Consider the following 57,671-nt stretch of genomic DNA (forward strand, 5'->3'; position numbering starts at 1 on the left):
ACTTGGTCCAGTTGCCCTTCCTCGTGGCTTCGAGAAATCATCATGCGAATTTCTTCTTCTGAGTACACAAGATCAAGCTCTGTTAAATATTTTGTTTTGTAAAAGCCTAAAATAACATTGGAGATTTTACTAGCAATCCAAATAAATGGATACACCAATTTACCTGCAGCCACGACGATACGGCTATAGGTATTTACGTATTTTGTAGGGAAGGATAAGCCCAATGCTTTAGGTACAATTTCACCGAAAATTAGGACGATTAAACTAATTAATAGTAATAGAATAATATCTAGTACCAAATGCATCCAAGTACTATGAATATTAAGAACCGCCACTATACGATCAACAATATTATCAAATACAAAAGTACCTGTGCCTGCAAGGGCCAAAATAAAGAATAGAATCAAAAACTGTGTAGTATTTAAAAAATACTCAGGATTTTGATAAAGCTTTAATAAAAATTCTCTATCCTTCTCCAAGAGGATGTCCATATCCTCTACATGTTCTTTACGAAGGCGTGCAAAGGAGAACTTTGCAACCACAAAAAAGTTAATTAAAAAAATACATAACAGACCAAACCCTATGGGTAACAGGCCATCTACACTATCCATCTTTATTCCTTTCATATGAATATGGAAACACTTATTTCTTTTTATTATATCAAATTATTTTCTATAACCAAGTTCAGATAACATACCAGATTTATTTCTCCAATCTTTTTTTACTTTAACCCAAAGGTCCAAGTACACCTTTGTAGCTAATAGCTTTTGAATATCTGCGCGCGCTTCAGCGCCAAGTTGTTTTAACAAAGCACCTTTTTTACCGATGATAATTCCCTTTTGAGAGTCTCTTTCACAGTAGATTGTAGCGCGGATATAGGTAGTACCATCATCACGTGTTTTCATTTCATCTACGTCTACAGCGATAGCATGAGGAATCTCATCTCGTGTAGCTAACAAGATTTTTTCACGAATGATATCGGAAATAATAAGGCGTTCCGGTTGATCCGTAATCATATCCTCCGGAAAATATTGTGGACCTTCCGGCAAGGTTTCCTCTAGAACCTTAAGAATTTCAGATAAGTTCTCTTTATCTTTTGCAGAAATAGGAATGACACCTGCAAAAGGATATGCATCTTGATAAGAAACGATTGCTTCTAAAAGCTCTTCTTTTTTGAGTGTATCAATTTTGTTGACTACCAAAAATACAGGAACCTTTACACGTTTCAATTGTTCAATAATAAAATTATCCCCAGGACCACGTTTTTCATTGCCTGCTACGACAAATAAAACGGCTTCCGTTTCTTTTAAGGACTCAATAGCAGCATCTACCATGAATTCGCCTAACTTGTGCTTAGGTTTATGCACACCAGGTGTATCCATAAATACGATTTGTTTGGATTCATCCGTATATACGCAGATGATACGGTTACGCGTTGTTTGAGCCTTATCGGATACGATAGCAATCTTATCGCCAATAAGAGCGTTGATTAAGGTAGATTTACCTACATTAGGGCGTCCTACAACGGCAACAAAGCCTGATTTAAAATGTTCGTTCTTATTCATTATATGGTGCATCCTCCCGCACATAACCCAAGTTACCTAGGATAAATTCTTCCTCTGTGCGCATCTCTTTTTTATCTTCGTCGTTCATATGGTCATAGCCTAAAATATGTAAGCAACTGTGAGTCGTTAAATATGCTAATTCCCGTTCAAAACTATGTCCATATTCAATAGCTTGTTCACGAGTACGCTCTAAGGAAATAATCATATCACCAAGTAAGTGATGTTCCTCTTTACTACCTTCGTAATCATCCCCTTCATTGAGGGCAAAGGACAATACATCCGTTGGTCTATCGATGCCTCGATATTCCTTATTAAGCTCGTGAATTTTAGCATTATTGCAGAGTAAAATACTCATTTCATCTTCTTCGAGGCCATATACGCGACTCACTTCATCGCAGACCTTGCGTATAACAGCCTCAATATTGGAATCCTCTTGAATTCCTTCATCATAGCTAATGTGTATATACATACTTATCCTTTCGCTACATTCTCTTTGGATACTGCGTTAGATTCTGTAGTCTCACCAGCTAACTTACGTTCGTGATATGCATCGTAAGCTTTTACAATGCGACCTACTAAATCGTGACGAACAACGTCTTGATCGCTAAAGTAAACCATATTAATACCAGGTACATGACGCAATACCTTTTCAGCCTCGCCGAGGCCAGACACAACACGTGGAGGTAAGTCAATTTGTGTCTTATCACCGTTGACTACCATTTTAGAGTTGTTGCCTAGACGAGTTAGGAACATTTTCATCTGTTCTGCCGTCGTATTTTGAGCCTCATCGAGAATGACGAAGGCATTTTCCAATGTACGGCCACGCATATACGCTAGTGGTGCTACCTCGATAGTACCACGTTCCATAAAACGTTGTACTTGCTCGATACCAAACATTTCATGTAATGCATCATAAAGAGGTCTTAAATAAGGATCAACCTTGTCTTGTAATTCACCAGGTAGGAAGCCTAACCGTTCACCTGCCTCTACAGCAGGGCGTGTCAAAATAATTTTATCTACATTGCGGTTTTTTAAATAGAATGCAGCTAAAGCTACTGCTAGGAATGTTTTACCTGTACCAGCAGGACCAATACCAAAAGTAATAGTATTTTTTCGGATACTATCTACATAGTATTTTTGACCTTCCGTTTTAGGCGTAATATTTTTACCACGCATATTAACGGATAAAGTATCCTCAAACATAGTATGTACGGCATCAGCTTTACCATTAGCCACAAGTTTAGCCGCAATACGCACTTGAGACTCAGTTATGGTACTACCTTCACGGTAAAGGAATACTAATTCTTCAAGGGTACGATAGAGAGCTTCTACTTGTTTTTCATCGCCCTTTATAACTACCGTATCACCTCGTGCCACTACATCTGCAGAGATGACTTCAAGCATCATATGCAGATATCGATTATGTTGACCTAGTATGGATTGTGCTAGGTCATATGTAGGAAATGTAAATACTTGTTCGCTCATACAACCTCCTAATCTATAAATTTACGAACTGCTTTACCATTTAGGTAATCACAGAGATCACCTTGATGAGCATCTAGTTCGTCTAGTTTATCATCAATTAAATCTTGTACGCGCCACCAACCCATAGACCAGTTTGTAAAAAGCGTATTATCTTCAGGTGCTCTCCCTACAAGACGCTGTAAAACAATGTCAGGATGTAAATGACGTACAAAATTAACAACCCGATCAGCATATTCTTCCGCACTAATTAGGGTAAACTGACCCTCTTGATACCACTTGGCCATCAATGTATTTTTTACAATATACAAAGCATGTAGTTTCACTTGATCAACACCGAGTGCAGATAAAATACGAGCCCCTTCGATTGTATCCTTCATTGTATCCCATGGTAAATTAACTATCATATGAGTAGTTATGTTAAATCCATATCGCTTAATCCGTAATACGGCATCAATAAACTGGGCTAAATCATGACCGCGATTAATTTTCTCTAATGTATCATAGTTAACCGTTTGAAGACCTAGCTCAATATAGATATCCTTATGAAAGCGATCCCTAATATCAGCTAATATCTCAAGATATTCATCGGCAATACAATCGGGTCTTGTTGCAATAGCAATGCCCACGGCTTTATCAATACAACCTTGTTCAATATAGCTTTTAAAATCATCAAGATTCAAGTAGGTATTACTAAAGTTTTGGTAATAAGGGATGAACTTCTTTGCTTTATATTTAGGGCCTATGTGAGCAATATTTTCCTCTAATTGCATGCGCACCGTCATCCAGGCAGGACGATTTTCGTATCCCGCGCCAATTTCACCACAAAAGGTACAGCCTCCAACACCAGCCGAACCATCTCTGTTAGGACAGGTCAAGGGTAGTGCTACAGGTAATTTATAAACCTTTTCCCCATATGTTTCTTTATAATATTTAGATACCATGCGGTATCGTTTTGATCTCGTTGTATCGGTCATAATACTCCTATTAAACTAACCAATCATCGCTTATTATGTAATATTTCAACTATCATAAATTCTCTAATCTTTTGATTATAAAAAATTAGATAAACTATTTTTATATTACTAACAAGCCTCTATTTCAGGACGTATAAAAGGTTTTACCTCTTTATTTACGTCGATTACAACTGTAAAAGGTACATTTGGTACATTCTTTATACCTAACACTTTAGCCGTATCTTCAGACATAGGCATTTCTACATATTGTTGACGAATTTTGCGCCACTCTTTAAATGTATAGTTAGGGATATACTGAGATGCAATTTCTTCATTGCGCCAAAATGCTTCCCCTTCTTGTAAAAGTTCTTTTGTCTGTTTTGGTAAACCTACGGCTTCACTGCGGACCTTACCACGATAGCTAACGAGTGTATCATATTGTAATAATTCGGCAGCTACTGTATCACCTTTAGACAAGAAAAAATTGTACAAGAACTCTATTTGATCTATATCTTTCAAATTAATCTTATGATTACCTGCATCGAGCCAAGCCTGTGTCATGTCACAAAAATAGGAAAAAGCATCTTTTTTTGTCTCCACTTTAGAAGGATCATACTTTTTCATAGGTGGTACATGATTAGTTTCTGTATCTTCCCCAGTTATAGATGTATCAGTATGTTCTTTTATAAGCTTACTACCAATATAGCCAAACACAGTTCTAAATCGTTCACTATTATAAAAGCGTTCAAAGACATCTTCAAAGTGTTTTAAGAAACGTATATCTCTATAAGGGAGCACGTGAGTACTTAATACCTCATATGGCGCTAAGGGATCACTAATATATTGATACTCCTCCATACGGCGTACACCAGAACCTTTTAACAGTTTTAAAAATCCAATTTGTAACGCATGTGGCTGTAAACTAAAAAGATCATTAAAGGATAATCCAAACCGCTGTTTATTCTCGTAAGGCAGGCCTACAATTAAATCCATGTGCACATGAGTTCGGCCTGCTTCAATAATAGGGCGAATAGCCTTTTGAATATACGGCCAATCATTATATCGATTAATAGCATCTAAGGTTTTCTTATGTGTACTTTGAACCCCTACCTCAATTTGAATACGGCCTGGTGGTGTTTCACAAAGAATATTTGTTTCCCATTCCGTCATTAGCTCTGGTTCCATTTCTAGATGGAAATTCGTCTCCGTATCGGCATCACGCATGAATTCCATCATAGGTCGATGATGATGTGGCGCACAGTTAAAAGTTCTATCAACAAATTTAACTTGTTTTACCTTATGATCGATAAACCACTGTAGTTCTTTAAAAGTTCTTTCCTGCGGAAAAAAGCGAACTGTATTTTTATTGCCAGATAAACAGTACTGACAAGAGAATGGGCACCCTCGAGAGGATTCATAGTAGATGATTTTATGTTCTAAATCTATCATATCCTCTTCTACATATGGGAATGGTATAGTACTCAGATCTTTTACCTCCACCGTATCAGTAGAGCCCAGGAGTCGGCCAGAAATGTGTCGACCACGTACGCCAGGAATCTGCTCTTCTAAGCCATCATTGCCAGCGATTAGTGCACTAATAAGTTGATAAAAAGCTTCTTCCCCCTCACCTTGTACGACATAGTCCACAGCAGCACAACGATTTAAGATTTCATCGGCTGTGAAAGACACCTCCGGCCCACCTAAAATAATTTTAATATCTGGTCGCACAGCTTTCACCATGTCTACTACATGTAAAGTCATCTCAATATTCCAGATATAGCAAGCAAAGCCCAATATATCTATATTGCGCTCTGTAATATCGCTAAGAATATGTAAAACAGGCATATTAATAGTATATTCTACTATATCGTATGCCTGTCCGTGAGCCTGCCCATACGCTTTGAGATAACGCAAAGCCAGAGAAGAATGTATAAATTTTGAGTTTAATGTGGATAAAACTACGTTCATAGGTCCCCTTTAAATCATCGAATGGCTCAGCCACCGTCTAGTCATAATATATGTATTATACCATTAAAAGAGACTAAATATAATAGAAATAATAGCACCCACTAAAATAACAACAGATGCGACAGTGAGAATGATACTGCCAAAGAATACAACAGCAGCCAAAATAATCCCTAAAACAATGAACAATATAATTCGACTAAGCCAGCTTGTACTATTAAAGCTATACACCTTAACTTTCGGTTCATATTGATTGTTTTCATCGTAATATTGTTGCTCGTCATTGATATTAGTTGGCGTTGAATCTACATGGACGGAATCGCCTACCTCTTCAATAGTTACACCATCAAATTCTCGTCTCTCATCGTCGGATAATACGCGTGTATTAGGTTCACCAGAATAAGTACTGCGACTATAAGTATCATCTGATTTACCATTTCTATATGTATTTTGATTATTGTTTATATTGTGTTGATCATTCATATGTATTTCCTTTATATGAACAAATACTAATTGATTTTATACAATTTATTATACCATATTTTACCATCATAATGGCAAATAGAAATCCCTTCAGATATAAAGCCATATATCTGAAGGGATTGTATTTTTATATATTGATTAATGTTAATATATGCTTACACGTAGATTAGTCATTTAAGAATTTTTTAAGTAATTCATTTACCATTCCCGGATTAGCTCGGCCTTTAGATTCCTTCATAACTTGACCAACTAAGAAGCCTATAGCCTTACCATTACCACTCTTGAAGTCTGCTACTGGTTGTGGATTATTAGCAATAACTTGCTTAACAATTTCTTCAATAGCACCAGTATCTGTGATTTGAACTAGACCTTCCTCTTTTACAATAGTATCAGCATCCTTGCCGGATTCCCACATGGATACGATAACTTTTTTCGCAATTTTGCCGGAAATTGTACCTTTATCGATAAGAGCAATCATACCAGCCAAGTTTTCAGGACTTACCTTGGATTCAGCAAATGTTAAACCACTTTCATTAATCATCTTGGACAAGTCACCAAGCATCCAGTTGGCCACAGTTTTAGGATCTGCACCTGCTTTAACAGTATCATCTAAGAAGTCTGCAGTCTTACGAGATACTGTGAGAATTGTAGCATCCTCACGAGACAAACCATATTCAGATACAAAGCGTGCAATTTTAGCATCTTGTAATTCTGGCAATGCACGGCGCACTTCTTCGATTTTTTCGTCTGTAATTACGATTGGTACCAAATCTGGTTCTGGGAAGTAACGGTAGTCGTTTTCTTCGTCTTTCTTACGCATACCAATAGTAATGCCTTGAGCATCATCCCAAGTACGTGTTTCTTGATCTACTTTGCCGCCAGCTTCGATTAACTTAGCTTGACGCAATGCTTCATATTCAACAACTTTTTGAATTGCAGTTAAAGAGTTAACATTTTTAGTTTCTGTACGTGTACCAAATTCTGTAGTGCCACGTAAACGTACGGATACGTTGCAGTCACCACGCAAAGAACCTTCTTCCATACGACCGTCAGATACTTCTAAATATTGTAAAATAGAACGTAATTTTTCAACGTATGCTCGCGCTTCTGCACCGGAACGAATATCTGGTTCAGATACGATTTCAAGAAGAGGTACACCCGTACGGTTGTAGTCAACATTAGAAGATTTAGAGTCGGAAATAGTATTACCACTATGAACGAGTTTACCTGCATCTTCTTCCATATGAATACGGGTAATACCAATGCGTTTAGTTTCACCATTAACCTCAATATCTAAATGACCATTTAGGCAAATTGGCAAATCATATTGAGATGTTTGATAGTTTTTAGGCAAATCAGGATAATAGTAGTTTTTACGGTCAAATTTGTTAAAGTTAAGGATTTCACAATTCAATGCTAAACCTACTTTGATAGCAAATTCTACTACTTGTTTATTTAACACAGGCATAGCACCAGGTAAACCTAGGCATACTGGGCATACATGTGTATTTTGATCGCCGCCGAATTCAGTGGTACAACCACAGAAGATTTTAGACTTAGTCTTAAGCTCTGTATGAACCTCTAAACCAACGACTGTTTCGTATTTACTACTCATAGAGAAACCTCCCCAGTTGGTGCTACTAATTGACAGTCTGGACGTGCTTGTTCAAATGTGAAAGCGGCACGTAACAATGTTTCTTCACCCATAGCAGGGCCGAGCAATTGCAAGCCAATTGGCAAATTGCTGCTGCTCATACCTGCTGGAATGCTAATACCTGGAATACCTGCAAGGTTTGCTGGTACTGTACAGATATCTTCTAAGTACATTGCCAATGGATCATTTGCTTTTTCACCAAATTTATAAGACGTATTAGGTGCAGTTGGTGTTAAGATCAAATCCACTTTGGAGAATGCTTCATCAAATTCATTTTTAATGAGGCGGCGAACTTTTAATGCTTTCAAATAGTAAGCATCATAGTAACCAGCACTCAATACATATGTACCTAACAAGATACGACGTTGTACTTCTGGACCAAAGCCTTCTGTACGAGTTTTAGTAGACATTTCTACTAAATTATCCGCCGGTACGCGCATACCATAGCTTACACCGTCATAACGAGCCAAGTTAGAGCTTGCCTCTGCTAATGCGATGATATAATACGCAGATAATGCATATTTAGAGTTAGGCAAGGAAACCTCAACGATTTCAGCACCTAATTTTTTATACGTTTCGATGGCCTCTTCCATAGCTTTGCGAACTTCGCTATTAAGACCTTCGCCAAAGAATTCTTTTGGCACACCGATTTTAAGATTTTGTACATCATTTACAAGAGCTGTAGTGTAATCTACACGAGCACCTGGAATGGATGTGGAGTCTTTCGCATCATGACCAGAGATGGCATTTAATACTAAAGCAGCATCTGTTACATCACGAGTAATAGGTCCAATTTGGTCCAAAGAGGATGCGAAGGCGATTAAACCATAACGAGATACATTACCGTATGTTGGTTTTAAGCCTACAACGCCACAGAAGGACGCTGGTTGACGAATAGACCCACCAGTATCGGAGCCAAGAGCCCAAATAGCAGACCCGCTGGATACAGCTGCTGCACTACCGCCAGAAGAACCACCTGGTACGCAATCAGCATTCCAAGGATTAGATGTTTTAGCTAATGCAGAGTTCTCTGTAGAGCCACCCATAGCAAATTCATCCATATTAAGTTTACCAAGGCTAATATAATGATTGTTTTGTAAACGTTCAATAACTGACGCATTGTATGGAGGCACAAAGTTTTCCAACATTTTAGATGCACATGTTGCAGGTTCATCTTTAATACAAATATTATCTTTAATTGCACCAGGAATACCTGCCAATGGGGAAATAGCATCACCTTTAGCAATTGCTTCATCTACAAGCTTAGCTGTAGCCAAAGCACGATCATGAGAATCGGATAAGTACGCATGTACAGTCGGTTCCACTTTCGCTTTATGTGCAATAACAGCATTCGTCAATTCAACAGCGCTGATTTCTTTATTCACTAGTTTCTTGTGTAATTCATGAATTGTCGGCACAGCGAAACCTCCTATTCTTGTACAACGCGAGGTACTTTAAAGTACCCATCCTCTGCTTCTGGAGCATTGGATAAAGCTAAATCATGATCAAGGGATGGTTTTGTTTCATCCTCTCTAAATACATTGTGCAATGGTACTGCATGAGCCATAGGCTCCACACCATCAAGTTCTAATGCATCTAGTTCAGCAACATAAGTCAAGATGTCGGACAACTCTTTTTCTACATGTGCCATATGTTCTTCCTTAACTTCCAAGCGTGAAAGTAAGGCGATTTTTTTAATTTCCTCTTGGCTGATTTTCATCGAGACACATCCTTTCATAATTATTTATTATAAAGCAAATAATATATATTTTCAAAATATTGTAGAATGTATGATTATTGGATTTCTCCCAGTTCGCGTAGGAGTTCTACAAACTCTTCTTCATTCATAACACGAATACCCAATTCATTTGCTTTAGTAAGTTTACTACCACTGTCTTCGCCAGCAATAACAAGGGTTGTTTTCTTAGAAACAGAACCTGTAACCTTAGCCCCATGAGCTTCAAGAATCTTACCAGCTTCACTGCGACCCATAATTTCAAGTTTACCTGTGAGAACGACGATTTCGCCTTCCATTTGGTTGCCTGCTGCTTCAACAACATCTACAGTCATCTTAAGTCCAGCTTCTGTTAAGCCTTCAATGATTTCTACATGAGCAGGATCTTGACGGTATTCAACAATACTATCTGCCATTGTAGGACCAATCTCTTCTACTGCAACGAGTTCTTCCTTAGTAATAGTCATGAATCGTTCCATAGATTTTACAACACTTGCAATTGTTCCGGCTGCCTTAGATCCAATTAGTCGAATACCAAGACCATATAGTACACGATCTAATCCGCGAGATTTAGAATCTGCGATAGCTTTTACCAAATTCTCAGCAGACTTCTTACCCATTCGGTCCATGGTAACTAGTTGTTCGACCGTTAAATGATATAAATCAACAACATTGGTGATTAATTTGTTATTGATTAGGTTTTCTACAATACTAGGCCCGAGACCATCAATATTCATAGCATCGCGAGATGCAAAATGGATAATTTGTTCCTTTTCAATGGCAGGACAATGTTTATTGGTACAACGAACAGCGGCTTCACCTTCACGTCGGACTGCAGGAAATTCGCATACAGGACATGTATTAGGAATTGTAAAAGGCACTTCAGAACCAGTTCGTTTTTCAGGAACTACGCGAATAACCTCTGGAATGATCTCGGCTGCCTTGTGAATGATGACATGGTCACCAATGCGAATATCTTTTTCATTGATGAAGTCTTGATTATGTAATGTAACACGACTTACATTTGTACCGGATACGAATACAGATTCCAATTCACCAGTTGGAGTAAGAACACCTGTACGTCCTACATTGATAGTAATATCCTTAAGAACGGTTTCTACCTCTTCTGGTGGATATTTGTAAGCTGTAGCCCACTTAGGATCCTTCGCAGTACTGCCAAGTACCTCTTGGTCATCGAAACTATTAACCTTAATTACCATACCGTCTGTATCGTATGGCAACTCATGGCGCTTTTCACCCCAATAATTAATAGCCTCTATGACTTCGTCAATTGTTTTGCATACGCGGTAATGAGGATTTACAGAAAACTTGAACGTTTCTAGACTTTGGAGCAATTCCTCTTGGCTATGAATATTAGCTCCCACTTCAGAACCGATTGCATAGGCAAAGAATGCTAAATTACGACTAGCCGTAATGGCAGGATCTTGTTGACGCAAAGAACCAGCTGCTGCATTACGAGGATTTACGAAGGTAGGTAAGCCCTCTTCATCACGTTCTTCATTTATACGTTTAAATTCACTATGAGGCATATATGCTTCACCGCGAACCTCGATAAATTCTGGCGCATCCTCTAGATATAAAGGAATGGATTTAATAGTACGCACATTAGCAGTTACGTCTTCACCAACGCGACCATCACCACGTGTTACGGCACGTACAAACATGCCGTTCTCATAGTGCAAATTAACAGCTAAACCATCGATTTTAAGTTCTACCACATAAGCAGAAGGCTTATGACCTAATTCCTTCTCTACACGACTAGCAAATGCACGTACTTCATCAGCACTAAATACATTAGATAAGCTCAACATAGGGCGGCCATGGACGACCTTTTCAAAGGAACCTTCTACCTTCATGCCTACCCGTTGTGTTGGCGATGATGGCACAATATATTCAGGATGAGCTGTTTCCAAATCAACAAGCTCACGATATTTTTTATCATATTCAAAGTCACTCATTGTAGGAGCATCTTTTACGTAGTATAAATACTGCGCATGAGTTAGCTCTTGTTGTAACTCTTTAATTCTATCTTTCGGATTCATATTACATCCCTTTTATAGTGCAGTAACACTCTATACGTTCCTTACAAGTAAGGTAGAGAGGTTAACTGCCATACACAAATTTTATCCCTTCTTAACAGGTGCAAATTTTGCCATTACTACACGTACACCTTGTGTGGGGAATTCAATTGTCAGCTTCATACCAGCCCCTTCGCCGGCAACATTGATGACTTTACCATTGCCCCACTTGCTATGAATAGCCGTATCGCCAATATTCCAATCAGCAATCACTTCATTGCGAACGATTGGCTTTGTAACTGGTCGGCTTGTAACACTCATATGTTGCGGTACATGACGCTTAATATCATCAGGTACTTTACGCTTAGCACGCAAACCATCTACTAACTCTTCTGGAATTTCATCGATAAAACGAGATGGTAAATAGCTGCTAGTGCGTCCAAATACGGTACGCGTAGTGGCATTAGAAATATATAATTCCTTTTCAGCACGAGTAATACCTACATAAGCAAGGCGGCGTTCCTCTTCAATTTCCTCAGGGTTCATCAAGGTGCGACTATGAGGGAATAAACCTTCCTCCAAGCCACCTAAGAATACAATAGGGAATTCCAAACCTTTCGCAGCATGTAATGTCATCAATGTAACTTTAGACTCTTCTTGCTCGAAAGAATCAACATCATTTACAAGTGCTACTTGTTCCAAGAAGTCTTCCACTGTACCAGTTGGATTTGTATCTTGGAAGTCTTTAGCTACAGATAAAAGTTCACCGATATTCTCAGCGCGAGCCTGATCTTGTGGATCTGTACTCTCTTCTAATTGTGCCAAGTAACCGGTTCTATCGAGAATAGATTCTAAGATATCAAGTACCGTTTTATCTTCCATTTCAGCTACGAGAGTAAAGATAAGGATACCAAATTCCTCTAACTTTTCCTTTGTCTTACCTTTAATCGTATCTACTAGATGCAACTGTGTTAATGTCATAAACAAGGACGTGCCATTTGCGCGAGCATAATCTTGTAGTTTTGCCACTGTAGTAGCACCAATACTACGCTTAGGTACATTGATGATGCGCAATAAACTCAAATCATCGAATGGATTATATAACACGCGTAAGTAAGCTAAAACGTCCTTAATTTCTTTACGATCATAGAACTTCGTGCCCCCTACCATCGTATATGGCAGAGCCCGTTTAATCAGCGCTTCTTCAAGTACACGAGATTGAGCATTTGTACGGTACAAAATAGCCATATCACCATAAGGCACACCATGAATATCGTGCTTTTTAGCGATAGTATCGCCGATGAAAGCAGCTTCTTCATGTTCAGACTGAGCCGTAAAATGCTGAATTTTAGCCCCTTCTGTCTTATCTGTCCATAAATTTTTCTTAGGACGGCCTTCATTATTTTCAATTACCGCATTGGCTGCATCAAGAATAATCTTTGTAGAACGATAGTTTTGTTCCAACTTGATGGATGTACAGTTCGGATAATCCTTTTCAAAGTCCAAGATATTTTGAATATCTGCGCCACGCCATGCGTAAATACTTTGATCAGCATCACCTACAACGGCAATATTTTTCCAATGAGAGGCTAATAATTTAGCCAATAAATATTGAGCATGGTTCGTATCTTGATATTCGTCGATCATAACATAACGAAAACGTTTGCTATATTTATCTAACACAGCCTCATTGGACTGTAATAATTTAACAGCTACCAATAAAAGATCATCAAAATCTAGAGCATTATTCTTACGCAATTCCCGTTCATAATACTCATATACATCAGCAACCTTTTCTTGGTAAAAGTCTCTTGCTTGCTTTCTAAAATCTGAGGCAAATAACAATTTATTTTTTGCATCAGATATGGCACCAATCATAGCACCTACAGGATAGTATTTATCGTCGAGGTTTAATGCTTTTAAAGCAGCCTTAATAACAGCTTGAGAGTCAGATGTATCGTAGATTGTAAAGTTACTGTTATAACCTAAGAAGTTATCTAATTCAAAACGCAAGAATTTCGCACAGAAGCTATGAAATGTGCTGAGCCAAATGCGATTGGCTACATCACCAACAAGACCTTCTACACGGCTTTTCATCTCCTTAGCCGCTTTGTTGGTAAATGTAATCGCCAAGATTTCATATGGATTAACACCTTGAGCTAATAAATGTGCAATGCGAACGGTTAACACCTTTGTTTTACCAGATCCAGCACCAGCTAAAATCAATAAAGGGCCTTCCGTATGTTGAACGGCTTGTTGCTGCTCTTTATTTAAACCTGTTAGTAATGAATTCATCGGAACACCCCTATCGCCCTTACAAATACTATAGTTTGATAATCATATAAATAGAGAAGAAGAACGTTGCAAGCAACGTTCTTTATCTTTGTATACTACTATACTATTTCATAGCACCAAGAATTGGTGGTACGATTTGTTTTTTACGAGACATAGTATTTGGCAAGAATACACCATTGTCTTTAACTTCTTTTTCGAATGCTTTTGTTACTACAGCCTCAACATCACCACTGAATAGCAATGTAGTGCTTTCATCAAGAATATTTGTAACCATAATGTAAGATGCATCGTAGTTGTTAGCACTGCGAAGAGCTTCTAAAGCCGCTACAAGTTCCCCTTGTTTAGCCAATACATCTGTTGTATCCATAACAGAAATTTGGCCGATAGAAATTGTTTTACCTGCTTCAGAAAATTCTTTCATATCAGTACGAACAATATCATCATTAGTCAAATCAGAAATGTCTGCACCAGCTTTTAACATATCAAGGCCATAAGATTCGATGTCAACACCAGCGATTTCAGCTAATTTATGAGCCATTTCTTTATCTGTTTCTGTGCATGTTGGAGAACGGAATAATACAGTATCAGAAATGATAGCAGATAACATCAAACCAGCAATACCTTTAGGAATTTCTTGATTGTTTTCTATGTATAATTTAGTAATGATTGTATTAGAGCAACCTACTGGTTCTAAACGCATGAATACAGGACCATCAGTTTCGAAATCACCAATGCGGTGATGATCCACAACACCGCACATATTCATAGACTTGTAACCGTCAATGATTTGTTTAGATTCATTGTGGTCTGTTAGGTATAAGTTGCCACCTTCTGGAGCAAATTCTTCCCAGTTCTTAACGATTTGTGGATGTTCAAAACCAAAATGGTTCAAAATGTATGTTGTTTCTTTGTTCGCTTCACCTGCACATACTGGAGTTGCTGGTGTACCCATTTGAGTTAACAAATTAGCAAAAGAAATAGCAGAACAAATGGAATCTGTATCAGGGCTTTTATGACCTGCTACATATGTTTTTACTTCACTCATAATATACCTCTTTTATATTAATTTCACACTTAATATCGACTTACGTCAATCCGATTTTTAACTCTATTATTATATCATAAATTATATAAAAAAACACGCCACTACTAAGTAGTGGCGTGTTTTTATCATTCTACAAAATTATCTAATGTAGATGATTAGTCGTGATTTTTTTTGCGGTTTGTCAATAAACCAGGCCCAAGTGTTTCAATGATGATAAACAACATTGGAATGATAAAGATACCAAACAATGTTGCTGTTGTCATCCCTGCTACTACTGTAATACCCATAGTTGTTCTAGCACCAGAACCAGCACCAGAAGACAATGCCAATGGCAATACACCAAGGATAAACGCAAAGGATGTCATCAAGATTGGACGTAAACGAATTTTTGCAGCTTCGATAGCGGCATCAACAACGTTCATACCACGTTCGTCTACACGAATCTTAGCGTACTCGATGATTAAGATCGCATTTTTTGCGGCCAAACCAACAAGGGTCAAAAGACCGATTTGCATATAAATATCGTTAGCTAAGGAATATCTACCTGTAAAATTCAACAAGAATGGAACTAAAGAAGCTCCAATCATACCAGATGGTACAGAGAACAATACGGCAAATGGAACCTTCCAAGATTCATACAAAGCAGCCAAGATTAAGAATACAAATACTAGACCTAAACCAAGAATCATGATGGTTTGAGAACCAGCTTTCAATTCTTCACGAGATTGACCTGCCCAGTCATATGTATAACCAGCTGGTAACGTTTTAGCTGCCGCCTCTTTCAATGCATTAATAGCATCACCAGAGGAGTAACCACGTGCTTGAGAACCGCCGATTTGTACAGCCATAGCATTATCAAAACGTGTAATACTAGATGGCATACCAGTTTGTTCCTTCGTAATATAGTTAGAAACTGGAACCATAAGGCCCTTACTATTACGAACAGCTAACATATTAAGCTGATCTGCATTTTGACGATAAGCGTCTTCAGCTTGAACTACTACTTTGTAGTTTTTACCATATGTAGTAAAGTCATTGACTTGAATACTACCATAGAAACCTTGTAATGTAGTAAAAATATCTGCTAATGCCACACCATCTTGGGCCGCTTTTTCGCGGTTTACATCAAATTGTAAGGATGGTGTAGATGTATCGAAGGTAGTGTAAACAGATTGAATGGCAGGGCTCTTACGAGCTTCTGCTAAGAATTCATTAGCACGTTCCGCCATAACTTGTGGGCTATCACCAGCTTTGTTGATGATGTACATGCTAAAACCACCAGTAGTACCAAGACCAGGAATAGATGGTGGATTCAATGCAATAACTGTAGCTTCAGGAACACCTTGTGCAGCAAAGCCAAATGTTTGACCAATCATAGCATTAATGGATGTAGCTTGTGTTGTACGATACTTCCAGTCAGACATGGTTGCAAAAATTACACCAGCACTAGATTTTTGACCGCCACCTAAAAGGTCAAAGCCTGCTACAGTAAATACTTCTTGGAATAATTGTTCATCCTTAGGCTTTTCAGGATCATTTTTACCTTCCAAGAAAGATGCGATTTTTTCAAGTGTAGCCATAGTACGTTCTGATGTAGCACCAGGTGGCTCATTAACAGCAATCATGTAGTAACCACTATCCTCTGCAGGTACAAAGGATGTTGGTAAGAAGTGGAATACTAAACCTGTACCACCAGCAAAGATTAATAATGCAATAACAGTTAAGCTCAAACGATGGCTTAAACGAGCCAATTGGATACCATACCAATTGCTAAAACGCTCTAAAGCTGCATTAAATTTGTTTAACTGACGATGTACCCAGTCTTCACGTTCTTTTGGTGTGTGAGGTTTTAACATCGTAGCACATAGGGCTGGTGTCAAAACAAGAGCGACAATCGCAGAAATAACAACAGATACAGCGATTGTTAAAGCAAACTGTTTGTAAAGGATACCTGTCATACCACCCATGAAGGCAACCGGTACGAATACCGCTACCAATACAAAGGCGATACCAATTACAGGGCCTTGTACATTTTCCATCGCTTTAATAGCCGCCTCTTTAGGAGACAAACCATTATATTGTAATTCGTACTCTACCGCTTCTACTACTACGATAGCATCGTCAACTACGAGGCCGATAGCCAATACCATGGCAAATAGAGTTAATGTATTGATGGAGAAATCTAATAATACGAATGCCCCAAATGTACCAAGCAAAGATACTGGCACAGCAATCATCGGGATAATTGTAGAGCGCCAAGATTGTAAGAATACATATACTACAAAAAGAACGAGTAGCAATGCTTCTACAAAGGTATGCTCTACCTCATTAATTGAAGCACTTACGAATTTTGTATTATCTACAACTACGTTATATTGCATATCTGGTGGGAAGGATTTAGATTGTTCATCCAACACCTTCTTAACATTAGCAATTGTTTCTAATGCATTCGCATCATTTTGAAGAGAAATAGCAAAACCTGCTACCTCTTTATGAGCGGACTTAGCAATAAAGTCATAGCCTTTAGCTCCAATTTGAATGCGTGCAACATCCTTTAAATGTAACACCTTACCATTGGAACTTTTAATAGCAATGTTACCAAATTGTTCAGGTGTCACAAGACGACCTTCAATTTTGATAGGATATTGGAATGCTTGTTCCCCATTAGTAGGATTTTGACCTACTGTACCTGCTGCAGCCTGTAAGTTTTGACCCTTAATAGCTGCCGTTACTTCAGAAATAGTAACACCAAGGTTTTGCATTTTGGCAGGATCTAACCAAATGCGCATAGCATAGTCAGAACCGAACTCTTGTACAGAACCTACACCCTTAATGGCTTTAATAGCATCCATCATATAGTTGGTACTATAGTTCTTTAAGAATGTAGAATCATAAGTACCATCAGGTGAGTTCAAGGAAAATACCATAGCCATATCACCAGAAGATTTAGTAGTTGTAACACCAACTGCTTGTACCTCTGCAGGTAATTGAGCAAGTGCTGCTTGTACACGGTTTTGTGTATTAACCGTATCCATATCGGCATCTGTGCCTTGATTGAACTGAACAGTCAAAGAGTAACTACCATTACTAGAGCTACTAGATGTCATATAGTCCATATCTTGTACGCCTACGATTTGTGTTTCAATAACACTGGCTACCGTATCATTAACAACTTGAGCCGTTGCACCTGTATAGGCAGTGTTTACACGAACTGTAGGTGGAGAAATTTGTGGATATCGAGCTATCGGAAGGTTCATCATAGAAATGAGACCTACCAAGGTAATAACAATGGCTATTACAATGGCAAAGATAGGTCGATTAATAAAGAATTTCGACACGATCTAGCCCCCTTCTATTTTGTAGTTTTTAATTGTTCTTTTGAAAGCAATTTAGCATTAACCTTCACACCGTTTTTAACCTTAGTTAAGCCATCAACGATGATTGTGTCTCCAGGTGCTAAACCGGCTTTAATAATTGTATCGCTACCACTTGTACCGCCAACTTCAACACTTTTTTGTTCTACTACACCATCAGCATTTACAACATAGATAAAGTTTTTATCCATGATTTGAAGAATGGCACGACTAGGAACAAGAATAGCATCTTTAAGTTTTTGACCAGGAGAAATCACTGTAGCAAACATATTTGGCAACAACAAATGATCAGGATTTGGGAAAGATGCTTTCAACACAAGCTTACCTGTTGATTGATCAAGACTTTTTGCGGCTTGAACAATAGAACCCGGTTGATTATACGTTTCGCCATCAGCAAGTTTTAATTGAATATTTGGACCATTGGAATCATCGCCAGTTGGATTTTTCATGAAGTCAAGATATTCTTGCTCTGTCATACTAAATTCAACAAAGATAGGATCGATAGAATCAATAGTTACTAATGTTGTAGAACCTGCTTGTACAAATGTCCCCATATCGATATCATCCATACGTAATGTACCAGAATATGGTGCATATACCATTGTATCGCCATAGTTATCTTGAGCAATTTTTACGGATGCTTGGTATGCTTCATAAGCTGCCTTAGCTTGTTCTACAGTACTGCGTTGTGTATCTACACGTTGTTGCGCAATAGCATCTTGTTGAGCTAATGTTTCATAACGATTAAGGTCTACTTCAGCATTTTTATAGTTTGCATTAGCTTGAGCTGCTTGTGCTTCTGCATTAGCAAGAGTAGCTTCGTATTGACGAGAATCGATACGATATAATGGCTGGCCAGCTACAACTTGCTCCCCGCCTTTAACAAATTTTTCAACTACGTAACCAGTTACACGAGCATGTACAGCTACAGAGTTTTCTGCAACTACCGTACCAGCATAGGTTTGGTTTACCTGTGCATCACTTGCAGTAATTTTGTATGCATTGACACTCACGTCACCTGCTTGCTGTTGATTACTGCCACAACCAGCAACCATTACAGCGGATACAACGAGAGCCGCTAACATACGGGAATAACGGAACTTCATTATCTGTACTCCTTTACACGAAACTAATCATCTATGTGTCATAATTACATAAATTTCTTTATATATTTTACAGGATTATATAGATAAAGTCAATTTTTCCGATACCCCTCTACCTTTGTAGAACATAGATAAAATCTGATTAAACCCACATATATTGTATACAACAAAAATGTTAAAAACTATTGACATTTTATATTCAATATGAACTTAAATAGTTTTAGAATTATAAAACTATATATTACTAGTTTACTTTTTTTCAGTTAATACCGTATAACCATGATCCTCAACTAAGATTACTTCATTATTGTTTATCGGCACTAATGGTATCTTATCTTGATAAGTATCTAATGTTTTCTGAGCAGTCTCTTCAAATGGATATTCCCCTATATGAGGTAAAACATAATGATTAAATACATTTACACCCATATAATCATCTAATTCAGATGCTATACTTTTATCATCCATTATCTGATTATATTCAATATTTTCAGACATAATAATTGCGCCAGCAGATTCACCAATATATAATAAGCCTTCTTTGATTCTTTCATAAAGTAGGCCTATAAGATTTTTCTTTTTCAGCTCTTGTAATAGATAAAATGTGTTACCACCAGATATACAGATACATTCAGTCTTTGAAAGTTTATTCTTTAAATAATCTTCATCATATTTAGAAATATCAATAATTTCCAATTCATATCCTAAAGACTTTAACATCTCAACACCTTCATCAATATATCCAGTATATGGTTCAACATTTCCAGCAGTAGGAATAAAAATTATTTTATTTGAAACCATTTTTGAAAGATACTTTTTTGTTATACTTTTTGCTCCTGCTAAATATGACATAAGTAAAATTTCCATGTCTTATCACCTCTAAGATTCTTTATTTAAATTAATATGAAAATTTTATGTTTAATATACAAAAAACCGCCTAAGAATCTACCTAGACGGTTTTAAAACCATTTAATCGGCTGTTCTATATCAATTATAGCCGAATAATCACAAATTTATCTGTAAGCGCAGACTTATTTCTTAAAATGTACGCTTCTATTTTGGTGGAGATGAGGGGAGTCGAACCCCTGTCCAAAAGTGTTGCCATATAGACTTCTCCGAGCACAGTCTATGATTTAAGTCTCAGGTTGCTATCGCTCACAGACAAGCTACACAACCCCAGTTCATATTGTCTCGCCTAATTCATATGAACAACTAAATTAGACCAGCCTACTGTTTGACGTCCATTCACACTTGGTAGGCACAAGTATGAGGGACGTAGCTTATGCAGCTAATGCAAAATTTTCTTCTGCGTTTAAATGTTTTCCCACCGTTTAACGGCCTCATGGAACGCCGACTCGCTATCTATACCACACGCACCCCTGTCGAAACCTTTACATCCCCGTGCGTCGGTTTAATAATTATAAGCCTATTTGGTATTACTGTCAATTGTATGAAACCTTTACAGTTCAGATATATTCACTCTTCTTAGACTACTCGATTTATCTAATATAGACTAATTAACCAATCAATTTAGGATTCTTTTAATACTGTCTTTATTTAGATATATTATCTACTATCATGAGTCTAATTGCTTCAAAGCATTATGCAGTGATTGGCACACATAATCAATTTGTTCTTTATTATGAGCAGCTGTAACGGTTAAACGAATTCTACTTTCACCAACAGGAACTGTAGGCGGACGTATCGCTGTACCTATAATTCCAGCATTGTATAAATAATTTGATACTGTTAGAGTATCCTCATTACTACCGATAAGTATTGGGAAAATTGGAGTATCATTCGTAGCATATATTCCTATAGAATTTAAGCAATCTGCCATATAGTTCACATTATTTTGTAGTCGCCTTAAAACAGATGTATCAGACTCAAGAACATGTAATGCAGCCAGGGCTGCCCCTATGTCAGCAGGAGATAATGCAGTGGAGAATATAAAGCTACGACTCATATTCACAAGATAATCAATGATGGTGCTATTAGCAGCTACATAGCCGCCAACAGAACCTAACGATTTGCTCAATGTACCTAGCTGAATATCCACTTCTTTTTCAAGACCATAATAAGCAGCCGTTCCATGACCGCTACCAATGGTACCCGTCGCATGAGCATCGTCTACCATAAGTAAAGCATTATACTCACGGCTAAGCTCGTAGAGCTTATCCAATGGAGCTATATCGCCATCCATGCTAAATACACCATCTGTGACAATTAGCTTTCTTGTATTTCGTTCTACTTCTTTCAATAAATACTTTAATTCGTCTACATCACAATGGTTATAAGCCTTTACAGATCCTCTACTCAGTCTACAACCATCTATAATACTAGCATGATTTAAAGCATCGCTAAAAATAATAGTATTCTTATCTGCTATGGCAGAAATGGTTCCTACATTTGCCATGTAACCCGTATTAAATACGAGGGCTTTTTCTGTATTCTTAAATTTTGCTAGTTCTCTTTCAAGATCTGTAAACAAGGGAAATGTACCGGATACTAGACGCGATCCACCTGATCCAGTACCATATTGTTGAGCCCCTTTAATGGCCCCTTCTATTACACGTTCATCAAAAGTAAGCCCTAAATAGTTATTTGATGCCATCATCAAATATTCTTTATCATCTCTTCTAACCCGTACTGCGTCTATAGGGCAATATTCCGTTAATGTGCGCAAATTTAGGTTATTGATTTTATTATCTAATTGCTCTTGGAAGAATTTATACATACAATCACCGCTGAACAAGTACTGGTGCTTTTTCCAAATACTTGATTACACAGTCCACATCAGTATTTGTTTTAACAAAAAATACACGCCCTCCTAGATTAGATCCAAATTCTTTCATGCTAGGAATTCGATGGTAAATATCATTGCAAGCCACATAGCCTACTGTGTAATCAGGATCATCAGACCAACATAATTCACCTACAATCCCTTCAGCAGATTGTACTTTAGAGGCCAATACTAAGGCCTCTCTCATATGTTCATTATCCCCTAGTTTTTCAGAATCAAAGGAGTCCATATGACTCACGCGAACACCACGGTTACCAGAATCTATGCGCTCACCAGAAATTGCGTCAACCAACATAGCACCTCGCATAGATGAATCTAAACCTTCTAATAGATAAATAGCATGTTTAACAGCAGTTTCACTAATATCAGCGCCCTGTAAAAGTTCAACAGCTAATTGATGCGCCTCAGCAACAGTATTAGCAAAATGTTCATTTACTTTTAAGCATTCTATATATGTAATTGTTTCTGAAGGAATCAAGTCCACTGTAATATTGATAAAATCAGCTGTCCCCTTACTATGATGTAGTGCTCGTTCGGCTAAAGACTGAGCGATAGCTCCAACTTGATTTAAGGTCACAATGCGTTCTGCGCCAGAAATATGGTGGCCCCCGTTTTCATGGGGACCACCTTGAGCCGCGCGCATACGCACACTATATAATTCGTCCATTATGATACCTTACCTTTAACTACATTACTTTGAGGTACTTGGTTGTGAATTTTATGGAATACTTTCACAAATACTGGTGCCATAATTACTGTAAAGATCATACCTGGAACTGCGAGAGCTATCATCGGTAATGCAGCCTTACCAACGTATAAAGACAAAGATAATCGCGCTAAAGCAGATGCAATTGGACCAGAAACCATAATACCTATCATGTGATTATGGCAAATCCAAAGGATTAGTCCCACAATGAGCCGGAATTGCATAGCAATCATAACATTTAAAATAGTTTGAGTACCTAATGCTAAGCCTATTAGACTAGATAAACAACCACTTATAATATACTTTTTAAATCCGAATACGGCACATATCGCTACCGCCAACGGGGCTGATAGTTGAAACTCTATACCTGGAATGACATTAGGTATTTTAATAGCCCCTAATACAGTAATCATGGCAGTTAAAATAGCAACCTCTGTAATGTACCGAATGTTCTGATTCATAATATATCTCCTCTACTTAGAAAATGTCAACTACAAACACCTCTTATTGTTTACATTATAAATTCTCACTGTATTTTTATCAACCACTAAAAATAATATAGTTAACAAATATATAAAAAAGAACCAAGCCATATCGACTTGATTCCTTATGACTCTTAATATTTTTGTTGTTCTTTGATTCGCTTAGCAATATCGCGCTTGGCATCACGTTCCGCCATATCTTGACGCTTGTCATAAAGTTTCTTACCAGTTACTAGACCTACAGTAACCTTTACATAACCGTGACTGAAATGAAAGTTTAGCGGCACTAAAGAAAATCCTTTTTCCTTAACTTGAGCATGTAACTTATTGATTTCAGATTTATGCATCAACAACTTGCGTGTCCGCTCCGGTTCATGGTTAAAACGATTACCTTGTTCATACGGACTGATATGTACACCATACAATAAAATTTCCCCTTTATCTATACGACAAAAGCTGTCCTTAAGATTAAGCTTACCTTGACGAATAGACTTTATTTCAGTTCCTGTTAAAGCAATACCAGCTTCATAGGTTTCATGAATATGAAAATCATGACGCGCCTTACGATTGTCAGCAATAAGCGATGGGCTAGATTTCTTTGCCATATTCTCCTCTATCGTTTACGTTTACTTTTAGATTTTTTAGATTGACTACGTTTTGTAGCTTTATTTGACTTCTTGCGACTCGATTTACCTTTTTTAGATTTTTTACTGAAAGCATCATATCTAGAACGCCCAGCTTTTGAATCATCTCGTTTAGAAGTTTTTCTACCGTTTTTTCGGGATGACTTTCGCCCCTTTAGATTTCCAAAACCATCACGACTAGTAGCATGGTCAGAGCCACTACTCAATTGTTCTTGGATAGCCATCAGATTATCTACTTCACCAAGAACAAAATCGATTTGTTTCTTTTCTACATCGGCTTTTACAAGTGTAACAGTAACCTTTTCACCTAAGTGATAGGTTTTACCTGTCCGCTTACCAACAAGAACAAAATGTTCTTCGTCAAAGAAATAATAATCGTCGTTCATCATGCTAATATGCACGAGACCGTCGATACCATTCTCTAACTCTACGAACATGCCAAAGGAGGTTATGCTCGCAATAGTGCCTTCAAAAACTTCACCTACAAATGGAACCATGTATTGAGTCTTCTTTAGATCCGTAGTTTCTCGTTCTGCCTCGGTTGCCACTTGTTCTTGTATGGAAGAATGTTCCACAGCACCAGCTAAGAAAGCTTCATCTACATCTCGTTTAGAGTATCCACCCTTCCAGTGCATATCCGCTTTTAAAAGTCGATGTACCATCAAATCCGGATAACGTCTAATGGGAGATGTAAAATGCGTATAGCAAGTGGATGCTAACCCAAAATGGCCGACGTTTTCAATGCTATATTTCGCTTGCTGCATAGAACGTAAGGTCATAATTTGAGCCACTTGCTCGATATCTTGTCCCTTCACTACATCAAGGATTTTTTGGAAATCTCGTGGTGTTACACCATCAGCACTAAGGACAAGAGTTTGACCTAAATAATGTAATACCTTTTGGAATAAATCCAATTTTTCTTCACTAGGATGTTCATGAATACGATATACCGATGTACGTTGAGTATCCTTTAAATGCGTAGCTACCGTCTCATTAGCAATGAGCATACATTCTTCGATAAGCCGCTCTGCCATAGTTCGATCGCGTTTTACGATACGCAACGGTGTACCATCGAGATCAAGTAATACCTTATATTCCGAAAAATCAAAGTCTAATGCCCCTCTACGACGACGCATACGATTTAAAATCTTAGAAATTTCTGCTAAGTCACGAAGCATAGGAATAAAATCTACTAAATCGTCAGGAACAATATTTTCCTCTAACGCTTTATAAACTTCTTTATAGCTGCAACGACGTCCTACATGGATAATAGACGGACGAATACGATAATTAACAACTGTACCTGAATCATCAATTTCCATCATACACGTCATAGCATAGCGATCTTCATGGGCATTTAAACTACAAATACCATTCGATAATACCTCTGGTAACATTGGTACTACGCGGTCCACTAAGTAAACTGAAGTCCCCCGCTTGTATGCTTCATTATCAATAGGCTGGCCTGAAGTAACATAATGACTAACATCCGCAATGTGTACGCCTAGCTCATAATTACCATTTGGTAATTTACGACCACTTACAGCATCGTCAAGATCTTTTGCATCTTCTCCATCGATAGTTACCATTTGTAAGTCTCTAAGATCCCACCGCTTCGGATCTTCATGAACAATAGTATCTATCTTCTCACTTGCCTCAATTACCTCTTTAGGGAATGCAAAAGGAATCTTATGATTAGCCATAATACAGTTAATGTCTAGGCCTACATCCCCCTTATAGCCTAAAATTTCTGTTATAATTCCTTCAGGTTTTTTATTGCCTTCAGGCCATTTTGTAATTTTTACTAGTACCTTAGCTCCACTCCGAGCATCTAAAGTATCTTTTAAATCTACAAAAATATCTGTTCCAATACGTTCATCATCTGGTACAACAAAGCCGAAGTGTTGTTGTCTGTCGTAAGTACCAACTATGGTTTCATTAGCACGCTCAATAACATCAACGATGATGCCTTCACGTTTATGCTTTGTATAATCTGATGGTACAATACGAACACGTACCTTATCATTATGCATAGTAGTTCCTTTATTTTGTTCTGCTACATAAATATCTTCATCATTTAGCATAATAACAAATCCATAAGATTTACGATATCCTTTGTAGATACCTTCATATTCTTCATGCTGTTGATCTTCATATCGGTATACATCTGGTCGAGATGAAGTTAATACGCCTTCACGGGCGAGCATTTTCGCAGATCGAATAAACATTTCAAGATCTTTGCCACCTCGAATACGATTATCCATTGCTGCATCCTCAATATGGTATGCATGTGGTTGTATAGATTTATAAAAGTCCAATACCTTCTTCTTCAAATCTGCACCCCCTTATTAGGATGAAAAAAGAAAAAGCCTGCAAAGCAGGCTTTCATCATTAGAATTGATTAATCATTGCCCCTAACACTAAGCTCAACACAGCAAAGATAATCCCCAATATAATCGTACATTTAGATAAGAAAGCATCTAAACCGCGTTGCTTACCACCAAAAGAAGAGTCTGCCGCACCAGAAACAGCACCGCCCATGCCTGCATTTTTGCTATTTTGTGCAACAACTACTACAATTAATAAAATAGATACGATTACTTCTACAATCATTAAGAAATTTGTCACGACTGTCATCCTTCCTGTGATGCTCGATGCGAGCCCAATACACGATGTTCTAAATACTTCTCTAATTTACGTTTTACCCTTTGTAGCGCATTATCAATAGATTTAACACTACGATCTGTGACCTCAGCCATTTCTTGATAGGAACGTCCATCAAGGTATCCTTCCAAGACTTCCCATTCGAGATCACTTAAAATATGACCAATATTGCGCTCAATATCATCTAGTTCCTCTTGACTGATAATGAGGTCTTCAGGATTTGTAATCTTTGTTGAAGATAGCATTTCAATCAATGTACGCTCAGAGTCCTCTGTATACACCGGTTTATTTAAGGATATATAGGAGTTCAAAGGCGCATGTTTTTGTCTTGTAGCCGATTTAATAGCTGTAATAATTTGTCTAGTTATACAAAGTTCCGCAAAGGCTCTAAAAGACGCTAATTTATCATGTTTAAAATCTCGCGTCGCCTTATAGAGTCCAATCATCCCTTCTTGGATGATATCCTCTCGGTCGGCACCTACCAAAAAATAGGAGCGAGCCTTAGCTCTTACAAAGTTCTTATATTTATTAACAATATAATCGATTGCAAACTCATTTTGCTCTTCCTGAGCTATGACCACAACTTGCTCATCGGTCATTTCCTTGAAATTGTAATCGGACTTGCGTGTATGAATCATTTTCATAAGCTCCTCCTTACAATTGAGCGAGAAAAACCAATATATTTATTATACTGGAACGGTATATGATTTTCAACTATCAATGACCTCGACGCAATTTCTCGAGCTTTTCAGCAACTTCAGGAGATAATAAACCTCCCACTTCATTACGACGCACTGAGAATTGATCACGTCTATGTTCATGAGCATATTGAAGTCGTTCTTCTTCCTTAGCAATACGAATCATATTTTGCAACTCACGAGCAGGAATGCGCAACCCGCCAGAGCCTAGAATTTGATTCTGTTCTGCCCCATCGGAGGTTACAACATATACATTAGTATATTTGCCTTTACGTAAAAATACCTCTCGTTCAATAAAGGAATCCGCCGTTTCTCCATCCTCAGTATACACTTCGATAAATCCACTTGTAATAGATTCAATGGAACCTCCAGATTTTGTATACTTACCATCAAATACAAGGATTACTTCGTAACCCTTAAATTTACCATAGTTCAACAATCTATCTCGAAGCTCCATTCTCGCATGTTCTAAAGACTCATGAGCCAATTTTTTCAAATGAGTCCAAGCAAAAATAACATTATAGCCGTCTACAATTAAAATATCTTTTAGCATGATTATTTCGCCTGGCGTTGACGTACCGCCTCATACATAAGAACTGCAGCTGCAACAGATGCATTCAAAGAATTCAAATTTCCATACATAGGAATTGTTACAAGGAAATCACAAGCTTCTTTTACAACGCGACTAATCCCCTTACCTTCATTACCAATGACTATAACCGTAGGAATTGTCATATCTGCTTCATACAAGGTACGATCACCTTCCATATGAGCCCCCATTACCCAAAATCCTTGTTTTTGAAGTTGTTTAATGGTTTGCACTACATTGCCAATTTGTACAAGTGGAATTTGTTCAATAGCTCCAGCAGATGTCTTTGCAACAGTAGCATTAATAGGCGCATTATGTCGTTTAGGAATGAGTACAGCCGTAGCTCCCGCACATTCAGCAGTACGAATGATAGCTCCCATATTATGTGGGTCTTCAACCCCATCCGTTAAGATGAGTAAAGGAACCTCATGTGTCGTTTCTTGTAATACCTCTCCCAATTCTTTAAATTGAACGGCCGATACAAGAGCTATAACCCCTTGATGTGGTACCTCCAAATCGTACTTATTCATCTGTTTAACTGGTGTAGGTCTAACTTCAATTCCTTGAGATTTAGCAAGGCCTACAATATCAGCTAACCCTGTTTTTACCTTATCTTCACTGACCAGAATACGTTGAATAGAACGGCCACTTTTAAGGGCTTCTTTAACCGCATTGCGACCTACAATATAATTATCCATACTACATACCTCGTAGAGTTATAGAAAAGGCTTGCCCCAAGATATGCTGTAAGCGGTCTTCTTGGCGCGTTTCATAAAGAAATCCTAGTACTGCTTCAAAGGCCGTACTACTGCGATATTCTTGAACAGTACTACTTTTAGGCACGTTTACATTACTATTTCTAGCACGGCGTGCAATAGCTTGTTCCTCTTCTGTGAAAGCATCTTCTATTTCTAGCAATACTTTCGCCTGTGATTTAGCACAAATAAATTCAGTAACAATTGTATGCAATACCTGTACCTTTGTGATATTCATTTGCACTACTCGTTCGCGTACATACATGGAGTATACTGCATCGCCGATATAAGCTAGCATAACTGCATCAGCACTTAGGCACTCTTCTATAGTCCGATTACGCAAACGAAGCGGCTCTTCTTCAAGAGCCGTCAGTTTTTTTATCGCTTCATTCTTTAAGAATTGAAATTGTTTAAACTTCACGTTTTTTCCACCGTGCACCTTGAGGGGAGTCCTCAATAGTAATACCAATCTCAGCTAATCGATCGCGAATACAATCAGCTAATGCCCATTGCTTTTGGTCCCGACAAGCTTGACGTACAGAAAGAATAACTTGCATTAATTCTTCGTATTCAGCAGCATTAGCACCCGTATTGCCTTCCCAAGCTTTTTCAAGAACACCAATAACATCTGTCATAAATTTGAAGATTCGTTTCACTTCAGCAATTGCCTCTTGGCAAACAACGCCTTCTCTACTTGTTACAGCTTGATAGTAGATATTAATTTCTTTTGCAAGACCGAACATACTAGAAGTTGCTAGAGCAGTGTTGAAATCATCACTCATAGCATCCTCAAATTCTTCTTCGTATGCTTTCGCTTTTTCTAATAAGCGTTGAGCTTCATCACATGAGCCTGGCTCACATTTTTCAAGGTAAAGAAGGTTTTCAATAGCTGTGCTTAACCGTTCCAAAGATTTATTAGCTTCTTCTAGACGCTCATCAGAGAAATCTAATGGGCTACGGTAATGCGTGCTCAATAAGAAATAACGCAATGCATCAGGACTATATTGTTCTAAAATATCTTTTACCAAGAAGAAATTATTCAAGGACTTAGACATTTTTTCAGAGTTAATAGTGATAAAACCATTGTGCAACCAGTAGCGCACTGCTGGATGTTGACCAGAGCAACCTTCTGATTGAGCAATTTCATTTTCATGATGAGGGAAAATCAAATCGCTACCACCACCGTGGAAGTCAAATTCTGTGCCTAAATATTTTTGGCTCATAGCAGAACATTCAATGTGCCAGCCTGGACGACCATTCCCCCATGGGCTTTCCCAATAAGGTTCACCAGGTTTTGCTGCTTTCCACAAAGCAAAGTCCATAGGATTCTTCTTACGACCATCTACTTCAATACGTGCGCCTGCCTCCATATCGTCTAATGTACGACCAGATAACTCACCGTAATGTTCAAATTTCTCCACACTATAATATACATCGCCATCGAGTTCATAGGCGTAGCCCTTGTCAATCAATGTTTTAATCATAGCAATGATATCATCAATATGCGTAGATACACGTGGATACATATCAGCCCGTTGTACACCTAATGCATCCATTACTTCAAAATAACTATCGATATAACGATTTGCAATGGTATCCCAAGAGACGCCTTCACCATTAGAAGTATTGATGATTTTATCATCCACATCAGTAAAGTTTTGTACATAGGTTACTTTATAGCCTACATGTTTCATATAGCGACGAATTACGTCCCAAGTCACAAAAGGACGAGCATTGCCAATATGAGGATGATTGTATGGTGTGACACCACATACGTACATTTTTGCCTCACCTGGTGTTACAGGATTAAAAACCTCTTTTTGGCGCGTCATAGTATTATAAACAGTAATTTCTCTCATCGTTACCGATGCCTCCAATTTTGTAAAATAAAAAAGACCTCTCATCTCATACAGAGACGATGGTCCGCGGTTCCACTCTGTTAGGTACCAATAGCGATACCCACTCATCGCATAACGGTGCGTCGCCGGACAAACCTACCTATAATCGGAGTGTCAGCTCGTGAATGCATTTCATCTACCTATCCATGAACCCTCCCACCATCGGTTCTCGCTAAAAAGTTAGTTGTAGAGTACTTCTTTCAGTCTCAGCTATTAAAATAATCTATATTCATATATAAAAATATTTTACCAATAAAGCTATAGAATGTCAATATTTACAAGAAAGATCCCCATCTTTCATAGGCAGCTATTCACATATCATACATAGGTATTTTAAATAGCTTAATTAGAAAGATGAGGATATATAATCAGAATATTAAATTACTATTATCATTCATAACAATAGCTTTTATAGCACACAAGTAATAATAATGTCATTACATCAAATCAATTAATATTAAGCATTTTCTAATTTATCTTGATCATCATGTTTACGGCAAATACCGGCAAAAATAGATCCTGTAAAGTTATGAATAATGGAGAATACTGCACCTGCTACCGCAGCTTGTGGTGTAAAGTGTTTTAGTGCTAAAGATACGGATAATGCAGAATTTTGCATAGCCACTTCGATTTGCATAGCACGACGAGAAGACACATCAATACTAAGAGCTTTACATATAAAGTATGTCACAACATAACCACTCAAATTTTGTACTAAACACGCTACAAAAATAATGAAACCAGTTTCGGCAATTTGCTTTTGGTTAACTGCAGTTACAGCTGCCAAGATAAGCAATACCGCGATAGCTGCAATGGTTGGACATACAGATTTTACAGGTTCAATTTTTGCGCCAATAAAGTAATTCAATACAATCCCCAAAATAATTGGTACTAACACGATTTTTACAATGGATATAAACATTGGCATAAATTGAATTTCAATAGAAGATGTTGCACCTGCATATAATACGACAAATAAAGGCGTTAAAATAGGTGCCAATAATGTGGATACAGTTGTTGCTGATACGGATAAGGGAACATTACCATTTGCAAGGAAGGTCATTACATTAGAAGCAGTACCACCAGGACATGCACCCAACAAGATAAAACCAATCCCAACTTCTGGAGGAAAATTAAATGCTAAGGCTACTAAGAAACCTGCCAATGGCATCCATAAGAATTGGATTACGGATACGAGAATAACCTTCATTGGTTGCTTAAATACATCAATAAAGACTTGAGCCGTTAATGTTAACCCCATCGCAAACATAACAAACTGTAGCATGTAAGCAATATATGGAGTCATCCAAGAAAATACTGCAGGTAGCATATATGCTAAAACAGCCATCAATAGTACTATCCAGGATAGATAACTATTGAATAAGTGATTAATAGAACGAATAACACTCATAAAAACACTCGCTTTCATAATAAATCAAAATTTAATACGCCGATTATTATAGCATTTCTATAGAATATTAACAACACATACAAAAGGAGTTCACATAACACTTGTTACGTGAACTCCTTTGATTAATTGATCAAATTTATTTTGTTAATGCACCTACATTATCTAAACGATGTAAGCACTTTTCTTTACCAAGTAATGTAACAATATTATTCAAATCCGGACCATGCATTTGACCTGTTAAAGCTACACGGATTGGCATAAATACGAATTTACCTTTTAAAGAGGTTTCTTTCATTACGGCCTTGATTGTTGCTTTTACAACTTCAGGTGTAATTTCATCAAGTTCAGCCAATGCATTCCGGAAAGCGCCGAGAACTGTTGGAGCTGTTTCTTCATTCAATACAGCACGCAACTCCTCTTCATGCCCCTCTTCAAGGAATACTGTTTCGCCCATAAACAAGCCTACATGATCTTTAATTTGAGCACCATAGCTAATATGATCACGGAATGTAGAGCATAATAATGCCAACCAATCAATATCAGCTTGATTCAAGCTATCTGGAGCTAAACCAACCTCTTTCAAATGCGGTAAACAAAGATGGAATAACTCTTCATCACTCAAATTCTTCATATAGTGGAAATTTATATGGTTCAATTTATCAATATCAAACACAGCAGGATTTTTCGCTACCCGATCCATAGAGAAAGCCTGAATTAATTCATCTTGTGTGAAGAATTCTTCTTCACCTTCAGGAGCCCAACCAAGAAGTGCCAAGAAGTTTACAAGTGCTTCTGGCAAGTACCCTAATTGTTTGTATTGTTCAACAGAGGTAGCACCATGACGTTTGGACATTTTTTTGTAATCTTTACCAAGAATCAAAGAAATATGACCAAACTTAGGGACCTCCCAACCAAGAGCTTCATAGATAGCCATTTGGCGAGGTGTATTGGATAGATGTTCCTCTGCACGAATAACGTGAGTAATCCCCATCATATGATCGTCCATTACTACAGCAAAGTTATATACAGGAATACCATCGGATTTAACGATAACGAAGTCACCTACACCATTGGACTCAAAGGATACATGCCCACGTACCATATCATCAAAAGCGTATGTTTTATTCAACGGTACACGCAAACGAATTGTAGGTTTACGACCTTCAGCAATGTATTTAGCCTTTGTCTCTTCATCTAAGTGTTCACAATGACCGTTGTATTTTGGTGTTTCCCCACGATCCATTTGATCTTGACGCACCGCATCTAACTCTTCAGGTGTGCAGTAACACTCATAAGCTTTACCTTCATCCAATAAGCGTTGTGTTACTTCTTTATATAAATCAAGACGTTCTGTTTGACGGTAAGGACCATTATTACCACCTACATCAATGCCTTCATCCCAGTTCATGCCAAGCCATTGTAAGGAAGCTTTAATATTCTCTTCACTTTCACGTGTAGAACGAGCTAAATCTGTATCTTCAATGCGCAATACAAATGTGCCTTTTTCCTTACGTGCTAATAACCAGTTAAATAAAGCAGAACGAGCACCACCAATATGGAATGGACCCGTAGGGCTTGGAGCAAAACGAACTTTCATGGAACTCATGATTAAATCTCTCCTTCATATACAGAAACGACAGCTTGTGCAGCAATGCCTTCGCGGCGACCAATAGCCCCTAGCATTTCATTTGTTGTCGCTTTAATACTAATACGATCTAATGGTATCTCTAAAATAGACTGTAAATTAGACTTCATCATATCGATGTGAGGTTTTAATTTAGGTGTCTCAGAAATAACCATAATATCAATATTATAGGCTTGTAACCCACGTTCTTTCAATAAGAAATTTACTTTTTCTAGTAAAAGCATGCTAGAAATCCCTTTATACTGGTCGTCTTCAGGTGGAAAATAGTATCCAATATCCCGTAAACCAGCGGCACCTAGCATGGCATCCATCAATGCATGAATGAGAACATCTGCATCGGAGTGACCATCAGGACCAAGGTCAGACTCGATATGAACACCACCTAAGATACAAGGACGCCCTGCTTTTAATTGATGAATATCATAACCAAATCCAACGCGCATACGCTTATCCTCAATTCCTAAATATCGTTTTGCTACTGCAATATCATTAGGTGTGGTCACCTTAATATTACAATAGTCTCCACTTACTATATGTACAGGCTTACCTAAATACTCGACGAGGGACACATCATCAGTGCCTAAATATTTTTCGTCATGAGCCTTTTGATGGGCCTCTTTAAATAGATCTTTTTGAAAGCCTTGTGGTGTTTGAATTTGGTATAACTCACTGCGTTTCAAGGTTTCTATTACGGTATGCTCTGTATTAACCCGTTTAATCGTATCCGTAGCAGGGACACCTACAGTAGCAGCTCTATATTCTATTGCGGCCCTAACAACAGAATCAAACAGTTTAGTTGATGCTAATGGACGCGCTCCATCATGAACTAGCACAATATTACTATCTTCTGATACAGCTTTGAGACCATATGCCACAGAATCTTGACGTTCTCTTCCACCAAATACTATCTTTACAGGAATATGCAAATCCAACCCTTGAATATGGTTAGACATATATTCTTGTTCGCCTTCAGCTACAACAAGAATAATTTCTTTTAAACCTTCAATCTTTTCTACATTTTGTATGGTACGTTGAATAATAGAATGTCCCCCTAAAGGAATAAATATCTTATTTTCTTTGTATCCCATACGGCGACCAGCACCTGCAGCGAGAACGATACAACTAATTGCCTTGCCCATTTTGTCCTCCATCTACACGAGCAAAAATCATCCGTCCTGCACTCGTTTGTAATATGGATGTAACCATAACCTCTACATTTTGACCAACATAAGGCTTACCATCCTCTACGACAATCATCGTGCCATCGTCGAGATAAGCCACACCTTGGTGTACTTCCTTACCTTCTTTCATGATTTGAACGCGAATCCATTCTCCAGCGATTAGAGCAGGTTTTAATACATTTGCCAATTCATTAAGGTTAAGCACTTCAATACCTTGTACACGAGCCACCTTATTCAAGTTAAAGTCATTAGTCATCAATTTCCACTGCTTATCTAAAGCAAGTCGCATAAGTTTTGAATCAACCTCTACAAGATCATCATAATCATCTTCAACAACTTCTATAGCTACCTTATTGGCATCTTGCATATCCTTCAAAATATCAAGGCCACGTCGACCACGGTTGCGTTTCGTAGCATCCGCAGAGTCAGAAATTACCTGTAACTCATTTAATACAAATAGTGGCACCATAAGAGGGCCTTCAATGAAGCCCGTAGCACATAGTTCTTTGATACGACCGTCAATGATAACTGAAGTATCTAGTAATTTTGGCGTACTAGAGGATTTATCTAATTTATGAGTTGAAAACATTTTAAAACGACTTGTTTTTTTAGTGCTATCTCCTCCCCATTGTTGTACGTAATTATTGTACATTTCGGGTCCTTTACGAGCCATGATTTTAAGTCCACTATATCCAAAAATAGCACTCAAAATTATAGGAATATAAGGTCCTATAATAGGTACTTGATTGAATGCAACACCAATTAGATTTGCAATAATAAGGCCGAATAATAAACCGATGGTGCCTGCAATCAATTCTTGATTTGGAATATGAGTAAGAATACGCTCTAATCTTTTAGCAATTACTAAACCTTGTTTCAGAATAAATGATGAAATCAGATAACCAATAACAAGGCCTAATAGAGTACCTACGATTAATACTGCAATACGTGCAATTGTTAACGACATGTCCCCAAAAGATTCAAATTGAGAAACCAAATATGGGTCAATAATAGGTGCTAAGCTATCCATTCCCACGTAGGCTGCTGTACCTACTAAAATGGCTATTACATAGCGTAAAATCCGATAAATCATGAAATCACCTCCTAATTATGAAAATACGAGTTGCATCGCCTCTTGTATAGATTTGACACCTTTAATTTTGATAGAACTATCATTATCCTTAATTTGTTTATAGTTGCCTTCAGGAATAATAAACTTTTTAAAACCTAATTTCTTGGCTTCATTTATACGCTGTTCAATGCGAGGAATACTGCGAACATTACCAGTTAAGCCTACTTCACCTAAAATTACCATATCTGTTGGAACGATTCGATTTTTCAGATTTGACACAATGGCAACCGCCATAGATAAATCACAAGCAGGTTCATTTACCTTGAGACCACCGATAACATTTACATACACGTCTTTATTACCTAATGTAAAGCCACAGCGTTTTTCTAAGACTGCTAATAATACGATTAACCGGTTAAGATCATAACCAATCGCCGTACGTCTAGGCATACCAAAAGCCGTAGTAACGACCAAGCTTTGTACCTCTACCAAGATGGGGCGAACCCCTTCGAGGTAAATCATAACAGCACTGCCGCTTTCTTCATCGGAACGCTCGGCTAAAAGAGAAGCAGACGGATTGGACAATTCCTGTAACCCTTCCTCTACCATAGCAAAAATGCCTGTTTCTGATGTAGATCCAAAACGGTTTTTAATGGACCGTAATATACGGAATTGATAAGAACGCTCCCCTTCAAAGTAAAGCACTACATCTACCATATGCTCTAACATACGAGGCCCTGCAATATTGCCTTCCTTTGTTACATGGCCAATGATTACAGTAGGTATATTTCGTTCTTTACAGAAGCGAAGTAGGCGAGATGTGCATTCACGAACTTGACTAACACTGCCTGGCGCAGCATCTATATCTCCAGTATACATAGTTTGTATAGAGTCAATGACTAGTAAGGAAGGAGTCATTGCTTCAGCTTGCTCCAATATATGATCTAGATCAGTATCTGCAATAACTTGTAACCGTTCACTATTAATATGCAGTCGTTCTGCTCGAAGTTTAAGTTGTAACTGAGACTCTTCACCAGATGCATAAAGAACTGCTCCTACTGTATCGGCTACCTTCTGGGATACTTGTAGTAACAGAGTAGATTTACCAATACCAGGATCACCACCTAAAAGCATTAGAGCACCAGGCACTATGCCCCCACCTAATACACGGTCAATTTCACCAAAGGTTGTAGATACGCGTGCAATAGAAGAAATTTCGATATCTGGCAAGGCGGTAGGCTTCGCCGTTTGATTTCCAACACCTCGAGAAGGTGTTCGACTATGTTTAGTTTCTTTAATTATTTCTTCAACTAATGTATTCCATTCTCCACATTGTGGACAACGGCCCATCCACTTAGAGGATTCAGCCCCACAATTTTGACAAAAGAATACAGATTTTGCTTTTGCCATAACACCTCAATACATTTAAAAAGAAAGGTCATGAATGATAACCATTCATGACCTTTTATGCATAATTTTACTACATGGTTAACTATCATCATTTTATAGTATACCATTTAACTTATATTTTTTATATGAAAGGTAGTCATCAACTGTATAATTTGTATTTTTATCATATTGATACAACAAGATCGTTATCCTTTGCATCTGCTTTAATAATTTTACCTTCTTTTGCATCTCCTTTCAAAATAAGATCGGACACTGGGTCCTCAATTAAACGTTGAATAGCACGTTTTAATGGTCGAGCCCCCATTGTGAAATCAGAGCCCTCCTTAACAAGTAAATGCATAGCCTCAGGAGAGATTTCTAATTGTAAATCACGCGCTTCAAGGCGTTTTGTAACATCACTCATCAAGATAGTTACAATTTCTTTTAAGTCCTCTTCTGTTAATGGATGGAATACAATCATTTCATCAATACGGTTTAAAAACTCAGGTCTAAAATGACGTTTCACCGCATCCATTACTGACTTCTTAGCCTCTTTAAACTCAATTTCTTTATTTTCATCTACATTGAAATCAGATTTTTTAGCCGCTAAGAAACCAAGTTCTGGAGAGTTTTTATGTAAAGCTTTAGCACCTAAGTTACTTGTCATAATAATAACTGTATTTCTGAAATCTACAGTTCTTCCTTGACTATCAGTAAGACGACCATCATCAAGAACTTGTAACAAAATATTAAAGAAATCTGCATGTGCCTTTTCCACTTCATCGAGGAGGATAACGCTATATGGTTTGCGACGTACCGCATCTGTTAATTGTCCACCTTCTTCATAGCCTACGTAACCTGGAGGGGCACCGACTAAGCGAGACACAGTATGTTTTTCCATATATTCAGACATATCAAGTCGAATCATAGCAGATTCATCGCCGAACAAGGAGGATGCAAGCGCTCTTGCTAGCTCAGTTTTCCCTACACCAGTTGGCCCAAGGAACAAGAATGAACCAATAGGCCGTTTTGGGTCTTTTAATCCAGCCCTTGCACGGCGTACAGCTTTAGCTACAGCAGTAACAGCCTCATCTTGACCTACTACGCGTTTATGAAGTTCTTCTTCCAAATGTAGTAAGGTTGCAGACTCTTCTTCTGCAATTTTAGCCACTGGAATGCCTGTCCATTGCGCTACTACAGCAGCTATGTCTTCCTCTGTTACTATTAACTTTTGATCGCTTTTTTCTTTAGCAATAGATTTTTTATCACCAATTTCTTTTAATAGTAATTGTTCTTCATCGCGAAGCTTTGCAGCCTTTTCGAAATCTTGAGACGTAACCGCAGCTTCTTTTTCTTTCTTAACTGTATTGAGGCGATCCTCTAATGCTTTAACATCAGGTGCTGAAGAAAATACTTTCATACGAACCTTAGATGCAGCTTCATCGACTACATCGATAGCCTTATCAGGTAAGAATCGATCTGTAATATATCGGCTAGATAAAGACACAGCTGCTGTTAATGCCTCATCTGTAATCTTAGCCTTATGGAAAGCTTCATACCGATCTCTTAATCCCTTTAAAATTTCAAGAGCATCCTCTTCGTTAGGCTCTCCTACTTGAACGGGTTGAAAACGACGCTCTAAAGCAGCATCTTTTTCTATATATTTCTTATATTCATCAAGTGTTGTGGCACCGATAACTTGGAATTCACCTCGTGCCAAAGCAGGCTTTAAGATATTAGCTGCATCCATAGCGCCTTCAGTAGCACCTGCCCCAACCAATGTATGAATTTCATCTATAAAGATAATCATATCATCATGTTGTTGTACTTCATCAATGGCTTTTTTTAACCGTTCTTCAAATTCACCACGGTACTTGGCACCCGCTAACATAGAACCAATACTAAGAGAAATAATGCGTTTATTACGTAAAATCTCCGGTACATTATCAGTCACAATACGCTGTGCCAAGCCTTCGGCAATAGCTGTTTTACCTACACCTGGTTCACCAATAAGAACAGGATTATTTTTAGTTCTACGGCTGAGAATTTGAATGACTCGTTGAATCTCCGTATCGCGGCCAATAACAGGATCAATCTTACCTTGTTTAGCAGACTCATTAAGATCAGTTGCAAAATCTGACAGCTCACCTAAATCATTATTGCTATTTATTCCCTCTTGACCACCATTATTGCTACCTTTATTCGAGCCAAGAATACTACGAATTGCTTCTACTACATCATTACTACGTATATTCATAGCTCGTAAAATAGCAACTGCAACACCGCTACCATCGCTAAGTAGGCCCAATAGAATATGCTCAGTACCAACGTAATTGTGATTCATTTGATTTGCTACTTGAATGGCAAGCTCAAGTACATGTTTAACGCGAGGTGTCATATATATTGACGTTGCCTTTTTATTACCACGTCCTACATGTTCTTCTACAGCTTCAAAAATATCTTCTGTAACAAGGCCAAGCTCTTCTAAAGCTTTAGCTGCTACACCATTTTTAACCTTTGTAAGGCCAATGAGTACGTGTTCAGTACCAACATAGTCATGTCCTAACTCCAAAGCAGCCTCTTGAGCTAACGAAAGAACACGCTGTGCATCGTCTGTAAACCGTTGCATCATAATATCACCTCATCTATCTATGTAAATTGTAATTATTTCTTTTCAAATATATATAAACAATGGTGAAATAACCATTGGAATATCAAAAATATTATTAAACTCTATTAATCTATTATGCTATCTAGTATTAATATTTACTATTTTTTACAAATCTCTTAACGGTAAACTAAGAAAATTATATAAATCAATCTATACAAAATAAATAATCATGCATTAATTATTTATGTATTTATATTAATTTGAAAGTTTTTGACGTATCACCTTTGCACGATAGCTGTCGCGATCGGTATCTGTCAAATTTTCACTACCTAAGTATTTAGAGAGGAAGTTTGGTCTAGTTATAGCAACAAGCTCATTAAAAGTATCTTTACCCCAGAATGGTAATATTTCTAAATCTACACCTAATTGAATGTCGCTAAGCTTACTAAGTGCCTCTTTACCGCTTACACGTCGTGCATATTGTAAAATTCCATAGGATCGCCAAAGTATATCTTCCAAACCTTCTTTATCGTTGTGTAATAAAGATTGCCGAGACTTTCGTTCTTCTGCAATAATTCCTTCTACGATTTTAATCAATTGCTCAATAGTTGCTTCTTCACTAATACCCATCGTTCGTTGATTAGAAATCTGGTAAATACAACCTAAAGCTTCGGAACCTTCCCCATACAACCCTCGTACAGAGTAACCTAGTTGTATTATGTTACGAATGAGTCTCGTAATACGACCAGATAACGTCAATGCGGGTAAATGTAACATAACAGAGGCCCGTAAACCTGTACCCACATTAGTGGGGCAAGCAGTTAAATAACCAAATCGCTCATCAAAGGCATAAGGGTATTTTGCTTCGATAGCTTTATCAATTTGAACCGCATGATTATAAGCTTGTTGCAATTTAAGTCCTGGAGCCATAGATTGAATACGTAAATGATCTTCTTCATTTACCATAATTGCGATAGAAGCATCATCAGATACAATCAAATTACGATACGGTAATTGTTCCTCTAAAGCAGGACTCATTAAATGCTTTTCAACTAAGACAGCACGCTCACGTTGACTTAATTGCTCAAGGCTAATATTTGTATATTGGTGCTCATCAGCCTTTTTTAATATTGGCAATAGGCCTCGAGAGATTGTATTCACTTTTTCTAAGGAAACTGTATCTTCACGATTCGTAAACAATATATCATCAAAATTTCTCGCCAATCGTATACGACTTGAAATTACAATGTGGTCTGTCGCCTCTGTATCCTGACACAGCCACTGACTTAGCGGAGAGTCCAATATAGTATCTAACATAAGAACCTCCTATTCGTTATCACCATCAATGATAACTTCTAGATTTTTAATTTTATCTCTCAAAATTGCAGCTTCTTCAAAGTTTTCAGCTTGAATAGCTGTATCTAATTGGCGGCGCAATTGCTTTACTTCATACTTTGCTTTAAATACATTAGTACCACGACTAGGTATAGTCCCTTCATACTCAGAACTACCTTGTATTCGTTCTAATAATGGATTTATTTCACTATTAAAAGTCTCATAACATTGACCACAGCCAAACTTACCTACCCGATTGAATTCATCATAAGTAATACCACACTGAGGGCAGCTCTTAGATTGATGAGCTTTTAATAAGTTATCTGGATACACCATATTCTTAAAAAAATCATTAGTAAAAAAGTTATTATCCCACATATCATTCATAAAAGAACTATAAGGAGATAATTTCCCAGCTTGTTGTAACTTGGTGGCACAACTACTGCAAAGATGTTGCTCAGTCTTTTGATTATTTATGATATTAGTCATATGGATAGTAGCTTCATTTTTATGGCAATGATCACATAACACAAATCATCACTCCTTCCGCAAAGTGTCCACCATTGATGCATATAATTGACGAACAGCATCATTACGTTCTTCTACGTCTACATTTTCAATTAATGTAGCAAAAGAATTATGCATCAATTGAGCTTCACGACGGGTAATCTTTTCAGATTGTAATAATTGAAATAATGATTGATCTACATCTCGCATATCAATTAATCGTTCTACCGTATTTGGACCTTCATAAATCCGATAAGTTGTAACAGCAGGTAAAGAATCTGAACTTTCTGGGTTAATTTTTTTGATTCGAATATATCCACCCAAGCCACGTCTTGACTCAACATCGAAACCGCGCTCATTAGAAAAACGCGTACTTAATACGTAACTAATTTGGGATGGCGCACAATCTAATTCATCAGCCAATTCATTACGCTTTAAAATTAGCTTTTCTTGTTCTTCACGCATACGGTCTAATATAAATTTTTCTATTTTATCAGCTATCATACTCATAAAAAACACCCCTTTAAAGTTTATTTACTATAGTTTTGACTATTTGTTCTTTAACATAACTCTATTATATTTGACTTTTTGACCTTAGTCAATATAAAAGTCAAATTTTATAAAAATAACGTTTGACTTTTAATGTATTCTCATATAATTGGACTTAATCCTTAAATCTATGTATAATAAATGAGATATTATTTTCTGAAGGAAGGTGTTGTTATGGCAGAAGCATTAGGACAAGAACTGTTAATTGATTTATATTCCTGCGATGAAGACGCAATTTCATCCGCTACAGCTGTACAGGAAAGTGTAGCAACCGCATTTGACTTAGCTGAACTTGATGTAGATGAAATCAGTTGTCAAGTTATGGACGAGGAAATCGCCCTCCTTTCTGTCGCACCAGGTTTTCACTTTACATTGCACACATATCCTGCACTTGGTTATGTAGCAGTTGATTTGTATTCCTTCGAGCAAACATTACCACTTACATTAATTATGAAAGCCCTACGTAAATCTTTTAGAGCTGAAAAAGTAAAGGCAACGAGTGTGCAACGTGGCGACTTTGGTAACGAACGTGATATGAAGCCACGTCGCAAAACTAAGATTACTACACTTGGTCGTGTTTCTCGTACACGTATCCAACTCAAACAAACAGGGGGCAAGTTGAAAAAACAAAGTGCTAAGGTTATCAAAACATTAGCTAAAAAAAGTGGCCTAAAAAAATAACATAAAATGAAGATGCAAAAAAGCTAGAGGATTTCCTCTAGCTTTTTATTTGGGTTGATATGTAATTCTATTTATATAGCTTATCTACGAACCATCATTTCTTCAAGATTGAGAACATCAGCAATTTCATCAACATCGTCACAGATATATTCGGCATCCGCTTCTTTTAACTCAGATTCCGTACCATAACCATAGGTAACGCCAATGGAGATACAGCCAAGTTCATTAGCTGCTTCTACATCGTACTTACGATCTCCAACCATGAATGTCAATCGACGACCATTTTCATCAGTTAATGGGTTACCACATAGCGTGAGAGCTTTTTCAAGAATTTCTTTTTTGTGTAACAATCCCGCTTCGTAATTAGCACCAACAATAACATCAAAGTATGGTGTCAATTCAAAGTGATCAAGAATATCTTTAGCATAATGTTCTGGTTTTGCAGTAGCTACAGCTATAGTATATTGTTCAGTTTTGCATTTAGCCAATAAGTCTACAATATTCGGATATACTTTATTTTCAAATTTACCGATGGTACCATAACGTTCACGGAATTTAAAGTATGTTTCTTCCGCTTGCTCAAAGGTCAAACCACAATGTTCTTGGAAAGCATCTACCAATGGTGGTCCTAAGAACAATTGTAATGTTTCTTCATCAGGTACAGTATAACCGAAATGTTCCAATGCAAATTTAATGCTTTTAAGAATACCTTCTTGAGAGTCAGTTAAGGTTCCATCTAAATCAAATAATATCGTTTTCTTCATATTATTTCTTTAAAGCCTCTTTCAATGTATGCCATGCAAGAACTGCACATTTTACACGTGCTGGCATATTAGAAATATTTTGTAGAGCCATAGCATCTTCTAATTCTTCTAACTCATTTTCATCGGTAATCTCTTTTTTAATCATACCCAAGAAAATTTCTACTAAACGAAGTGCTTCCTCAACAGATTTGCCCTTAATGATATCAATCATCATAGATGCAGATGCTTGGCTAATAGCACAGCCAGAACCTGTATATGCAGCATCTTTAATGATACCATCTACTACATTGAGTTGTAATGTTAGATCATCACCACAACTAGGGTTATGTCCATGTTCAGAATTTGTAAATTCAGATAATTCATGCTTATTACGTTTATCTTGGTTATGTTCCAAAATAAGTTCCGTATATAATTGATCCATTTCCATTAGTGGTAATTCTCCTAATCTTTAAAACCCATTACTGAACGAACAGTCTTTAATACTTCAAGGAATGCATCTAAATCTTCCTTGCGAGTGTATAAGTACATACTTAAACGAGTAGATGCAGATACATTGTAGAACGCACCTAATGGTTGTGCACAATGGTGACCGGAACGAACGCAGATTCCCTTAGAATCCAAAATTGTAGCTACATCATGAGGATGTACATCATCTACAGTGAACGCAATAACGCCATGTTTTTCCTTAGGATTCTGAGAACCAATAACATGGACATGTGGCAATTCAACAATCTTAGGAAGAATATAAGCTACTAACTCCTCTTCATAGGCTTCTATAGCATCCATTCCAAAGGATTCCAAATAGTCAATAGCTGCATGCAAGGAAACGGCACCATCAGCATTTGGAGTACCTGCCTCAAACTTATATGGAAGCTCATTGAATGTAGCAGTTTGCTCTTTTACATACTCAATCATATCGCCACCCAATAGGAATGGAGGCATAGTTTCTAATAAATCACGTTTACCGTATAGTACACCAATCCCTTGAGATGCACACATTTTATGGCCAGAGAATACGAAGAAATCGCAATCCAATGCTTGTACGTCAATTTTTTTATGAGGTGTAGATTGAGCACCGTCTAGAACAACAATAGCACCTACAGAGTGAGCCTTCTCAGTTAATTCTTTTACTGGGAATTCCATACCAAGCACGTTACTAACATGAGCGAAAGCAACAATTTTAGTCTTTTCATCAATTTTATTGATTTCACCATCTTTTAAGTGCCCATGTTCATCAAGATACATGTATTCTAAGGTTGCCCCCGTCTGTTCTGCCACATATTGCCATGTTACAAGATTCGCATGATGTTCAGCAACAGTAATGACAATCTTGTCACCTTTTTTCACATTATGAAGGCCATAGCTGTGGGCAATCAAGTTCATTGACTCCGTACTATTACGTGTAAATATAACCTCTTCTCGTTCGCGAGCATTGATAAATTCAACTACGCGATCCCGTGCATTTTCATAGTCTTCAGATGCTTCAATGGCTAAAATATGAGAACCACGATGTGGGTTACCATTACGTTGTGTCATATGTTCCACAACACGGTCAATTACGGACTGTGGAATTTGAGCAGTAGCACCGCTATCTAAATAGATAACACGATGCCCATTATGCTCTTTATGTAATATAGGAAAGTCTTTGTATGCTTCTGCAATTGGTCTCATAAAAACGCCTCTTTAAATTTTATTACGTACAGCTGCTAACGCTGCTTCTTCAATCGTTTCATCACCAATGCGATCAATAATAGGTCGAATCATAGATTCAACAATGATATGTTTTGCCTCTACCTCACTAAAGCCACGGCTCATGATATAGAACAATTTATTATGATCAATTTGGCCTGCACTTGCTGCATGATTACCAACTACATTATCTTCTTTACACAATAAAAGTGGTAACGAAACAGATTTTACAGTTGGATCTAACAATAAGCAAGTATCTTCTTCTGCACCTTCAGAAGCTGTTGCTCCATTAAGGAAATCAAGGGTCCCTCTGAAGGATTTTTTAGAATTGCCACTAAGAGCACCTAAGGTATGAATATCACTAAATGATTTTTTACCACCATGACTCATAACCATAGAAATATCAAATTTTTGCTCTTTATTACCAAGATAAGCAATGTCATGAACCATACGGGATTCTTGACCTACTAAATCATGATAGTAATTCAAGATGTTTTCACTGCCACCAATTTCAATATTGATGTATTCTACATCTGCTTTTTCTTCTAATTTAGTGTATCGATGCTCGATATGCTGTACATGTTCAGGCAAAAGATTTACCTTTTTTACTACAACCTTACCAGCTTCTTTCACATCGTATTCGTTTAAATAGCTAACATTTGTCAATGCATCGCCAGAACCAGTTACATAGAATTGTACTTCTAGCTCAGCACCTTCACCAACGATAAATTGGAAACGGTTTGCTACACGAGCATTAGCATCAATGCGGATGCCTACAACTTCTTTCGCCTTAGGAGGCACATTGATAGCATAGCCTTCCGCTTTTTCAACTAATACATGAACAGCTTCTTTATTAGCACCTTCATAATTACCATCTAGTAATGCTGTACCAACAGGTAATGGTGAAAGTATATTTTTATTAGCTTCCACAGCGATGGATTGTACCGCTGTATCTTCTCCAGCTAGAGAGCTTACAGTATGATTAACGCGCAACCATCTGAATGTCGGTCTAGGGAGTTCATTAAATAGTAATTCGCTCATAATTCCTCCTTAACCGATAGAACCTTCTAATTCAAGATTGATTAGATTGTTCATTTCTACTGCATATTCAAGTGGCAATTCTTTAGAGATTGGCTCTACGAAGCCACGAACTAGCATCGCACGAGCTTCTTCTTCGCTAATACCACGAGTCATAAGATAGAAAATTGCTTCGTCGGAAATACGACCGATTTTAGCTTCATGACCTAAATCCACATTGTCATTTTCTACGATAATAGCCGGAATTGTATCAGATTGAGACTCAGCATCAAGCATCAAGGATTCACAAGAAACTGTTGCTTTGGAATGTTCAGCTTTAGGGCCAATCTTCAAAAGGCCACGATAAATTGCAGCGCCACCGGATTTAGAAATGGATTTAGAGTTTACATTACTTGTTGTATATGGTGCATTATGTACCACTTTACAACCTGTATCGAGGAATTGTCCTTCACCTGCGAATGTTACACCTGTAAATTCAGCATGTGCACCTTCACCGTTGAGAATACTCATTGGGTACAAACAAGAAACTTTGGAGCCAAAGGAACCAGATACCCACTCAATTGTACCATTTTTACCTACTACACAACGTTTTGTGTTAAGGTTGTACATGTTTTTAGACCAGTTTTCAATTGTAGAATAACGCAATGTAGCATTATCTTTAACGAACAGTTCAACAGCGCCTGCATGCAGGTTAGACACATCATACTTAGGAGCAGAACAACCTTCGATAAAGTGCAATTTAGCCCCTTCTTCTACGATAATCATCGTATGTTCGAACTGACCAGCACCTGGTGCATTCAAACGGAAGTAAGATTGCAATGGAATCTCTACTTGTACACCTGCAGGAACGTATACGAAGGAACCACCAGACCAAACGGCACCGTGAAGAGCAGCCCATTTATGGTCTGTAGGTGGAATTAATGTCATCCAGTATTTTTTTACGATTTCTTCATGTTCATGTAATGCTGTTTCGATATCAGTATAGATAACACCTTGCTTAACAAGATCTTCTTGAATACTGTGGTAAACAACTTCAGAATCATATTGAGCACCAACACCAGCTAGAGATGTTTTTTCCGCTTCTGGAATACCTAAGCGGTCAAAAGTACTTTTAATTTCTTCTGGAACTTCATCCCAGTTTTCTTTCATATCTACTTTAGGCTTAACATATGTATGAATATTTGCCATATCTAAGCCCGAGATATCAGGAATCCAATTTGGAATGCCCATGCGATTATAGATTTCCAAAGACTTTAAACGGAAATCGAGCATCCATTCTGGTTCATTTTTATTAGACCAAATCTCACGGATAATATCTTCTGTTAAACCAGCATCAGAGATATAAGAATATTCAAATTCGTTCTTTATATCATAGACGCCACGGTCCATATCCGCGACTTGGGTTTTCTTTCTTTCTTCCATTATGCCTCCTATGCTAATGCTTTGTATGCGTCATAACCTTTTTCTTCGATTTCACGTACAAGAGAAGCATCACCAGTTTTAACAATCTTGCCATTGATCAACACATGAACATAGTCTGGTTTTAGTTTTTGTAAAATTTGGTTATGATGAGTAATGATTAATACAGCATTTTCTTCGTTATGGAAACGTTGTACACCTTCAGATACGATACGAACCGCATCTACGTCAAGGCCAGAATCAGTTTCATCAAGAATAGCCAATTTAGGATTCAAAATGGACATTTGAAGAATTTCATTCTTCTTGCGTTCACCACCAGAGAAGCCTTCATTTACATAACGTTGCGCATAAGATAAATCAAAGGATAATTCATCCATTTTTTCTTTCAATTCTTTTTTGAAAGATAATGCACGTACATTTTCACCAGTAATTGTGGATTTAGCTGTACGAATGAAGTTTTCTACAGTAATACCAGGAATAGAAATTGGATTTTGGAAGGACATAAAAATACCCGCTTTTGCACGATCATTTACTGCATCTTCCGTAATATCCTTACCATCAAAAATGATAGAACCACTATCTACTGTATATGTAGAGTTACCCATGATTGCATTAGCAAGTGTAGATTTACCAGCACCATTTGTCCCCATCACAACATGAATTTCACCTTTATTAATTGTTAAATCAATACCTTTTAAGATTTGTTTCTCTTCAACAGATACCTTTAAATCTTTTATCTGAAGTAATTCAGCCAAAATGTTCACTCCTTTTATTTGTATGTAACCATAAGAAACATACACTCATTATATATAAAACGTATATACTGACACATATAAAAAGGCGGTACGCACTAACGTGAATACCGCCGTAATTCTCGCCAACTTAGCAAGTATGTGCATAACAATCTACACTCATTATACATTCTTATCTAAATGATAGCAAGATATTCCTACTAAAATATACAGGAATTAAAAGAATATCAAGTATTACATATATTGATAGGTTTTTATTAATATTAATTCTCATCCTATTCGATTCTCAATATTAAATTATAGGTTTGAAAAATCAAGAGTTCCAAATAAATCATCATATGTTTCAGCACGACGAATTTGTGTAACAGAGCCATCTTTATGTAGCAATAACTCTGCAGAACGTAATTTACCATTATAATTGAAACCCATAGAATGTCCATGTGCACCAGCATCGTGAATGATGACACGATCTCCAATATCAATTTTTGGCAGCTCTCGTTGAATAGCAAATTTATCATTATTTTCACATAAGGAGCCTGTTACATCATATACATGATCCTTGGGAGCATTTTCTTTCCCCATTACGGTAATGTGATGATAAGAGCCATACAACGCCGGACGCATAAGATTTGCCATACAAGCATCTAAACCGATGTAATGACGATAAATATCTTTTTTATGAATAGCAGTAGAAACAAGATAACCAAATGGACCTGTTACCATACGCCCACATTCATAAGCCAATGCTACATCATTAAGTCCATTAGCTACTAAAATTCGATTATACGCTTCTTCTACACCCTTGCTTAATACGCGGAAGTCTACTGGTGTTTGTTCTGGTTTATAAGCTACACCTACACCTCCACCTAAATCAATAAATTCAACAGTGATACCAAGTTCTTTTTTAATATCTACAGCAAGATTAAAGCAAAGCTCTGCTGTACCAACTAAACCGTCAATATCAAGTTCGTTAGAAACAACCATTGTATGAATACCAAAGTGTTTTACACCTTTAGCTTGTAATTGTTTGTACGCTTCAAATATTTGTTCGCGTGTCATACCATATTTAGCTTCTTCAGGAAGGCCAATAATTGTATTGCCCCCTTCTTTTAAAGAACCCGGATTATAACGCACGCAGAATGTATCTGGCAAAGAGCCATGATTTTTTTCTAAATATTCGATATGTGTAATATCATCAAGATTGATGATTGCACCCATTTCAAGTGCCTTTTTATACTCCACATATGGTGTATCATTAGATGTGAACATAATATCATGGCCCGTAATACCCACTTTTTCACATAAAAGTAGTTCCGCTAAGGAAGAACAGTCTGCGCCAACCCCAAGCTTTTGTAACAAACGCATGATATACGGATTTGGAGTTGCTTTAACTGCAAAATATTGCTTAAATCCCTTATTCCAAGAGAATGCATTGATGAAAGATTTCATATTCTCAATAATTCCTTCTTCATCATAAATATGGAATGGAGTTGGATACTGAGCAATAATATTTTCTAATTGTTCTGACGTGAATGGAACTGTTTTTTTGTTCATGATAACCTTTCTACATAAATAAAAGACTCATCAGCCGATGAGTCTTTTATTCTAATTTCCTAATTATTTAAATAAAGCTTTATCTAAACTAAAGCGACCAGCACCAGCAAAGAATAACATAAGTGCACCAAAGCCTAATTGAGATGGGTAGTCCCAGCTAAAGAAACTACCATTCAAACTCACAATAGTCGCAGTTGCTAAAGTACCTACAACTAGAGTAGCACCAATACGTGTAAATAATCCTACTGCAATGAGAATACCACCAATCATTTCTGCAAGTGCTGCCATAGTGCCTAACATCTCATAACCACCGGATACACCTAAAGGTGCTAACATAGTCCCTACTTTGTAGAGCCCTTCAGCTCCGCTAAGCCATTTTAAATAACCATGATAAAACATGGAAATGCCCAATGCAAGGCGATAAATCAATAAGCCAAAATTTACATAATTAGGTTTACTTTTAAAAATAAAGTTCAACATAGTGATCCTTCTTTCAATTCAAATATAACAAATCGAATAAATTCGATACACTAATTATACTATTAGAGAATAACTATGTCAATAAGACTCACTATTAAATTCTATAGAATTATATCATACATTGTATACAAAATCAATTTTATCGATGTAATCAACATAATCTAGTCACTTTAAATCTGGTCAGCTTGAATATAATAATATCTTATTTAAAATATTACACCCTTACAATAGATTAATTTATCAGTAAAAAATAATCCTAATGAATATGAAAAATGTAATTCACAATTCATTAGGATTATTATATTTCTTATAAAATTAATTCTAACCAGCTGATTACATCATACCGCCCATACCACCCATTGGAGGCATTGCAGGAACTGCTGCATTTTCATCTACCTTATCAGCTACGATTGTTTCAGTAGTTAATACAAGAGATGCGATAGATGCGGCATTTTGAAGGGCAGAACGAGTAACTTTTGCAGGATCAACAATACCAGCTTTAACCATATCGATGTATTCTTCAGTCAAGGCATTAAAACCTACACCAGCTTCAGTATTTTTAACTTTTTCTACTACTACAGAACCTTCGAGACCTGCGTTGTATGCGATTTGACGAAGTGGTTCTTCTACAGCGCGTTTTACAAGGTTAATACCAGTTTGAACGTCACCAGTAGCTTCCAATGTATTCAATGCAGGGATGATATCGATGAATGTAGTACCACCACCAGCTACAATACCTTCTTCAACAGCTGCACGAGTTGCATTCAATGCATCTTCAATGCGAAGTTTCTTATCTTTCATTTCAACTTCTGTAGCAGCACCTACTTCGATAACTGCAACACCACCGGACAATTTAGCTAGACGTTCTTGTAATTTTTCACGGTCGAAATCAGAAGATGTTTCTTCAACTTGTGCACGGATTTGGTTAACGCGTTTAGCAATTACATCTTTATCACCTGCGCCATCGATGATTGTAGTTTCATCTTTAGTGATGCGAACTTGACGAGCTGTACCAAGATCTTCAAGCTCTACAGAATCAAGCTTGCGACCCATATCTTCAGTAATAACAGTACCGCCTGTTAAGATAGCGATATCTTCAAGCATAGCTTTACGACGATCACCAAAGCCAGGAGCTTTAACAGCTACAGCTTTGAATGTACCACGCAAACGGTTTACTACTAATGTAGCCAATGCTTCCCCTTCTACATCTTCAGCGATAATAAGAAGTTCTTTGCCTACTTTTACTACTTTTTCAAGTGTTGGCAACATATCTGCGATGGCACTGATTTTACGATCAGTGATCAAGATATATGGGTTATCCATAACAGCTTCCATACGATCAGGGTCAGTTACCATATAAGGGGAAATGTAACCACGATCAAATTGCATACCTTCTACTACATTTAATGCAGTTTGCAAACCTTTGGATTCTTCAACAGTAATAACACCGTCATTACCAACCTTTTCCATAGCTTCAGCAATTAAACCACCGATTTCTTCGTCAGCAGCGGATACGCTTGCAACTTGAGCAATTTCAGCTTTACCAGAAACTTTGATGGAGCGTTTTTTAATTTCTTCAACCAAAGTTTTTACTGCTGTTTCAATGCCTTTTTTCAAAATCATTGGGTTTGCACCGGCTGCTACATTGCGCATACCTTCTTGAATCATAGCTTGCGCCAATACTGTTGCGGTAGTAGTACCATCACCTGCTACGTCGTTAGTTTTAGTAGCAACTTCTTTTACTAATTGAGCACCCATGTTTTCAAATGGATCTGGAAGTTCAATATCGCGAGCAATGGTTACACCATCATTTGTAATTGTTGGGGAACCAAATTTTTTATCCAACACAACATTACGACCTTTTGGACCTAATGTAACTTTTACAGCATTTGCTAATTGATCGACGCCACGGCCTAAAGCGCGACGAGCTTCTTCATTAAACAAGATTTCTTTTGCCATATGTATTACCTCCTAAATAGTAACACTATCCAATGTAACGAAATATATGTGCCCTTAGGCAATATAGAATGTATCATCAGTTTTTATAGTCATATAGACTATAAATCAGCGATTATAATACTGCTAAAATATCGCGTTCGCTAATAATCAAATGAGTAGCGCCATCGATTTCTAATTCGCTACCAGCATATTTTGCAAACATAACAGTGTCGCCAACTTTAACTTCTGGAGCTACACGTTGACCATTGTCATATATTTTACCAGCACCTACAGCTACAACTACACCTTCTTGAGGCTTTTCTTTAGCTGTATCAGGAAGGAAGATACCACTTTTAGTTTTTTCTTCTTTTGCTTCTAGACGGATAAGAACGCGGTCAGCTAATGGTTTTAACATATAATGTCACTCCTTTTTACTAGTTAATCTCCATAATTTATTAGCACTCTAACTCATTGAGTGCTAATCACAAGTATTATTATAACCGAAGTTAAAATAATTGCAAGTACTAATTTTGATTTTTTGACTTTTTAGATATTATTTGACTTATTAGACTGTTTAATGATGAGATTACATGTTTCTATAATAGATATTTGTTTATTCATACTTAAAGTGCGGATCCGATTATACGCTTCCACTTCAGATATAGAATATAGTTCCATTAATATACCAGTTCCCTTTTGAATGATTTTACGATCTTCTAATGACTGTTCTAGCTCAGCCATCTTTTCGCGCAACTGAGCATCACTTTTATAGCGACCTAAAGCCATCTCTAAGGTAGGAACTAACTGTTCCTCCCGTACTGGTTTAATTAAATAGCCATATACACCAGAATCTCGAGCCTTATCGATTAAATCTTGCTGGCTATAACTTGTTAATAATACTACAGGTGCTTCATGGTGAAAGCCAATTTGACGTGCCGCCTCAATACCATCTAATTCTGGCATCTTAACATCCATCAATATAATATCTGGCTTATGTTTTTTACAAAGTGCTAAAGCTTCAACACCATTTGTACCTTCTGCAACGACTTCATGACCACAAGACTCAATAATATCTCGTAAATCCATACGTATTAGGGATTCATCATCCACGATTAAAACGCGCATTTATGCCTCCTTTTTCATATATATCGTCACCAATACACCTGTTCCAGTATTTTCTATGGATAAACTTCCTTTTAATTCATGAGTAACTAAATTATTAATAATTGTTAAACCTAACCGTTTATTAGAAGAAACAGAGAAATCACTAGGCAATCCTTTTCCGTTATCTGTAAAAGCCAGTTTAATTGTACTACCTGCATCAGTAACTGCTAGATGAACATTTCCACGATTCCCGTCTAACCCATGTTCTAAGCTATTCGTAATCAATTCATTAATAATAAGAGATACATAACTCGCCATATGAGAAGAAATTAGCATATCTTCGCCACTGTAAGTAAAAGTAACCTCTTGATCTTGTCGCACCATACTCATACGCAACAAACGACATAATTCATCGTAAATTGATCGGATACCAATATAATCCTCATCGTAATGAGACACTATATCGTGAACTAGAGCCATGCTCTCGATGCGATTAATCCCCTCTTGGAGTGCTTGCTTTACATCTGGCAAGCTAGAGCGTCTCGCCTCCATACGCAATAACCCTGCTACAGTTTGTAAGTTATTTTTTACACGATGATGAACCTCTTTGATAATGGAATTTTTAACCAATAATTCTTGTTGCTGTTTACTTTCACGAGTACAATCATGAAGAACTAAAAAGCACCTCGTTTCATTGCGCCCCATAGCAATAGGAATCATGTGCTGACGAATTACCATATCTTGATAGATTTCTTCATTTGTACGTATACTTCTATCTGATAATACTTGCTGTATAGCGGACATCTTTAAGGTACTGCTAAAAATTGATGAACCTACCAAGCGACGATCAAAGCCTAATACATCTACTAACTTCATAGCTGCATCGTTAGCATACAGTATTTTATAAGTGTCGTCGAAAATAATTAAACCATCAAAATAGGACATGGGTTCGTAAGACAATATTTGTTCATCAGTAGCCGTCAGCATAAGACGTTGCATCGTATCAGACAAAAGGTATTCTTGCTCATATTGTTCTGCCTTAATAGATGGTGATAATGTAAAAGATATACCCCCAATAATACGACCTCCGTTGTCTACGATAGGAAAGACATATTGACGCGGTTTGTCATCTAACCCGATAAGTGGTTGACCATCTTTCATCATAGCATGCCACGTATGATTGCCTTTTAATTGACGTGTAGTAATCCCTTGATTACTGCGTTCTATACATAGCATATCTGCACATTGTTGTGATCTCTCACCTTGTCCTGTCTCTAGTAGGGGGGTAAAAATCTGTATCCTTTGACGAGTTAAAGACTCGCCAAAGGATATGAGTTTACTAATATGCTCAAGTAATGAGGTTTGTAATGGTCCTAATGGTGTTCTATTTAATATATCTTGACCAATATCCACGATTAATCCTCTTTCCAAGATACGTATCCAATTTCAACACTGGGCTTTGCATTCAATGTTAAATCGCAAAATTTTCCGGCCTGCGCCATATAATAAGCTCGGCATCCAATCATGGCCGCATTGTCAGTAGACAAAATTTTATGTGGTTTGTAATAAGTAAAACCTTCTTCTATACACATAGCTTCTAAAGCCTTTTGTAATCCTTTATTAGCTGATACACCGCCAGCAATAGTAATACGACTTTCACCTAAAGTATGTGCGGCATCTTTCGTCTTTTCTACTAACACATCTACGATGGCCTTTTGAAACGATGCGGCCACATCAGCTTGATTAATAGGCTCATTCTTTTGTTGCTTACTATTTAAATAGTTTAAAACTGCGGATTTCAAACCACTAAAGCTAAATTCAAAATTACCTGGCTCACTTAAAGCCTTTGGAAATTCAATAGCCTCTGGATTCCCTTCAGCGGCAAGGGCATCGATATGAGGACCCCCTGGATAAGGAAATCCCATAACCCGTGCAATCTTATCAAAAGCCTCACCAGCTGCGTCATCTCGTGTTTGACCAAGAACATCAAAATCTTCATATCCTTTTACATGTACTAACATGGTATGACCACCAGATACAACAAGACTTAAAAACGGAGGCTCCAGTTCTGGATTAGCTAAAAAGTTAGCAAAAATATGACCTTCCATATGGTGCACTGGCACCAAGGGAATCCCTGTAGCAAAGGATAACCCTTTTGCAGCAGCTATACCAACTAATAAAGCCCCTACAAGACCTGGCCCATACGTAACACCAATATGATTGATATCTTGTAGAGTCACATTCGCATCACGTAATGCTTGGTCTATAACAGGTATAACTTGTTCTATATGATGACGTGATGCAATTTCAGGTACAACGCCACCAAATTTTCTATGTATTGGTACTTGGCTTGAAATAACATTAGACAAAACGGTGCGCCCGTCCTTAAGGACAGAAGCAGAGGTTTCATCACAGCTACTTTCCAAGGCTAATGTGTATATACTCATTCTATTTCCTCTGAAACGAGAGACATAATATAAGCATCTTCCGTAGGCTCTGAATAATAATCTTTACGAATTCCTTTTACAGAAAATCCTAAATTTCTATACATAGCCAATGCTGCTAAATTAGATATGCGCACCTCTAAGAAAATTTCTTTCATACCTCTCGTAAGACATTCATCTATTAATTGCTTGGTAAGTTTTGATCCATATCCCTTACCTCGTGCGGAAGGAATAATAGCGATATTCGTGATTTGACCTTCATCGTATACAAGCCAAGCACCTGCATATCCAACAATTTTGTTCTCCTCACAAATTACCATATATAATTTATTTGATGCCCCTTCTAACTCAACGAGAACAGATTCTAAACTCCAAGGAACAGAAAAAGACTGTTGTTCAATAGCATAGATAGCTTGAGCATCATCTATTGTAGCCAAACGAATCTCCATTATTCGACTCCCGCTGCCTCAGTAACTATAACTGCAGGATTTTGGTTCAACATTTCAGGATTATCCTTATGGCGTTCTTCCCATAACACTTCTGCTTCTGAGCGTCGAATATAATAAGGAACCATATCCATAGGATCAGAACTCTCTTCAGAGTCTACCAATCTACGGCCAGCCAGTAATAGAGAACTAGCTTTTGGAATACGTTGCGAGATATCTAAAATTGTTAAATTTGTATCACTTTCATCTAATAGCTTTTCTATTCGCTTAACGCCATCCCCAAGGAACACTACATGTTCTTCAGATGCTCGGAGTCGATCTAATAAATCATTAGCAGCAATGACAAAAGGTTCCTCTTTACAAACCAATTCATTATCATCATATTTGTAGATACCTGCATAAACATGTTTTTTCTGAGCATCGATAACAGTACAAATCGTGCGGTCCGTATAAGCCACATTACGAGCTAAACTGTCCATGGTCATTACACCATATAAAGGAATTTGTAAGGCATAAGCCATAGCTTTAGCGGTCCCCATACCAATCCGTAACCCTGTAAAAGAACCGGGTCCAATGCTAACCATAATCCCTTTTAATTCACTTTTTTCAACTTGACAGGTCCGTAATAACATATCAATATGAGGTACCAACTGCTCAGAATGAGTCAATCCAGCTTGAATGGTCAATTCCCCAATTAGGCAACTTTCATCCATTAAAGCCACACTCG

At 37.4% G+C, this 57,671-nt stretch carries 52 protein-coding genes, 1 other RNA gene and 1 other annotated feature (2 of these 54 running past the window's edge); of the genes, 1 reads left to right on the forward strand and 52 read right to left on the reverse strand.

The window, feature by feature from the left end; translation table 11 throughout:
• The 37 genes from E7K77_RS01890 to E7K77_RS02070 all read right to left on the reverse strand — a co-directional run.
• Positions 1-611, reverse strand: partial view of a hemolysin family protein gene (locus E7K77_RS01890; protein ID WP_004695947.1) — the beginning only. It extends 721 nt beyond the left edge of the window; only the first 611 of its 1,332 coding nucleotides appear in the window; the start codon lies at positions 609-611; the stop codon falls past the left edge of the window.
• Positions 612-665: 54 nt separating this feature from the next.
• Positions 666-1,565, reverse strand: coding sequence for a GTPase Era (era, locus tag E7K77_RS01895; RefSeq protein WP_077708456.1), 900 nt, complete (start codon positions 1,563-1,565; stop codon positions 666-668).
• A complete protein-coding gene (gene ybeY, locus E7K77_RS01900) occupies positions 1,558-2,034 on the reverse strand; it encodes an rRNA maturation RNase YbeY (RefSeq protein WP_021148196.1) in 477 nt (158 codons plus the stop codon). Before ybeY ends, era begins: the two co-directional genes overlap by 8 nt.
• A 2-nt stretch (positions 2,035-2,036) precedes the next feature.
• On the reverse strand, positions 2,037-3,050 hold the full coding sequence (locus E7K77_RS01905) for a PhoH family protein (RefSeq protein ID WP_024061834.1): 1,014 nt from the start codon (positions 3,048-3,050) through the stop codon (positions 2,037-2,039).
• Between the two features lie 8 nt (positions 3,051-3,058).
• Entirely contained in the window at positions 3,059-4,024 is a 966-nt protein-coding gene (locus tag E7K77_RS01910; RefSeq protein ID WP_123137916.1) for a TIGR01212 family radical SAM protein, read from the reverse strand.
• A 108-nt stretch (positions 4,025-4,132) separates the two neighbouring features.
• Positions 4,133-5,971 carry a B12-binding domain-containing radical SAM protein gene (locus E7K77_RS01915; protein ID WP_123137915.1) on the reverse strand — a complete coding sequence of 613 codons (1,839 nt, stop codon included), beginning with the start codon at positions 5,969-5,971 and terminating at the stop codon, positions 4,133-4,135.
• Positions 5,972-6,034: 63 nt separating this feature from the next.
• Positions 6,035-6,451, reverse strand: a complete 417-nt coding sequence (locus E7K77_RS01920) for a DUF308 domain-containing protein (RefSeq protein WP_123137914.1) — start codon at positions 6,449-6,451, stop codon at positions 6,035-6,037.
• Positions 6,452-6,617: 166 nt separating this feature from the next.
• Complete coding sequence (gene gatB, locus E7K77_RS01925; RefSeq protein WP_123137913.1) at positions 6,618-8,066, reverse strand: Asp-tRNA(Asn)/Glu-tRNA(Gln) amidotransferase subunit GatB; 1,449 nt, start codon at positions 8,064-8,066, stop codon at positions 6,618-6,620.
• Entirely contained in the window at positions 8,063-9,523 is a 1,461-nt protein-coding gene (gene gatA / locus E7K77_RS01930; RefSeq protein WP_156697564.1) for an Asp-tRNA(Asn)/Glu-tRNA(Gln) amidotransferase subunit GatA, read from the reverse strand. The genes gatB and gatA overlap by 4 nt, the downstream gene beginning before the upstream one ends.
• A gap of 11 nt (positions 9,524-9,534) precedes the next feature.
• Positions 9,535-9,825 (reverse strand): Asp-tRNA(Asn)/Glu-tRNA(Gln) amidotransferase subunit GatC, encoded by a 291-nt coding sequence (gene gatC, locus E7K77_RS01935; protein ID WP_004696952.1) that lies wholly within the window; start codon positions 9,823-9,825, stop codon positions 9,535-9,537.
• 74 nt (positions 9,826-9,899) lie between these two features.
• A complete protein-coding gene (ligA, locus tag E7K77_RS01940) occupies positions 9,900-11,903 on the reverse strand; it encodes an NAD-dependent DNA ligase LigA (protein ID WP_077708461.1) in 2,004 nt (667 codons plus the stop codon).
• A gap of 81 nt (positions 11,904-11,984) precedes the next feature.
• Complete coding sequence (gene pcrA, locus E7K77_RS01945) at positions 11,985-14,174, reverse strand: DNA helicase PcrA (RefSeq protein WP_077708462.1); 2,190 nt, start codon at positions 14,172-14,174, stop codon at positions 11,985-11,987.
• A 103-nt stretch (positions 14,175-14,277) separates the two neighbouring features.
• Positions 14,278-15,219, reverse strand: coding sequence for a manganese-dependent inorganic pyrophosphatase (locus tag E7K77_RS01950; protein WP_077708463.1), 942 nt, complete (start codon positions 15,217-15,219; stop codon positions 14,278-14,280).
• A gap of 155 nt (positions 15,220-15,374) precedes the next feature.
• Positions 15,375-18,557: an efflux RND transporter permease subunit gene (locus E7K77_RS01955; protein WP_077708464.1), complete on the reverse strand. Its 3,183-nt coding sequence runs from the start codon at positions 18,555-18,557 to the stop codon at positions 15,375-15,377.
• 14 nt (positions 18,558-18,571) lie between these two features.
• Positions 18,572-19,699: an efflux RND transporter periplasmic adaptor subunit gene (locus E7K77_RS01960; RefSeq protein WP_077708465.1), complete on the reverse strand. Its 1,128-nt coding sequence runs from the start codon at positions 19,697-19,699 to the stop codon at positions 18,572-18,574.
• Between the two features lie 246 nt (positions 19,700-19,945).
• Positions 19,946-20,563, reverse strand: a complete 618-nt coding sequence (locus tag E7K77_RS01965; protein WP_123137912.1) for a Type 1 glutamine amidotransferase-like domain-containing protein — start codon at positions 20,561-20,563, stop codon at positions 19,946-19,948.
• A 192-nt stretch (positions 20,564-20,755) separates the two neighbouring features.
• Positions 20,756-21,097, reverse strand: a transfer-messenger RNA (tmRNA) gene (ssrA, locus tag E7K77_RS01970).
• 175 nt (positions 21,098-21,272) lie between these two features.
• Positions 21,273-22,433, reverse strand: a complete 1,161-nt coding sequence (gene bioF / locus E7K77_RS01975; RefSeq protein WP_101928321.1) for an 8-amino-7-oxononanoate synthase — start codon at positions 22,431-22,433, stop codon at positions 21,273-21,275.
• Positions 22,434-22,437: 4 nt separating this feature from the next.
• Positions 22,438-23,166, reverse strand: coding sequence for a 6-carboxyhexanoate--CoA ligase (locus E7K77_RS01980; protein WP_101928322.1), 729 nt, complete (start codon positions 23,164-23,166; stop codon positions 22,438-22,440).
• Positions 23,166-23,666, reverse strand: a complete 501-nt coding sequence (locus E7K77_RS01985; RefSeq protein WP_101928323.1) for a hypothetical protein — start codon at positions 23,664-23,666, stop codon at positions 23,166-23,168. Before E7K77_RS01985 ends, E7K77_RS01980 begins: the two co-directional genes overlap by 1 nt.
• 155 nt (positions 23,667-23,821) lie before the next feature.
• Positions 23,822-24,292 carry an SsrA-binding protein SmpB gene (gene smpB / locus E7K77_RS01990; protein WP_004695987.1) on the reverse strand — a complete coding sequence of 157 codons (471 nt, stop codon included), beginning with the start codon at positions 24,290-24,292 and terminating at the stop codon, positions 23,822-23,824.
• Between the two features lie 8 nt (positions 24,293-24,300).
• Entirely contained in the window at positions 24,301-26,664 is a 2,364-nt protein-coding gene (rnr, locus tag E7K77_RS01995; RefSeq protein ID WP_123137911.1) for a ribonuclease R, read from the reverse strand.
• A gap of 58 nt (positions 26,665-26,722) precedes the next feature.
• Positions 26,723-26,959: a preprotein translocase subunit SecG gene (gene secG / locus E7K77_RS02000; RefSeq protein ID WP_004695991.1), complete on the reverse strand. Its 237-nt coding sequence runs from the start codon at positions 26,957-26,959 to the stop codon at positions 26,723-26,725.
• A gap of 5 nt (positions 26,960-26,964) precedes the next feature.
• Positions 26,965-27,639 carry an RNA polymerase sporulation sigma factor SigH gene (sigH, locus tag E7K77_RS02005; RefSeq protein WP_119563007.1) on the reverse strand — a complete coding sequence of 225 codons (675 nt, stop codon included), beginning with the start codon at positions 27,637-27,639 and terminating at the stop codon, positions 26,965-26,967.
• 73 nt (positions 27,640-27,712) lie between these two features.
• Positions 27,713-28,246 (reverse strand): NYN domain-containing protein, encoded by a 534-nt coding sequence (locus E7K77_RS02010; protein ID WP_004695995.1) that lies wholly within the window; start codon positions 28,244-28,246, stop codon positions 27,713-27,715.
• A gap of 2 nt (positions 28,247-28,248) precedes the next feature.
• Positions 28,249-28,980 (reverse strand): 23S rRNA (guanosine(2251)-2'-O)-methyltransferase RlmB, encoded by a 732-nt coding sequence (gene rlmB, locus E7K77_RS02015; RefSeq protein WP_024061847.1) that lies wholly within the window; start codon positions 28,978-28,980, stop codon positions 28,249-28,251.
• Position 28,981: 1 nt separating this feature from the next.
• On the reverse strand, positions 28,982-29,458 hold the full coding sequence (locus E7K77_RS02020; protein WP_123137910.1) for a Mini-ribonuclease 3: 477 nt from the start codon (positions 29,456-29,458) through the stop codon (positions 28,982-28,984).
• The gene (gene cysS / locus E7K77_RS02025; protein ID WP_123137909.1) at positions 29,448-30,896 is read right to left on the reverse strand and encodes a cysteine--tRNA ligase; all 1,449 of its coding nucleotides are present in this window, start codon (positions 30,894-30,896) and stop codon (positions 29,448-29,450) included. The genes E7K77_RS02020 and cysS overlap by 11 nt, the downstream gene beginning before the upstream one ends.
• A gap of 49 nt (positions 30,897-30,945) precedes the next feature.
• Positions 30,946-31,152, reverse strand: a binding site (T-box leader).
• A 240-nt stretch (positions 31,153-31,392) separates the two neighbouring features.
• Positions 31,393-32,346, reverse strand: coding sequence for a bile acid:sodium symporter family protein (locus tag E7K77_RS02030; protein ID WP_230949586.1), 954 nt, complete (start codon positions 32,344-32,346; stop codon positions 31,393-31,395).
• A gap of 136 nt (positions 32,347-32,482) precedes the next feature.
• The gene (gene gltX, locus E7K77_RS02035) at positions 32,483-33,952 is read right to left on the reverse strand and encodes a glutamate--tRNA ligase (RefSeq protein WP_123137908.1); all 1,470 of its coding nucleotides are present in this window, start codon (positions 33,950-33,952) and stop codon (positions 32,483-32,485) included.
• A 2-nt stretch (positions 33,953-33,954) separates the two neighbouring features.
• Positions 33,955-35,130: a bifunctional 2-C-methyl-D-erythritol 4-phosphate cytidylyltransferase/2-C-methyl-D-erythritol 2,4-cyclodiphosphate synthase gene (locus tag E7K77_RS02040; RefSeq protein ID WP_077708469.1), complete on the reverse strand. Its 1,176-nt coding sequence runs from the start codon at positions 35,128-35,130 to the stop codon at positions 33,955-33,957.
• On the reverse strand, positions 35,114-36,265 hold the full coding sequence (locus E7K77_RS02045; protein WP_004696009.1) for a PIN/TRAM domain-containing protein: 1,152 nt from the start codon (positions 36,263-36,265) through the stop codon (positions 35,114-35,116). The genes E7K77_RS02040 and E7K77_RS02045 overlap by 17 nt, the downstream gene beginning before the upstream one ends.
• A gap of 15 nt (positions 36,266-36,280) precedes the next feature.
• Entirely contained in the window at positions 36,281-37,654 is a 1,374-nt protein-coding gene (gene radA, locus E7K77_RS02050; RefSeq protein WP_004697141.1) for a DNA repair protein RadA, read from the reverse strand.
• A 163-nt stretch (positions 37,655-37,817) separates the two neighbouring features.
• Positions 37,818-40,265, reverse strand: coding sequence for an ATP-dependent Clp protease ATP-binding subunit (locus E7K77_RS02055; RefSeq protein WP_123137907.1), 2,448 nt, complete (start codon positions 40,263-40,265; stop codon positions 37,818-37,820).
• A 234-nt stretch (positions 40,266-40,499) separates the two neighbouring features.
• The gene (locus tag E7K77_RS02060; RefSeq protein WP_123137906.1) at positions 40,500-41,561 is read right to left on the reverse strand and encodes a protein arginine kinase; all 1,062 of its coding nucleotides are present in this window, start codon (positions 41,559-41,561) and stop codon (positions 40,500-40,502) included.
• Positions 41,562-41,570: 9 nt separating this feature from the next.
• On the reverse strand, positions 41,571-42,110 hold the full coding sequence (locus tag E7K77_RS02065; protein ID WP_123137905.1) for a UvrB/UvrC motif-containing protein: 540 nt from the start codon (positions 42,108-42,110) through the stop codon (positions 41,571-41,573).
• A 6-nt stretch (positions 42,111-42,116) separates the two neighbouring features.
• Complete coding sequence (locus tag E7K77_RS02070) at positions 42,117-42,596, reverse strand: CtsR family transcriptional regulator (RefSeq protein WP_004696020.1); 480 nt, start codon at positions 42,594-42,596, stop codon at positions 42,117-42,119.
• 213 nt (positions 42,597-42,809) lie between these two features.
• Between E7K77_RS02070 and E7K77_RS02075 the strand changes: the two genes are divergently transcribed.
• On the forward strand, positions 42,810-43,316 hold the full coding sequence (locus tag E7K77_RS02075) for an S-adenosylmethionine decarboxylase family protein (RefSeq protein WP_004696023.1): 507 nt from the start codon (positions 42,810-42,812) through the stop codon (positions 43,314-43,316).
• Positions 43,317-43,396: 80 nt separating this feature from the next.
• Here E7K77_RS02075 and E7K77_RS02080 read toward each other — a convergent pair whose 3' ends face one another.
• The 15 genes from E7K77_RS02080 to tsaB all read right to left on the reverse strand — a co-directional run.
• Positions 43,397-44,080 carry an HAD hydrolase-like protein gene (locus E7K77_RS02080; RefSeq protein WP_004696982.1) on the reverse strand — a complete coding sequence of 228 codons (684 nt, stop codon included), beginning with the start codon at positions 44,078-44,080 and terminating at the stop codon, positions 43,397-43,399.
• Between the two features lies 1 nt (position 44,081).
• Positions 44,082-44,507, reverse strand: a complete 426-nt coding sequence (gene sufU, locus E7K77_RS02085; RefSeq protein WP_004696027.1) for a Fe-S cluster assembly sulfur transfer protein SufU — start codon at positions 44,505-44,507, stop codon at positions 44,082-44,084.
• Positions 44,508-44,521: 14 nt separating this feature from the next.
• Complete coding sequence (locus tag E7K77_RS02090) at positions 44,522-45,751, reverse strand: SufS family cysteine desulfurase (RefSeq protein WP_004696029.1); 1,230 nt, start codon at positions 45,749-45,751, stop codon at positions 44,522-44,524.
• A gap of 12 nt (positions 45,752-45,763) precedes the next feature.
• Positions 45,764-46,810 carry a SufB/SufD family protein gene (locus tag E7K77_RS02095; protein ID WP_008714047.1) on the reverse strand — a complete coding sequence of 349 codons (1,047 nt, stop codon included), beginning with the start codon at positions 46,808-46,810 and terminating at the stop codon, positions 45,764-45,766.
• A gap of 9 nt (positions 46,811-46,819) precedes the next feature.
• Positions 46,820-48,229 (reverse strand): Fe-S cluster assembly protein SufB, encoded by a 1,410-nt coding sequence (sufB, locus tag E7K77_RS02100; RefSeq protein WP_004696034.1) that lies wholly within the window; start codon positions 48,227-48,229, stop codon positions 46,820-46,822.
• An 8-nt stretch (positions 48,230-48,237) separates the two neighbouring features.
• Complete coding sequence (gene sufC / locus E7K77_RS02105; protein WP_004696035.1) at positions 48,238-48,981, reverse strand: Fe-S cluster assembly ATPase SufC; 744 nt, start codon at positions 48,979-48,981, stop codon at positions 48,238-48,240.
• A 294-nt stretch (positions 48,982-49,275) separates the two neighbouring features.
• Positions 49,276-50,532, reverse strand: coding sequence for a diaminopimelate decarboxylase family protein (locus tag E7K77_RS02110; protein ID WP_008601096.1), 1,257 nt, complete (start codon positions 50,530-50,532; stop codon positions 49,276-49,278).
• Positions 50,533-50,595: 63 nt separating this feature from the next.
• On the reverse strand, positions 50,596-51,012 hold the full coding sequence (locus tag E7K77_RS02115; protein ID WP_123137904.1) for a DoxX family protein: 417 nt from the start codon (positions 51,010-51,012) through the stop codon (positions 50,596-50,598).
• Positions 51,013-51,345: 333 nt separating this feature from the next.
• Positions 51,346-52,971, reverse strand: a complete 1,626-nt coding sequence (gene groL, locus E7K77_RS02120; protein WP_004696042.1) for a chaperonin GroEL — start codon at positions 52,969-52,971, stop codon at positions 51,346-51,348.
• A 112-nt stretch (positions 52,972-53,083) separates the two neighbouring features.
• Positions 53,084-53,365, reverse strand: coding sequence for a co-chaperone GroES (gene groES, locus E7K77_RS02125; protein ID WP_123137902.1), 282 nt, complete (start codon positions 53,363-53,365; stop codon positions 53,084-53,086).
• 131 nt (positions 53,366-53,496) lie between these two features.
• The gene (locus E7K77_RS02130; RefSeq protein ID WP_004696048.1) at positions 53,497-54,075 is read right to left on the reverse strand and encodes an ANTAR domain-containing response regulator; all 579 of its coding nucleotides are present in this window, start codon (positions 54,073-54,075) and stop codon (positions 53,497-53,499) included.
• A complete protein-coding gene (locus tag E7K77_RS02135) occupies positions 54,076-55,467 on the reverse strand; it encodes a sensor histidine kinase (RefSeq protein ID WP_123137901.1) in 1,392 nt (463 codons plus the stop codon). It lies immediately after the preceding gene.
• A 2-nt stretch (positions 55,468-55,469) separates the two neighbouring features.
• Positions 55,470-56,501: a tRNA (adenosine(37)-N6)-threonylcarbamoyltransferase complex transferase subunit TsaD gene (gene tsaD, locus E7K77_RS02140; protein ID WP_123137900.1), complete on the reverse strand. Its 1,032-nt coding sequence runs from the start codon at positions 56,499-56,501 to the stop codon at positions 55,470-55,472.
• Positions 56,498-56,947, reverse strand: coding sequence for a ribosomal protein S18-alanine N-acetyltransferase (gene rimI, locus E7K77_RS02145; protein ID WP_004696055.1), 450 nt, complete (start codon positions 56,945-56,947; stop codon positions 56,498-56,500). The genes tsaD and rimI overlap by 4 nt, the downstream gene beginning before the upstream one ends.
• Positions 56,947-57,671: the 3' portion of a tRNA (adenosine(37)-N6)-threonylcarbamoyltransferase complex dimerization subunit type 1 TsaB gene (tsaB, locus tag E7K77_RS02150; RefSeq protein WP_077708479.1), read on the reverse strand. The gene runs 34 nt beyond the window's last position; 725 of the gene's 759 nt are visible here — the last part of the coding sequence; the start codon falls outside the window, past its right edge — the gene reads right to left on this strand; the stop codon is at positions 56,947-56,949. Before tsaB ends, rimI begins: the two co-directional genes overlap by 1 nt.

It is taken from the genome of Veillonella parvula, from assembly GCF_032577575.1.
Classification (GTDB): Bacteria; Bacillota; Negativicutes; order Veillonellales; family Veillonellaceae; genus Veillonella.

What these genes read in the sequence shown, in the direction of transcription:
- E7K77_RS01905 (WP_024061834.1), bottom strand. Translation starts at nt 3,050, where the DNA reads ATGAGCGAACAAGTATTTACATTTCCTACATATGACCTAGCACAATCC.
- E7K77_RS02115 (WP_123137904.1), bottom strand. Translation starts at nt 51,012, where the DNA reads ATGTTGAACTTTATTTTTAAAAGTAAACCTAATTATGTAAATTTTGGC.
- bioF (WP_101928321.1), bottom strand. Translation starts at nt 22,433, where the DNA reads ATGTATAAATTCTTCCAAGAGCAATTAGATAATAAAATCAATAACCTA.
- E7K77_RS01915 (WP_123137915.1), bottom strand. Translation starts at nt 5,971, where the DNA reads ATGAACGTAGTTTTATCCACATTAAACTCAAAATTTATACATTCTTCT.
- E7K77_RS02080 (WP_004696982.1), bottom strand. Translation starts at nt 44,080, where the DNA reads ATGAAGAAAACGATATTATTTGATTTAGATGGAACCTTAACTGACTCT.
- gltX (WP_123137908.1), bottom strand. Translation starts at nt 33,952, where the DNA reads ATGAGTTCCATGAAAGTTCGTTTTGCTCCAAGCCCTACGGGTCCATTC.
- E7K77_RS02045 (WP_004696009.1), bottom strand. Translation starts at nt 36,265, where the DNA reads ATGATTTATCGGATTTTACGCTATGTAATAGCCATTTTAGTAGGTACA.
- E7K77_RS02075 (WP_004696023.1), top strand. Translation starts at nt 42,810, where the DNA reads ATGGCAGAAGCATTAGGACAAGAACTGTTAATTGATTTATATTCCTGC.
- E7K77_RS01960 (WP_077708465.1), bottom strand. Translation starts at nt 19,699, where the DNA reads ATGAAGTTCCGTTATTCCCGTATGTTAGCGGCTCTCGTTGTATCCGCT.
- radA (WP_004697141.1), bottom strand. Translation starts at nt 37,654, where the DNA reads ATGGCAAAAGCAAAATCTGTATTCTTTTGTCAAAATTGTGGGGCTGAA.
- tsaD (WP_123137900.1), bottom strand. Translation starts at nt 56,501, where the DNA reads ATGAGTATATACACATTAGCCTTGGAAAGTAGCTGTGATGAAACCTCT.
- ligA (WP_077708461.1), bottom strand. Translation starts at nt 11,903, where the DNA reads ATGAATCCGAAAGATAGAATTAAAGAGTTACAACAAGAGCTAACTCAT.
- gatC (WP_004696952.1), bottom strand. Translation starts at nt 9,825, where the DNA reads ATGAAAATCAGCCAAGAGGAAATTAAAAAAATCGCCTTACTTTCACGC.
- era (WP_077708456.1), bottom strand. Translation starts at nt 1,565, where the DNA reads ATGAATAAGAACGAACATTTTAAATCAGGCTTTGTTGCCGTTGTAGGA.
- cysS (WP_123137909.1), bottom strand. Translation starts at nt 30,896, where the DNA reads ATGAGAGAAATTACTGTTTATAATACTATGACGCGCCAAAAAGAGGTT.
- E7K77_RS02090 (WP_004696029.1), bottom strand. Translation starts at nt 45,751, where the DNA reads ATGAGACCAATTGCAGAAGCATACAAAGACTTTCCTATATTACATAAA.
- E7K77_RS02070 (WP_004696020.1), bottom strand. Translation starts at nt 42,596, where the DNA reads ATGAGTATGATAGCTGATAAAATAGAAAAATTTATATTAGACCGTATG.
- E7K77_RS02110 (WP_008601096.1), bottom strand. Translation starts at nt 50,532, where the DNA reads ATGAACAAAAAAACAGTTCCATTCACGTCAGAACAATTAGAAAATATT.
- E7K77_RS02095 (WP_008714047.1), bottom strand. Translation starts at nt 46,810, where the DNA reads ATGAGCGAATTACTATTTAATGAACTCCCTAGACCGACATTCAGATGG.
- smpB (WP_004695987.1), bottom strand. Translation starts at nt 24,292, where the DNA reads ATGGCAAAGAAATCTAGCCCATCGCTTATTGCTGACAATCGTAAGGCG.
- E7K77_RS02060 (WP_123137906.1), bottom strand. Translation starts at nt 41,561, where the DNA reads ATGTTAGATACTATATTGGACTCTCCGCTAAGTCAGTGGCTGTGTCAG.
- ybeY (WP_021148196.1), bottom strand. Translation starts at nt 2,034, where the DNA reads ATGTATATACACATTAGCTATGATGAAGGAATTCAAGAGGATTCCAAT.
- sufU (WP_004696027.1), bottom strand. Translation starts at nt 44,507, where the DNA reads ATGGAAATGGATCAATTATATACGGAACTTATTTTGGAACATAACCAA.
- groL (WP_004696042.1), bottom strand. Translation starts at nt 52,971, where the DNA reads ATGGCAAAAGAAATCTTGTTTAATGAAGAAGCTCGTCGCGCTTTAGGC.
- rimI (WP_004696055.1), bottom strand. Translation starts at nt 56,947, where the DNA reads ATGGAGATTCGTTTGGCTACAATAGATGATGCTCAAGCTATCTATGCT.
- sufB (WP_004696034.1), bottom strand. Translation starts at nt 48,229, where the DNA reads ATGGAAGAAAGAAAGAAAACCCAAGTCGCGGATATGGACCGTGGCGTC.
- E7K77_RS01920 (WP_123137914.1), bottom strand. Translation starts at nt 6,451, where the DNA reads ATGAATGATCAACACAATATAAACAATAATCAAAATACATATAGAAAT.
- E7K77_RS02055 (WP_123137907.1), bottom strand. Translation starts at nt 40,265, where the DNA reads ATGATGCAACGGTTTACAGACGATGCACAGCGTGTTCTTTCGTTAGCT.
- E7K77_RS01950 (WP_077708463.1), bottom strand. Translation starts at nt 15,219, where the DNA reads ATGAGTGAAGTAAAAACATATGTAGCAGGTCATAAAAGCCCTGATACA.
- E7K77_RS01980 (WP_101928322.1), bottom strand. Translation starts at nt 23,166, where the DNA reads ATGGACGAATTATATAGTGTGCGTATGCGCGCGGCTCAAGGTGGTCCC.
- sigH (WP_119563007.1), bottom strand. Translation starts at nt 27,639, where the DNA reads ATGAAAATGATTCATACACGCAAGTCCGATTACAATTTCAAGGAAATG.
- groES (WP_123137902.1), bottom strand. Translation starts at nt 53,365, where the DNA reads ATGTTAAAACCATTAGCTGACCGCGTTCTTATCCGTCTAGAAGCAAAA.
- E7K77_RS01965 (WP_123137912.1), bottom strand. Translation starts at nt 20,563, where the DNA reads ATGGAAATTTTACTTATGTCATATTTAGCAGGAGCAAAAAGTATAACA.
- E7K77_RS01985 (WP_101928323.1), bottom strand. Translation starts at nt 23,666, where the DNA reads ATGAATCAGAACATTCGGTACATTACAGAGGTTGCTATTTTAACTGCC.
- E7K77_RS02030 (WP_230949586.1), bottom strand. Translation starts at nt 32,346, where the DNA reads ATGAGTGTTATTCGTTCTATTAATCACTTATTCAATAGTTATCTATCC.
- E7K77_RS02130 (WP_004696048.1), bottom strand. Translation starts at nt 54,075, where the DNA reads ATGCGCGTTTTAATCGTGGATGATGAATCCCTAATACGTATGGATTTA.
- gatB (WP_123137913.1), bottom strand. Translation starts at nt 8,066, where the DNA reads ATGAGTAGTAAATACGAAACAGTCGTTGGTTTAGAGGTTCATACAGAG.
- E7K77_RS02040 (WP_077708469.1), bottom strand. Translation starts at nt 35,130, where the DNA reads ATGGGCAAGGCAATTAGTTGTATCGTTCTCGCTGCAGGTGCTGGTCGC.
- E7K77_RS01910 (WP_123137916.1), bottom strand. Translation starts at nt 4,024, where the DNA reads ATGACCGATACAACGAGATCAAAACGATACCGCATGGTATCTAAATAT.
- pcrA (WP_077708462.1), bottom strand. Translation starts at nt 14,174, where the DNA reads ATGAATTCATTACTAACAGGTTTAAATAAAGAGCAGCAACAAGCCGTT.
- E7K77_RS02010 (WP_004695995.1), bottom strand. Translation starts at nt 28,246, where the DNA reads ATGCTAAAAGATATTTTAATTGTAGACGGCTATAATGTTATTTTTGCT.
- rlmB (WP_024061847.1), bottom strand. Translation starts at nt 28,980, where the DNA reads ATGGATAATTATATTGTAGGTCGCAATGCGGTTAAAGAAGCCCTTAAA.